The sequence below is a fragment of the Kiloniella majae genome, from assembly GCF_002118315.1.
Taxonomy (GTDB): domain Bacteria; phylum Pseudomonadota; class Alphaproteobacteria; order Kiloniellales; family Kiloniellaceae; genus Kiloniella; species Kiloniella majae.
The window spans coordinates 1-57671 of sequence record NZ_MTSZ01000011.1 but is presented as its reverse complement, the minus strand read 5'-3'; the positions used below and the strand labels follow the sequence as shown (position 1 = coordinate 57671).

At 46.5% G+C, this 57671-nt stretch carries 49 protein-coding genes (1 of these 49 running past the window's edge); 33 read left to right on the top strand and 16 right to left on the bottom strand.

The features are described 5' to 3' along the window. The 3 genes in view from cobT to BKB51_RS19775 are tightly spaced (at most 49 nt apart) and all read right to left on the bottom strand, a layout consistent with a single transcriptional unit that may run on beyond the window. Positions 1-1160: the 5' portion of a cobaltochelatase subunit CobT gene (cobT, locus tag BKB51_RS19785; RefSeq protein WP_085902850.1), read on the bottom strand. It extends 691 nt beyond the left edge of the window; 1160 of the gene's 1851 nt are visible here — the first part of the coding sequence; the start codon lies at positions 1158-1160; its stop codon lies beyond the left edge, outside the window. 31 nt (positions 1161-1191) lie between these two features. Then, positions 1192-2187 (bottom strand): cobaltochelatase subunit CobS, encoded by a 996-nt coding sequence (gene cobS / locus BKB51_RS19780; RefSeq protein ID WP_085902849.1) that lies wholly within the window; start codon positions 2185-2187, stop codon positions 1192-1194. A 49-nt stretch (positions 2188-2236) separates the two neighbouring features. Beyond that, positions 2237-2842 (bottom strand): J domain-containing protein, encoded by a 606-nt coding sequence (locus tag BKB51_RS19775; RefSeq protein WP_085902848.1) that lies wholly within the window; start codon positions 2840-2842, stop codon positions 2237-2239. A 273-nt stretch (positions 2843-3115) separates the two neighbouring features. Here BKB51_RS19775 and BKB51_RS19770 point away from each other — a divergent pair, with 273 nt between their 5' ends. Both BKB51_RS19770 and BKB51_RS19765 read left to right on the top strand, forming a co-directional pair. Then, positions 3116-3409 carry a BolA family protein gene (locus BKB51_RS19770; RefSeq protein WP_085902847.1) on the top strand — a complete coding sequence of 98 codons (294 nt, stop codon included), beginning with the start codon at positions 3116-3118 and terminating at the stop codon, positions 3407-3409. Further along, the gene (locus BKB51_RS19765) at positions 3410-3769 is read left to right on the top strand and encodes a ribbon-helix-helix domain-containing protein (RefSeq protein ID WP_198946815.1); all 360 of its coding nucleotides are present in this window, start codon (positions 3410-3412) and stop codon (positions 3767-3769) included. It abuts the gene before it with no gap. Between the two features lie 36 nt (positions 3770-3805). Here the strand turns inward: BKB51_RS19765 and BKB51_RS19760 are convergent, their stop codons facing one another. From BKB51_RS19760 to BKB51_RS19740, 5 genes are all read right to left on the bottom strand, one after another. Beyond that, entirely contained in the window at positions 3806-4381 is a 576-nt protein-coding gene (locus tag BKB51_RS19760; protein WP_085902846.1) for a DUF2889 domain-containing protein, read from the bottom strand. 36 nt (positions 4382-4417) lie between these two features. Next, positions 4418-5686, bottom strand: a complete 1269-nt coding sequence (locus BKB51_RS19755) for an HlyC/CorC family transporter (RefSeq protein WP_085902845.1) — start codon at positions 5684-5686, stop codon at positions 4418-4420. Between the two features lie 38 nt (positions 5687-5724). Continuing rightward, positions 5725-6858 carry a 3-dehydroquinate synthase gene (gene aroB / locus BKB51_RS19750; protein ID WP_085902844.1) on the bottom strand — a complete coding sequence of 378 codons (1134 nt, stop codon included), beginning with the start codon at positions 6856-6858 and terminating at the stop codon, positions 5725-5727. A 51-nt stretch (positions 6859-6909) separates the two neighbouring features. Beyond that, positions 6910-7455: a shikimate kinase gene (locus tag BKB51_RS19745; protein ID WP_085902843.1), complete on the bottom strand. Its 546-nt coding sequence runs from the start codon at positions 7453-7455 to the stop codon at positions 6910-6912. Positions 7456-7612: 157 nt separating this feature from the next. Then, the gene (locus BKB51_RS19740) at positions 7613-8854 is read right to left on the bottom strand and encodes an ROK family transcriptional regulator (RefSeq protein WP_085902842.1); all 1242 of its coding nucleotides are present in this window, start codon (positions 8852-8854) and stop codon (positions 7613-7615) included. A 196-nt stretch (positions 8855-9050) separates the two neighbouring features. Here BKB51_RS19740 and BKB51_RS19735 point away from each other — a divergent pair, with 196 nt between their 5' ends. The 10 genes from BKB51_RS19735 (at position 9051) to BKB51_RS19695 (ending at position 20213) form a co-directional block, all read left to right on the top strand. Next, positions 9051-10157: a substrate-binding domain-containing protein gene (locus tag BKB51_RS19735; protein ID WP_218044100.1), complete on the top strand. Its 1107-nt coding sequence runs from the start codon at positions 9051-9053 to the stop codon at positions 10155-10157. Positions 10158-10355: 198 nt separating this feature from the next. Continuing rightward, positions 10356-11321 carry an ABC transporter permease gene (locus tag BKB51_RS19730; protein WP_085902841.1) on the top strand — a complete coding sequence of 322 codons (966 nt, stop codon included), beginning with the start codon at positions 10356-10358 and terminating at the stop codon, positions 11319-11321. Next, a complete protein-coding gene (locus BKB51_RS19725) occupies positions 11318-12094 on the top strand; it encodes an ATP-binding cassette domain-containing protein (protein ID WP_085902840.1) in 777 nt (258 codons plus the stop codon). The genes BKB51_RS19730 and BKB51_RS19725 overlap by 4 nt, the downstream gene beginning before the upstream one ends. Before the next feature lie 97 nt (positions 12095-12191). Next, the gene (locus BKB51_RS19720; RefSeq protein WP_085902839.1) at positions 12192-13841 is read left to right on the top strand and encodes a glycoside hydrolase family 3 protein; all 1650 of its coding nucleotides are present in this window, start codon (positions 12192-12194) and stop codon (positions 13839-13841) included. A 147-nt stretch (positions 13842-13988) separates the two neighbouring features. Next, positions 13989-14786, top strand: coding sequence for an SDR family oxidoreductase (locus BKB51_RS19715; protein WP_085902838.1), 798 nt, complete (start codon positions 13989-13991; stop codon positions 14784-14786). 152 nt (positions 14787-14938) lie between these two features. After that, the gene (locus tag BKB51_RS20930; RefSeq protein ID WP_162937909.1) at positions 14939-15079 is read left to right on the top strand and encodes a hypothetical protein; all 141 of its coding nucleotides are present in this window, start codon (positions 14939-14941) and stop codon (positions 15077-15079) included. Beyond that, positions 15060-16883, top strand: a complete 1824-nt coding sequence (locus BKB51_RS19710; protein WP_158090291.1) for a hypothetical protein — start codon at positions 15060-15062, stop codon at positions 16881-16883. The genes BKB51_RS20930 and BKB51_RS19710 overlap by 20 nt, the downstream gene beginning before the upstream one ends. Positions 16884-16900: 17 nt before the next feature. Then, positions 16901-17824 carry a site-specific tyrosine recombinase XerD gene (gene xerD / locus BKB51_RS19705; RefSeq protein ID WP_085902836.1) on the top strand — a complete coding sequence of 308 codons (924 nt, stop codon included), beginning with the start codon at positions 16901-16903 and terminating at the stop codon, positions 17822-17824. Positions 17825-18056: 232 nt separating this feature from the next. Continuing rightward, complete coding sequence (locus tag BKB51_RS19700; protein ID WP_085902835.1) at positions 18057-19052, top strand: HpcH/HpaI aldolase/citrate lyase family protein; 996 nt, start codon at positions 18057-18059, stop codon at positions 19050-19052. Positions 19053-19256: 204 nt separating this feature from the next. Next, on the top strand, positions 19257-20213 hold the full coding sequence (locus BKB51_RS19695; protein ID WP_085902834.1) for an acetyl-CoA carboxylase carboxyltransferase subunit alpha: 957 nt from the start codon (positions 19257-19259) through the stop codon (positions 20211-20213). Positions 20214-20292: 79 nt separating this feature from the next. Here the strand turns inward: BKB51_RS19695 and BKB51_RS19690 are convergent, their stop codons facing one another. Then, positions 20293-22356 carry a molybdopterin-containing oxidoreductase family protein gene (locus BKB51_RS19690; RefSeq protein ID WP_085902873.1) on the bottom strand — a complete coding sequence of 688 codons (2064 nt, stop codon included), beginning with the start codon at positions 22354-22356 and terminating at the stop codon, positions 20293-20295. Positions 22357-22504: 148 nt separating this feature from the next. Then, positions 22505-23392 (bottom strand): LysR family transcriptional regulator, encoded by an 888-nt coding sequence (locus BKB51_RS19685; protein ID WP_085902833.1) that lies wholly within the window; start codon positions 23390-23392, stop codon positions 22505-22507. A gap of 130 nt (positions 23393-23522) precedes the next feature. Between BKB51_RS19685 and acdA the strand changes: the two genes are divergently transcribed. After that, positions 23523-24818 carry a 3-sulfinopropanoyl-CoA desulfinase gene (gene acdA / locus BKB51_RS19680; RefSeq protein WP_085902832.1) on the top strand — a complete coding sequence of 432 codons (1296 nt, stop codon included), beginning with the start codon at positions 23523-23525 and terminating at the stop codon, positions 24816-24818. A gap of 103 nt (positions 24819-24921) precedes the next feature. Continuing rightward, entirely contained in the window at positions 24922-26535 is a 1614-nt protein-coding gene (locus BKB51_RS19675; protein ID WP_085902831.1) for a thiamine pyrophosphate-binding protein, read from the top strand. 108 nt (positions 26536-26643) lie between these two features. On the opposite strand, the gene secA is transcribed toward BKB51_RS19675, so the two are convergent. Continuing rightward, on the bottom strand, positions 26644-29319 hold the full coding sequence (secA, locus tag BKB51_RS19670; protein WP_085902830.1) for a preprotein translocase subunit SecA: 2676 nt from the start codon (positions 29317-29319) through the stop codon (positions 26644-26646). A gap of 250 nt (positions 29320-29569) precedes the next feature. Between secA and BKB51_RS19665 the strand changes: the two genes are divergently transcribed. The 5 genes from BKB51_RS19665 (at position 29570) to BKB51_RS19645 (ending at position 34186) form a co-directional block, all read left to right on the top strand. Further along, positions 29570-30889, top strand: a complete 1320-nt coding sequence (locus BKB51_RS19665) for a peptidylprolyl isomerase (protein WP_085902829.1) — start codon at positions 29570-29572, stop codon at positions 30887-30889. Positions 30890-31040: 151 nt separating this feature from the next. Beyond that, entirely contained in the window at positions 31041-31973 is a 933-nt protein-coding gene (locus tag BKB51_RS19660) for a peptidylprolyl isomerase (protein WP_085902828.1), read from the top strand. A 72-nt stretch (positions 31974-32045) separates the two neighbouring features. Further along, positions 32046-33278 (top strand): bifunctional glutamate N-acetyltransferase/amino-acid acetyltransferase ArgJ, encoded by a 1233-nt coding sequence (argJ, locus tag BKB51_RS19655; protein WP_085902827.1) that lies wholly within the window; start codon positions 32046-32048, stop codon positions 33276-33278. 52 nt (positions 33279-33330) lie between these two features. After that, complete coding sequence (mutT, locus tag BKB51_RS19650; RefSeq protein WP_085902826.1) at positions 33331-33789, top strand: 8-oxo-dGTP diphosphatase MutT; 459 nt, start codon at positions 33331-33333, stop codon at positions 33787-33789. Between the two features lie 133 nt (positions 33790-33922). After that, positions 33923-34186 carry a ribbon-helix-helix domain-containing protein gene (locus BKB51_RS19645; RefSeq protein ID WP_085902825.1) on the top strand — a complete coding sequence of 88 codons (264 nt, stop codon included), beginning with the start codon at positions 33923-33925 and terminating at the stop codon, positions 34184-34186. Positions 34187-34204: 18 nt separating this feature from the next. On the opposite strand, the gene BKB51_RS19640 is transcribed toward BKB51_RS19645, so the two are convergent. Continuing rightward, positions 34205-35110: a methyltransferase domain-containing protein gene (locus BKB51_RS19640; RefSeq protein ID WP_218044099.1), complete on the bottom strand. Its 906-nt coding sequence runs from the start codon at positions 35108-35110 to the stop codon at positions 34205-34207. Between the two features lie 103 nt (positions 35111-35213). Between BKB51_RS19640 and BKB51_RS19635 the strand changes: the two genes are divergently transcribed. From BKB51_RS19635 to BKB51_RS19625, 3 genes are all read left to right on the top strand, one after another. Beyond that, positions 35214-35951 (top strand): ComF family protein, encoded by a 738-nt coding sequence (locus tag BKB51_RS19635; RefSeq protein ID WP_198946814.1) that lies wholly within the window; start codon positions 35214-35216, stop codon positions 35949-35951. 131 nt (positions 35952-36082) lie between these two features. Further along, entirely contained in the window at positions 36083-36352 is a 270-nt protein-coding gene (gene grxC / locus BKB51_RS19630) for a glutaredoxin 3 (protein WP_085902824.1), read from the top strand. Continuing rightward, positions 36349-37170: a carbon-nitrogen hydrolase family protein gene (locus tag BKB51_RS19625; RefSeq protein ID WP_085902823.1), complete on the top strand. Its 822-nt coding sequence runs from the start codon at positions 36349-36351 to the stop codon at positions 37168-37170. Before grxC ends, BKB51_RS19625 begins: the two co-directional genes overlap by 4 nt. A 9-nt stretch (positions 37171-37179) precedes the next feature. On the opposite strand, the gene BKB51_RS19620 is transcribed toward BKB51_RS19625, so the two are convergent. Beyond that, positions 37180-37692, bottom strand: coding sequence for a class I SAM-dependent methyltransferase (locus BKB51_RS19620; RefSeq protein ID WP_085902822.1), 513 nt, complete (start codon positions 37690-37692; stop codon positions 37180-37182). 183 nt (positions 37693-37875) lie between these two features. Between BKB51_RS19620 and BKB51_RS19615 the strand changes: the two genes are divergently transcribed. Then, positions 37876-38295 carry a DUF1178 family protein gene (locus BKB51_RS19615; RefSeq protein WP_085902821.1) on the top strand — a complete coding sequence of 140 codons (420 nt, stop codon included), beginning with the start codon at positions 37876-37878 and terminating at the stop codon, positions 38293-38295. An 87-nt stretch (positions 38296-38382) separates the two neighbouring features. Here the strand turns inward: BKB51_RS19615 and ubiG are convergent, their stop codons facing one another. Continuing rightward, complete coding sequence (gene ubiG / locus BKB51_RS19610) at positions 38383-39156, bottom strand: bifunctional 2-polyprenyl-6-hydroxyphenol methylase/3-demethylubiquinol 3-O-methyltransferase UbiG (RefSeq protein ID WP_085902820.1); 774 nt, start codon at positions 39154-39156, stop codon at positions 38383-38385. Positions 39157-39408: 252 nt separating this feature from the next. Between ubiG and BKB51_RS19605 the strand changes: the two genes are divergently transcribed. From BKB51_RS19605 to BKB51_RS19565, 9 genes are all read left to right on the top strand, one after another. After that, entirely contained in the window at positions 39409-40632 is a 1224-nt protein-coding gene (locus BKB51_RS19605; RefSeq protein WP_085902819.1) for an aspartate kinase, read from the top strand. 165 nt (positions 40633-40797) lie between these two features. Then, the gene (gene ptsP, locus BKB51_RS19600; protein WP_085902818.1) at positions 40798-43080 is read left to right on the top strand and encodes a phosphoenolpyruvate--protein phosphotransferase; all 2283 of its coding nucleotides are present in this window, start codon (positions 40798-40800) and stop codon (positions 43078-43080) included. Between the two features lie 119 nt (positions 43081-43199). Beyond that, a complete protein-coding gene (locus BKB51_RS19595) occupies positions 43200-44426 on the top strand; it encodes a helix-turn-helix domain-containing protein (protein ID WP_245813310.1) in 1227 nt (408 codons plus the stop codon). 183 nt (positions 44427-44609) lie between these two features. After that, positions 44610-45743 carry a flavodoxin-dependent (E)-4-hydroxy-3-methylbut-2-enyl-diphosphate synthase gene (ispG, locus tag BKB51_RS19590; protein WP_085902816.1) on the top strand — a complete coding sequence of 378 codons (1134 nt, stop codon included), beginning with the start codon at positions 44610-44612 and terminating at the stop codon, positions 45741-45743. Between the two features lie 138 nt (positions 45744-45881). Continuing rightward, positions 45882-47126 carry a histidine--tRNA ligase gene (gene hisS / locus BKB51_RS19585; protein WP_085902815.1) on the top strand — a complete coding sequence of 415 codons (1245 nt, stop codon included), beginning with the start codon at positions 45882-45884 and terminating at the stop codon, positions 47124-47126. 62 nt (positions 47127-47188) lie between these two features. After that, positions 47189-48559: a glutamyl-tRNA reductase gene (hemA, locus tag BKB51_RS19580; protein ID WP_085902814.1), complete on the top strand. Its 1371-nt coding sequence runs from the start codon at positions 47189-47191 to the stop codon at positions 48557-48559. A 2-nt stretch (positions 48560-48561) separates the two neighbouring features. Then, the gene (prfA, locus tag BKB51_RS19575) at positions 48562-49638 is read left to right on the top strand and encodes a peptide chain release factor 1 (protein ID WP_085902813.1); all 1077 of its coding nucleotides are present in this window, start codon (positions 48562-48564) and stop codon (positions 49636-49638) included. 36 nt (positions 49639-49674) lie between these two features. Further along, positions 49675-50547, top strand: coding sequence for a peptide chain release factor N(5)-glutamine methyltransferase (gene prmC, locus BKB51_RS19570; RefSeq protein WP_085902812.1), 873 nt, complete (start codon positions 49675-49677; stop codon positions 50545-50547). 184 nt (positions 50548-50731) lie between these two features. Then, a complete protein-coding gene (locus BKB51_RS19565) occupies positions 50732-51481 on the top strand; it encodes a DUF4167 domain-containing protein (protein ID WP_085902811.1) in 750 nt (249 codons plus the stop codon). A gap of 70 nt (positions 51482-51551) precedes the next feature. Here BKB51_RS19565 and BKB51_RS19560 read toward each other — a convergent pair whose 3' ends face one another. Next, positions 51552-52307, bottom strand: a complete 756-nt coding sequence (locus BKB51_RS19560; RefSeq protein WP_085902810.1) for an MOSC domain-containing protein — start codon at positions 52305-52307, stop codon at positions 51552-51554. A gap of 622 nt (positions 52308-52929) precedes the next feature. On the opposite strand from BKB51_RS19560, the gene clpB reads away from it, so the two are divergent. After that, on the top strand, positions 52930-55521 hold the full coding sequence (gene clpB / locus BKB51_RS19555) for an ATP-dependent chaperone ClpB (protein WP_085902809.1): 2592 nt from the start codon (positions 52930-52932) through the stop codon (positions 55519-55521). A 105-nt stretch (positions 55522-55626) separates the two neighbouring features. Here clpB and BKB51_RS19550 read toward each other — a convergent pair whose 3' ends face one another. Continuing rightward, positions 55627-57114 (bottom strand): M23 family metallopeptidase, encoded by a 1488-nt coding sequence (locus BKB51_RS19550; RefSeq protein WP_218044098.1) that lies wholly within the window; start codon positions 57112-57114, stop codon positions 55627-55629. Positions 57115-57671: the final 557 nt, after the last annotated feature.

The window sequence follows — 57671 nt, the reverse complement described above, 5'->3', positions numbered from 1 at the left end:
TGTTTGAAGCTGAGTGAGTGTAAGGGGTTTGTCACAACGCGGGTCAGACGCGCTGTATCAAGCAAGCCTTCTTCCAGATTAAATTCCCAGTTCCGCGTTTGCTGAGCCATTAAACGTCGCTGTAGACGGTTTGCCAGTTTGGATATGACGCCCTGCAAATGAGAGAGCTGTTTATCCAGAAGTTCTCTTAACCGTGACAATTCTTCATCTTCACACAGATCCTGTGCTTCGATAATTTCGTCAAACTGGGTTGTGAAAGATGTATAGCCGTGGACAGCAGAAAAGTTGTGGTTAGGATCGAACTCTGGCTGCTGATCAGGTGAACCCGCAGATTCCTGACCTTGGCCGTCCATCTGTTGCCCGTCACTTTCACCGCCGTCATCAGGTGCCCCTTCGGCATCGCCCTGATCGCTGCTTTCAGCTTCCATTGGCGCAGATTGTTCTGAAGTCTGCTGTTGATCCTGATCTTCGGATGTATCATCCAACTGATCTTGATCTTCCTGTTCTTCTGTTTCAGATTCTTCGCTGTCCTCGACATCAAAGTCCAATTGGCCGAGTAAATTCTGTAAAGCACGCGCAAACTGTGCCTGGTCTGTGATATGCTCGCCTAGGCCATCCAGAGTCTCGAAAATTTCCTGACTGAGGTTGGGGCGCCAGATCTCAGCAATTTTGGCAGATGTTTTCTCTAGGCGTCGTCCGGTAAGGGCTTCGCGGGCTAAAACAGCCATAGCCTCGTTCAACGGAATATCATCTGAGGTAACAGCATTTCCGTATCCCAACTGATCGAGGGTATCTTCGTGAAGGGCTTCAAGGTTTTGAGCAACGCCTTCCATACGGGACATGCCAAGGGCTTCACATCTTGCCTGTTCAACTGAATCAAAGATAGCAGCGGCTTGGCTGTCAGACGGTTTTAACTTCTGATGTGTTTTTGTATCGTGATAGCGCAGGCGAAGCGATGTTGAATCTGCCCGCCCGCGAATACGCTGCACATCCTCCACTGGTAAATCTTTCGCAGGTATGGGGAGCCTGAGTTCATCACCGTTCAAGCCACGACCATTCGCCGAGAAAACGACACTGAGTTCGCTTTTCTTTGCCATAGCTTTGACTGTGGATGATGTCGCGCGTTTAAATTGTTCTAAAGGCGTTTCAGCTTTACTCATACCTGCTACTTACCGTCTTGGTCTTCGTCGCTTATGACGAAGATTTTTCACTGCCATCTACTAACTCGCGCCCAAAGCATCTTTGGAAGTATTCAGCCACGAGTGGTCGTTCCATTTCATCACACTTGTTCAAGAAGGTGAGACGGAAAGCAAAATCAATGTTATCAAAGATTTTGGCATTCTCGGCCCATGAGAGAACAGTACGTGGGCTCATAAGCGTTGAAATATCACCGTTAATAAATCCACTCCGGGTTAGATCAGCCAAAGAAACCATATTTGCGATGAGATCGCGATCTTCTTCGGTGTCATACTCAGGGTGTTTGGCCAGAACGATATTCATTTCATCTTTATGCGGAAGATAGTTCAGTGTGGAAACAATGTTCCATCTGTCCATCTGTCCCTGGTTGAGCTGTTGCGTTCCATGGTAAAGGCCTGTGGTGTCACCCAAACCAACGGTATTGGCTGTTGAAAACAGTCTGAAGGATGAATGAGGCGTGATTACACGATTTTGGTCAAGAAGGGTCAGGCGTCCCTCGACCTCAAGAATACGCTGAATGACAAACATAACGTCAGGACGACCTGCATCATACTCATCAAAAACCAAGGCAACGGGACGTTGTAAGGCCCAAGGCATTAAACCTTCGCGGAATTCGGTAACCTGTTTGCCTTCTTTCAGGACGATGGCGTCCTTACCAACAAGATCAATACGACTGATGTGGCTATCCAGATTAACGCGAATACAAGGCCAGTTCAGGCGGGATGCCACCTGTTCAATATGGGTTGATTTACCCGTTCCGTGATAGCCTTGAATCATCACGCGACGATTAAAGGCAAAACCGGCGAGCAACGCCAGTGTCGTGTCATGATCAAACTGATAAGTTGGATCTTCTACTGGAACGTATTCGTTACGTGTACTGAATGCAGGTACCTGCATATCGCTATCTATACCAAAAGCTTCGCGCGCTGAAACTGTTGTATCTGGGCCGCCCATGATCATTTCGCCATGGCCAATTACTTTAGAGGACATCGTCGCATCCATACTGCTGTTAGGGTGTTATTATTTCTCGGACGTTACACTAGGACGTCAGATCGGTTTCTTGAAGTGTTTCTTTTATAAAAATGCTGTTTTTTAGAAGGCTATAGGCCTGATTGACCTTTTTGAGCCGGTCTTCTGCTCCTTTTGCGCCACCATTGGTGTCTGGATGAAGTTCTTTTGCCAGTGCCAGATAGCGTTTTTTGATCTGTTTCAAGGATTCTATTGTGTCGAGTCCCAATATACGAAGAGCTTGTCGCTCTTCTTCGGGCATAAATTTTCGGGTTTGTTCGGACTGTTTGTCATCATATCCGGCAAACGATCGCCAGGCTTTGCCGAGGTCATCCAGCTTTTTTGCGTAGTTTTCTTTTCCAGCCCCGTTTAATGGCCAGGTTGGTTTTCCCCATACGGCATCTTGACGACGTAGTCGATCTACGTCAGTGACATCCATATCTTTGCAATAGTTCCAGGCTGTGTTGTATTCCCGAACGTGATCAAGACAAAACCAATAGTAACTGTTTAACTTTACCCTTGATTTAGGCGCCCGATACTCACCGGCATTTTCACAACCTTCGGCATCGCAGCAGTTTTTCATTTCTGCCGGATCCCATGGTGTTTGTAATGAAGCATCGTGCACTGATTTTTTCATACCCGAATTATGGTGCTTATTAGGTCCTGATACAAGTACCAGCCGAATGGAATAATTGAGGCCAAAGGCTTTGTATGCTTACATTCTGTAGGCAGATTAATGGATAGGAATGATCTTGTTTTTTGTGGATACTGAAAAATATCGGCGTGAAATTACCGTGAATTAACGTCATTTTAAGGGTAATTTTCTAAATTACATTGAAAATGTGGTGTATTGATAGGTACTATACCGTCATTATCAAGTTGATATCTATGGGTAATAGGGTGCAGTACCATGGGAATGGCAGAAACAATTGACGCGCGATTGCGGGAAGGATTATCGCCTTCTCATCTTGTGGTAACAGATGATTCGCATCATCATATTGGCCATGCAGGATATCGCGAAGGCGGGGAAAGCCACTTTTCGGTTGAAGTTGTTTCTGAAAAGTTTGCGGGTGTTAATCGGGTTAACAGACAGCGAATGGTTCATGAGTTGTTAAAAGAAGAGCTTGCATCGACAATTCACGCTTTACAAATTAAGGCCAACACTTCTGCAGAAATAAGTTCTGCGGGTAAGGATGTTTTCTGAATGGTGAAAGAAAATGATAATGTGTCATTTCTTTCGCAAAGTCGACGAGATCTCCAAAAGGAGATGAAACGACTGGCCGGAGAAAATGGATTAGTTTTGAAGAATGTAACGGTGCGCGGGCGACGTACATCTTTACGACTGGAACCTATGATGTGGCGAGGGCTCAACGAGATTTGTGAACGCGAGGGGCTTGCGTTGAACGAAGTTTGTAATCTTGTTGAGGGGCGGCGGGTTCAGTCTAGTTTAACCGCTGCGATCAGAGTTTTTACGCTCTCTTATTTCAGAACTGCGGCTCAGGAAAAAAGAGGCTGGAAACCAATACCAGCATCACAATATCCTACAATATCGAAAAATAAATAAATTTGGTTTCCTTAATCTTGGTTTCCTTGCGGTGATCTAGGGGGTACCGGTATAGAAATCGGGCCATTCGTGGCGCACGATCTCTCCGTCAGAGCTATAGGCGTGACAAGTATCAATAATACCTGGGCGCTTTTTCGGTTGTCCTTCGTCCATAGTTTTTTCTTTTATTTTTGCCTGATGCTTAATCATTGCGGGATAAAGCGTTTGAAAGGTAACTGTTGCCATTGCCCCCAGCATTTCGACAAGATGTGTGCAACCCTCGGTTCCACCAACAGCCCGGCGAATGGCAGCCCGCCATCCCGGACCGACTTTTAATCCAATGATTTTTTTGAAGTTTGGAGTTATTGACGGACAGATTGCATAGGGACTGTCATCAATAGAGGCCTCTATGTCCTGGACAATAAAGTTGATATCAACTGTCAGGCGGATCCACATATCATGCAAGGCTTCGCCAGCTTCAATCGTTCCTCTGAATTGATTGTCGAAGGGATAGGATTTTACATCTGTGATGCGCCCTTCGATATCCCATAGGTTATCTTCACGCTCAAACCCCTGAAAGTCATAACGTCGCTGATGCAGATGCTTTCGTTTTGCTGCCAGGGATAGGGGCATGTGTACAGACCTCTTTTGCTATGGAGTTTTATTTGTTTATTCCGGTATTGGGGACACCCGTATTGATGTAATTTGATGACGCTTGCGTTCCAGAATTTCGAACCTCATGCCGTGGAAAACAAAGGCCTGCCCTACTTTCGGGATTTGACGGGCTTCGTGTAAAATAAGTCCAGCCAGTGTTGCAGCTTCATCATCGGGAAGTCGCCATTCAAACTGTCGATTTAAATCCCTGATAGTGACCGTTCCATTGATGATAAATTCATTCTCTGTAACGGTCTGAACACCTTCGATATCAATGTCGTGTTCGTCAGTAATATCGCCAACAATTTCTTCCAAAATGTCTTCGAGCGTTACAATCCCTTGCATCTCGCCATACTCATCAACCACGATGGCAAAGTGAGCATGACGATCACGAAAAGCGTGAAGCTGTGCCAGAAGGCTTGTTGATTCAGGGATAAACCAGGGTTTACTTGCTATGGAAATCAATGTTTCCCGATCAAGCTCTCCATCGTGGGCACGAATGGCCCGTAGAAGTGCTTTTGCATGTAAAACGCCAACGATGTTATCGGGTTTATCTTGCCACAAGGGAATTCTGGTATATGAGCTGGACAGGACGTCTTCAATAACCTGGGCAGGTGATTGATCAATGTCGCTGGAATTCACATCCTGTCTATGGGTCATGATTTCATCGACTTCAACGTCATCAAGATCCAGAATGGATTTGAGCATCTCGCGTTCATGACGAACCTCTTCGCCTTCACCTTCGTGAAGGTCAATAGCTCCACGCAACTCTTCTTCGGCAAATTCGGTCATTTCATTTGCGGTATCTGAGCGCGTGAAAATTGCCAAGATAACTTTAACGATACTTTCAACTGTCAGTGCAATTGGACCAAATATAAAGACGATTGGGCGCAGGATTGGTGCAGATGCCAATGCAGCTTTGTCAGAATGTCTCAGGGCGTAGGTTTTGGGAAGAACCTCGGCAAAAACAAGGACAAGCGCTGTCATGGTCAAGGTCGCATAGATAACGCCGGTCTCTCCGAACAGCTTAAGGAAGACTGATGTTGCTAGCGCCGAAGCCAAGATGTTGACCAGATTGTTACCTAGCAAGATAGAGCCGATTAGATGCTCTTTTGCGGACCAAAGCTTGTTTACAATCTGTGCTTTTTTATCTCCGCTTTGCTCAAGTGTATGCATGCGTGGCTTTGAAGACGCGGTCATTGAGGTCTCTGCGCCGGAAAAGAAGGCGGAGATGGCGAGTAGTACCACAATGGCACTAATAGCGAGAATTAACTCTGTTTCCATGGCCCTTTCAGGGGTTGTGAATAAGTCGGTACGATCACCTAGGCAATGAAGCGTTTCATAAAGTCAGAAACCACTGCCATGTCTACCGCGTTATCCAGATAAGCCTGACCAATACCTTTTGTCATAACAAAGGTCAGGCGTCCGTTACTTACTTTTTTATCTCTGCTCATGTGATCCATCAGGCGGGAAACTTCAAGCTTTTTTCCGCCCAAGGCATTAGAGGACACATAATCTGTCGATGTTGGAAGGCCGATATTTTCAAAATGTGCGCGAACGGTTTTGGCATCCTGTTCTGAACACAAGCCTAGTTCGGCTGATAAGTCGTGTGCCATAACCATTCCAATAGAGATGGCTTCTCCGTGAAGCAGGGACCCATTATAGCCTGCTTCCGCTTCAAGAGCGTGACCAAAAGTATGCCCCAAATTGAGGAGACCTCGTGCTCCGGACTCTTTTTCATCCTGGGCAACAATTTTGGCTTTTGCAGCACAGGAAACCAATACGGCATGTGTGCGGGCGGATATGTCCCCGGCAATAACCTTCTGTGCCTTGTCTTCTAACCATTCATAAAACTCGGGATCGTTGATCAGTCCGTACTTTACAACTTCTGCATAACCAGCAAGAAGCTCTCTGTTCGGTAAGGTTTCTAACAGGCCTGTGTCAGCAAGAACGAGTTTGGGTTGATGAAAACTTCCGACCAGATTTTTACCACGGGCGGTATTGATGCCTGTCTTACCGCCGACAGAACTATCAACCTGAGATAAAAGGGTAGTCGGGATCTGTATAAAATCAATACCGCGCATTACGACAGCAGCAGCAAAGCCAGCCAAGTCACCGATGACACCGCCGCCAAAGGCTATGAGCGTGGATTTTCGATCAATATTGTGTTCAAGCAGAAAGTCGATCACGCGGTCCAGTTGAGCAAAGCTTTTGGTTTGTTCACCAAAAGGTAAAACCAGAGTGTGGTTTTCTATGCCTTCTGCTTTAAGGGCTTGTTCCAGAGTAGGGAGATGGTGTCGGGCCACGTTTTCATCTGTAATGATGAAAGTTCGTTTTTGCTTTATGAATGGGCGCACATGTGAGCCAGCATTGGAGACTAAATTTTCGCCGACGAGGATGTCGTAACTGCGTTCTTCTAAGTCAAGTGTCAGCCGTTCATAGGTTTCTTTTGTCATTCTCTTCTATCTTCGTATAGGTTTTGTTGCTGGCATATCGTGTATTTACAGTTATGAAGCTTGGCAAAAATCGTGAAGTCCTTGCAGTGCATTACGTGTCGTCAGATCTGCGGAACCTTCTTCTGATTCGGTAATGATATCTGCTTGTTCATAAATGGGATACCGTTCTTCGATTAGTCGGGACAGTATCTCGCGATGATTACCATTTCGAAGAAGAGGTCGGTGGTTGCGGCGGGATGTCCGCTCGACAAGAATATCAAGATCTGCTCTGAGCCAGAGTGAGATACCCTTTTCCGTTATAGTATTCCGAGTAAGTTCGTCCATGAAGGCACCACCACCCGTTGACAGGATCTGAACAGGTCCTTCCAGCAGGCGTTGAATAACCAAACGTTCTCTGTCACGGAAATAAACTTCACCGTGTTCTTCGAAGATTTCTGAAATTGTACAGCCAGCGGCCTTTTCTATTTCGACATCAGCATCTACAAAAGGTAATCTCAAAGCTTGCGCCAGCTTTTTACCTATACATGTTTTTCCTGCGCCCATTAAACCAACGAGAACAACAGTTTTGGGGGGAGTAAAGTTCCCGTTTGATGACATCGTACCTTTTACCGATTCACATTAATCACTTAAACCTAGCCTATAGAAAGGATTTCGCTGAAACAAAAGGAAAAGAATACCGAGAGACAGAATTAAGTGTGAATTCTGATCTTTCTCAGTTTCTGGGGCGCATTTTGGTAGAAAAGACGCTTAGAGATTACTTTTCGTTGATGTAATGTCCTAACAATTCTGAAAGCCGTTGATAGGAAACGCCAAACTGTGCTTGAGATTTGTAGGCTGCATTTTCTTCGCCAAGTGCGGCATGTATTGGCAGGGTTGCAGCTCCTTTTTGAACCATCTGATCTGCATGGGGTGATTTGATCACACGCGGCAGATCGCGCTCACCTCTCTCACTGATTGAGCGCATAAAAGGTCTGGATAGTCGTATAACCGCTTCGAGGAACCAATCAGGGCAGTCGCCGCCCAGAATAATGGTTTCGGGATCATATAGATTTTCGAGTGAGTTTATGCCGACCCTGAAATATTCGGCTTGTTGTTCAAGCCAAGATATGATCTTCGGGTCGTTTGAGGGGATATTAGCGAAGACATCATAGGGGACACGTGGTATTTTGTCTTGCTTCTGTAGGTAATTCGTTAATGATTCCAATGATATGTACCCATTTAGGCATCCGGGATTCCCACAGCTGCAAATGGGGCCGTTTATATTTACAACCAGGTGTCCTATAGATCCTGCGCGGGCTGATCTACCGCCATAGATTTTACCATCGACCATCAAACCTGCAGATAAATCGGGACCGATGAAGAGGTAGATGAAATTTCTGAAACTTCGGGCACTTCCTTGTAGAAATTCTGCCAAAGCAGCAGCTGCTGCGGCGGTTTCAAGAAAGGTAGGTATGTCTAGTTCTTGGTAGAGAAGTTCCGCTATGTTTTTCGGATCTGTCACGATATCACCAACGGCATGGCGATGATTCCTGTCATCGTTTTCAGCCATGATAATCCCGATGCCTAACACGCGTCTGATATCTGTGTTTGTTTCTCTGAGGACATCAAGACACAGCGGTTCAATCAGGCGAATAACATCTTCATCTGTGGAGTATGTTGCGTTGATATGTTCTGAATGAATCAGATTTCCGGATAGATCGACGAGGCTTATGGCAATTTTGTTTATCTCAATCCGAATGCCAATACTAAAGGCTGCGGTGGATGATATCTGGAGTATGCGCGAGGGTTTTCCGGCGCCACCCTTCTTGTAGTTACCCTCGGTAACAAAATTTGCTTCTAGGAGTTTTTCTACCAAGTTAGAGATTGTTTGGCGCGTCAGGCCTGTGCGCTTGGCAATATCTGCACGTGATATTTCATCGCCGGAAAGTATCTCACTTAAAACCAGACGCAGATTGTGCGCTTTTGTTTGCTCTAAATTGGTCCCTTTTGGGGGCATGAAGCTAAATGCCTTAGTTGTAATTTGGATTTGTAATTTGTTTGTTTTAATCTACTTGGTAAAACGAAAATAGCAAATTTAAATAATTAACTAATTGAAATTATTTAAATAAAAATGATTTGTCAAAATATTTGACAAATATAAAATTTTTAATACTCTTAAATGAAACAAATAAATAACAAATGGGAGACTGAACGTGCTTGGTGTGAAAAAACTAAAAACTCTATCCAGAATTTCGTTGCTTGCGGCTGGGATTGCCGTTGGTATTTCAGTGGCACAGGCCGGACCGCTTGAAAGAATTGATTTAAGCAAATCACCTGAAGGCCCAAATGGTAATGCGGCTCAACCTGCTGGTAATATCACCCTTAATTCGGATGAGGCCGCTGCGGTCAAAAGCAAAAACTACAAAGCCGCACTTGTTTGGCATGCCTCGGGTGATTGGGTTAATGCGGTGACAGAAGGGGCCAAGACAAAGTTTGAGGAGCTGGGCATTGAAGTTGTTGCAACAACGGATGCACAGTTTGATTCGGCACGACAGGCCAGTGATGTGGAAAATGTTTTGGCACTGAACCCTGATATTATTCTGACGCTGGTTGTTGATCCGGTCAGTGGCGGGGCAGCGTTCAAGCCTGCTGTTGATAAAGGGACTGAGCTTGTTCTGCTATCCAATCCCATTGCAGGTTATAAACCTAATAGCGAGTATACGGGCATTGTGACCGATGATATGTACGGTATGGGTGTTGCAGCTGCAGAAATGATGAGCGATGCAGTTGGCGGGACAGGCAAGATTGGCTTCATCTATCATGACGCTAGCTATTTCATCACTAATAATCGCGATAATGCCTTTCGCACGGCCATTCAAGAAAACCATGCTGATATAGAAATTTCTTCAGAAAAAGGCTTTACGGAAGAAGGGCAGACTTTTGAACTTGCTTCTGCAATGGTTCTGCAGAACCCGGACCTCAAAGGGATTTATGTTGCCTGGGATGTCGCCGCCGAAGGCGTAATTGAAGCATTGCGTGCACAGGGGCGTCGTAATGTGAAGGTTATCACGCATGATCTCGGGCAAAACAATGCACTGGATATGATCAAGCAGGGTAACATGTACGGAACGGTTGCCGACAGACCTTATGAAATCGGTCAAGCCATGGCAATGCTTGGTGTCTATGGGCTCTTGGATAAAGAATCTCCGGCATTCTCTGTGGTTGGTTATGATAAGGTTACCAAAGATAATGTGGCTGTGACCTGGGAGAAATCTTTACGCAGGCCTATCCCGAAAAAGCTGAGTGAAGCTCTGCAGTAGCTGCAGAACCACTTCTCTCCAAAATATCACTTATCCTCTGGGGAATGGGTGATGCTATTGTCATCCATTCCTCTCTTTTTGTCTTTCTGGTCTTTTCGATATAATTCATTGGAAGACAAAAATCAGGTTACAAAGAATTGCCCTTTAAGGCTTTCTCTTTACTCCTCTGATACACGAGGCCTTAACTAAGGTATTGATATGACTTTCTTGTCTGAAACGCGATCTCAGGTGTTTCATAAAATTCTTAATCGTGAGTATTTTGTTTATTACGCGTTGATACTTGTGATTGCTTTTTTTGCGGTCGTTCTGTCTGAAACGGCATTTTTATCAACGCCAAACTTTATGAACATCATTCGTCAGACAACCCCGATCACAGTTATGGCCGTGGGGATGACATTTGCTTTGGCGGTGGGTCATATTGATCTTTCCGTTGGATCTGTGGTCGCCTTGTCTGCGCTTGTCTGTGGCTTGCTGGTGGATATTGTTCCCTGGCCAGTGGCGGTTCTTGCAGGTTTGAGCTCAGGTTTGCTTGTAGGGTTAATTAACGGTGTCCTGACCGAATGGCTCAAAGTGTCCTCGTTGCTTATTACTCTCGGGTCAATGGGGGTGATTTCAGGTATTGCCCGGGTGATCACTAACCTTGAATCCATTCCGATCACGAACGATAGCTTTACATATATCTTTGGCTCAGGAAGCTTTGGGTCCGTGTCCGTAATGTTCATTTGGACCTTGCTGGCATTGATTCTGGGGTGGGTGTTTCTCTCTAAAACCAGATTTGGCAGCCACTTGCTGGCTGTAGGCGGTAACCCAACGGCATCCCGTGCCCTAGGTATTAATGTTGTGAAGGTAAAAATCACAGCAATGGTGATTGCTGGTGGGGCTGCTGCAATGGCGGGAATGCTTTATGCCGGGCGATTACATGGGGCAAGATATAGTCTTGGGGAAGCTGATCTTTTGACAGTTATTGCTGCCGTGGCGATTGGCGGCACAAGCCTTTTTGGCGGACGTGCCTCTGTTGCCGGGGCCGTCGTTGGTTCCTGGCTCATGGGGGTTATTAACAATGGTCTTATCCTGTGGGGGTTCTCGACAAACGAACAGATCATTGCAAGGGGCCTTATTCTCATCGTTGCTGTTGCCATTGGTGTTAAGGAGGACAGAAGATGACCGCTGAATATCATGTGCCGGATACCGCACTGGAGGTGCGAGAAATTCATAAGTCTTTTGGTGGTGTACAAGCGCTAAAGGGCGTTAGCTTCTCAATTCTGAAAGGCGAAGTCGTCGGGCTTTTGGGAGATAACGGGGCCGGTAAATCAACGTTGGTTCGCTGCATTTCTGGTGTGCATCCACAGGATGACGGTGAGATTCTGATTAATGGACAGGAAGTGGAGATTAAGTCTCCGCAGGATGCCCGGGATCAAGGGATTGAGACTGTATTTCAGGATTTGGCTGTTATCCCGAACTTTGATGTTTCAAAGAATTTGTTTTTGAATCGTGAGATTCTTTCGTCCAATCCTATTCTCAGGTTCTTTGGATGGTTGGATCATAAGGAAATGAGTCGACAAAGTGAAATTGCTCTGAAACGGCTTAATTCCCGTATTCCGTCCTTTAGGGAAGAAATTAAAAATCTGTCAGGGGGGCAGCGTCAGGCGGTGTCCATTGCCCGTGCGGTGAATTGGGGGGCAGACATTGTGATTATGGATGAACCCACAGCTGCGCTGGGTGTGGAGCAGGCGGCACAGGTGAATAACCTAATCAAGTTGATTAGTTCACAAGGTATCTCGGTGCTTCTGATCAGCCATAATATTCAACATGTTATGGAGGTCTGCCACCGTGCCGTAGTTTTGCGTCACGGGCGTGCTGCGGCAAATGTGTTGATCGAAGATATAACGCCGGATGATCTTGTGGGGCTTATCACCGGCGCAAAACGGGCTGCTTGATCAGGAGAGTAGCTAAGGCAAAGTTCTGCATGTCTTATTGGCAGATCATATTGCGCACTTAACTTATTCAGGCCGTAAAACGAGAAGGCAAAAAACGATGGGTGTATTGGATAATGCACGTGCGGATGCGCGCGGGTTAATAGCGAAGCTTACGTTAGAACAAAAGGTTGGCCAGCTCTTTATGTTGGCTTTTGGGGGCAAAGATCTCACCTATGCCAGAAAACTTGTTCGGGAGCGTTATATATCCGGGTTCTATATTTCCCAGGATAATGCCGAGACTGTATCTGAAGCTAGAAACCTGACACAAACTCTTCAAGATGAGACAAGCTCGACAATACTGGATCTGCCGCTGATCTTTGGTGTGGACCAAGAAGGGGCATGGGGCGTTGCCGTTTCAGAAACCACCACGGGACCGGGAAATCTTGCTTTGGGGGCTGCAGATGATGTGTCTTTAACGCACGAAATTTATGGCATTTATGCACGCGAAATGATGGCGTGTGGTTACAATGTTATTTTGTCTCCCTGTGCGGATATCAACAGCAATCCCGATAATCCGATTATTGGACCGCGATCGTTCGGCGAGGATCGTGATAGGGTTGCTCGACATGTGAAGGCGGCTGTAGATGGCGCGTTGCAGAACCATATTGTGTGTTGTGGTAAGCACTTTCCCGGTCATGGCGATACCAGTGAAGATAGCCATCGCTTATTGCCAACTGTGGATAGAAGTCTGGCGTATTTGCTGGATCAGGATCTGGTTCCTTTTCAAGCGGCAATTGATGCTGGATTGCCTATGATCATGACCTCTCACATTAATTTCCCACAAATTGATCCGGATTTTCCGGCAACGCTTTCACCGAAGATCATGCATGATTTATTGCGCGATAAAATGGGATTCCAAGGCGTTATTGTGACGGACAGTATGAACATGTGGGGGATGCGGAAAAATTATGATCCAGCTGAATCTGCTATTCTTGCCCTGAAAGCTGGCTGCGACATTATTATGTTGTCTGAAGAACATTATGAACATGATGAAGCGAACTATGTCGCGAAGCAGATGGCAACCATTGATGGTGTGGTTAAGGCTGTTGAAGAAGGTGATCTGAACCTCGACATCGTTGAAGATGCTTTGGAGAGAATTTTTTGTCTGCGGATTCAGTTGGCAATGAATACGGAACTTTGCAAAACGGACAGGAATGATATTTCAGGTCAAAAGCATAGAGAGCTTGCCGATCTTGCTGCGGAAAAAGCTATCCGCATTGTTCGAGACCGTAGCAACCTTCTTCCTCTTAATGGGAAAGTAAAACTGATTGGCCTTAGTGGATCTGATGCTCATCAAATGGTCATTAACACGCGTGGTATTGGGCCTAATGACCCTCAGGCGGCTTTTGATGTCCTTTGCCAAGAGTTCAAAAACTCTTCATCAGATATCGAAATTTTATCCGAGGAAGATCTGCAGGAGTACCTTGCTGGCAGGCGATGCTTTGGTGAGGGTGATGTTGTGATTGGTGTTACCGAAGATTATCCGCTGCCTGGTATGGACTATGATGTTGATTTTCAAAAAGAACGCTTAGAAAAACTTGTTCAAATGACCGAAGGTAAGATGGTGGTTTGTGCGCTCCGAAGCGACTATGAACTAAGATCTTGTCCTGACCTAAGTACCTATGTGGCTTCTTATTCAAGCCGCGCTTGTTCGGCGCGGGCAATGGCCAGGTTTATTATAAGGGCAAAAATCGGCAGTACGGATTAGGCGTTGTTCTCAAATGTGACAGATGTTGTGATTAAGATCAGCATCTGTCTGACGTTTTTTGCACTTAAATTCTGAAAATATGTATGGTGCGTTTCTTCTGGCTCTCTAAGGTTATTCTAGGAAACAGAGCTTGGAAGGACTTGAAGGATGAACTTAAATCTTCAGGGATATCGCGTCCTTATTACGGCTGGGGCGGCTGGACTTGGTCGGGCAACTGCAGAAGCTTTTCTTCGTGAAGGGGCTAATGTGCATGTTTGTGATATTGACCAGAAAACTTTGGATGAATTTTCTTTTAAGAATGATAGAGAGAGTGCCGGGAAGCTAACGAAAAGCCATCTTGATGTTACGGATGAAAAAGGCGTGCAGGCGTTATTTTCTGATTTGAATGCAAATTTCACTGGCCTGGATGTGTTGGTCAACAATGCAGGTACTGCTGGCCCTGCAGGGGAGCTGGAAACACTGGATTATAGTGCATGGCAAAAATGTATCTCAGTGAATATTGATTCGCAGTTTCTTTTCTCTCGCGAAGCCATCCCATTGATGAAAAAGCAAAAGAGTGGCGCAATTTTTAATCTTTCTTCTACTGGGGGATTGTTTGGGTTTCCCTATCGGGCCCCTTATGCTGCGGCTAAATGGGCTGTCGTTGGTATAACCAAGACGATGGCGATGGAACTTGGGCCTTATGGTATTCGGGTTAATGCGGTTGCGCCGGGCTCTGTGTCTGGTCCACGGATGGAGCGTGTAATTGAAGCATCTGCACAAGCGCAAAATATTGCCCCCGATGTGGTGCGTGGACAGTTTGAAAAGCAAACATCCATGAGAACCTTTGTCTCGCCTGAAAATATTGCAAACATGATTCTCTTTGCATCTTCGCCAAAGGGAAGCAAAATTTCAGGGCAGGTTTTGACGGTGGACGGGCATACAGAAGGGTTGTCTGTTAACTGAAGCGCCTAATAAAAAGAGCCGAACCGCAACAGGTTGTTTACAGATACAAAATCGGGTTTTAGACTGTCCCAATCTCGCCATACTCTAGTGATAGATATATGGTGTTATGAATAGTTTATTGACCCAAACAGATAGAGTGAAGCTTACGCTCCATGAAGAAATTCGGCCTTTTTGTCTTTGTTATCCTGATCGGTGCTTTGCTCGCAGGGGGAGTTTTCCTTTTGACGTGGGATATACCCGCGCCCTCTGCAAATGTGGAAAAGGTCATTCCGAATGATCGTCTCACCAAATAAGATGCCCTTTATATTATCTAAATCTGTGCTCGTGGGAACTGCCTTGAGGCTTTCCATTGGGGCTTTTTCTTTTGGCATTGGCACATCCGCTTATGCCCAGACGCAATTGATCCCGCAGCAACCGACAGCTAACCAACCTGTAACAGGAGAGCCTTTAACAGAAGCTCCTGTATCGCCTGGTATCGAGAGCACACCTATTAGCTCTGGCGGCATACAAGTTGATAGCCTTGGCGGACTTGATTTGGACAGCATCGGCACCCTTAGCCCTGGGCAAGGTGGTCTAGGCTATGATATGTGGCGGCAAAGTTCGCTACAGGATGTCTTTGCATTGATCGAGCAGATGCCAGTGAGCTATTATTCTACGGTTGGAAATGATCTGGCAAAGAGATTGTTATTATCGAGTGCTGGCCGCCCGCTGGATGATAAACCTTTGCAGAGTGAGCAGAGCCTTTTGTCACTTCGTTTGGTGAAATTGGCTGAGTTGGGTGCCTACACTCAGCTTGATAATCTCTTCCAACGCATACCAACACGCTCGGACAATGAGCAACAGGCGCGTTATCGAAGTGATAGTCTTTTGATGACTGGGAAAAATGGTGATGCTTGTCAGGTTATTCAGGGAATGTCCGCAACAGGTAAGGACAGTTACTGGATACGGGGCATGGTCTATTGTCACTTCCTGCAGAAACAAGTTGATCAGGCTCTTTTAGGGTTGGATCTCTTGAGAGAGACAGGTGACGCAACAGACCCGCTTTTTGAAGAGCTGGCTCTTGCTGCTTCGGGTGCAAATATCAAACTATCCGGTAAAAGTGCCGGACGTGTTGAGCCCATTCATTGGGCACTGGCTGCACTTTCAGAAGCGCGACTTCCTGATGAGCTGGATGATTTTCTCGATCCGGGGGTTCGTAGTGCTTTGATACAAGCAGAAGAATATCCTTTGGATCGACGGGTTTATGCTGCTGAAGTTGCTGTCAGAAGTGGAGCTCTGTCCCCTAATGCACTTGTTGATCTTTATAGTCGTTATGCTTTTGAACCAGCTGAGCTTGATGGTGTTGTCGGCGGTCAGATAAGCCACGAAGGCCCTGAATTACGTGCTTTATTCCTTCAGGCTGCACAGTTGCAGACTGTACCTGCCGCGAGAGCCGAGATTGTGAAAGCTGCCCTTGATCAAGCTGAGACAGATGGAATGGGTATTCTGATGTCACGCGCCGTTGCTGATCTGGTGGCTGAGATTCCGCACTCTGCTGATCTAACTTGGTTTGCACTGCCTGCCGGGCGAATACTTTATCTGGCGGGTCAGTATGAACGGGCTAATGCATGGTTGCTGTTGGCACGTCAGTATATGCTGAGCGAAGAAACCGCCGCAGCCAATTTAACGGCGCTTTGGCCCTACGCCAGACTTTCCGGCATGGAAGGTGGCGAAAGATATGGAACCTTGAAGGGATGGGCGTCTGCTCAAAGTGGTTTAGGACCTGAAGTTCTGAACCAGCAGTTGGTAATGTTACGGTCCTGTATGCAGGCATTAGGCGAGGATACTCGTCTGAGTTGGGGCGAGCTTGCCTCTATGGAAATCGCTTCACCAGGTCTGGCTCCATCAGCGGCTTTGCTCTACGCCTTGAAGGATGCGCAGAATGGTGGACGGCTTGCCGAAGTTGTTTTGCTTAGTTTGATCATCTTGGGAGAACAGGGGCCAGGGAATACCCATAGCCTTGCTCTGGGAAGTGTTGTGGAAGCACTCTATTCCGTTGGCCTGCAAAATGAAGCACGTTCACTGGCAATTGAAGCTACGGTTCTTAGCGGCATTTGATTTATGGCTGGTGATTGATGAGCAGATCGTCCAGAATCTCTATTTTTTTGGAGATGATGTCTGCTGAACGTGGAGCCAGTCAGAATACGCTGGAAGCTTACGAGCGTGATCTGGAACGATTTGAAGACTTTCTATCGAGCGCACGGAAAGATCTGACCGTTGTTGAAGCATCCGATATCCGTACCTATTTGGCTGATTTGACTGCTGAGGGGTTAAGTGCCCGGACGCAGGCGCGTCACTTGTCTTCTTTAAAGCAGTTTTATCTCTTCCTTATGGAAGAAGGCATAAGGCAAGATAATCCTGTCGCGGAAATTGGCACGCCACGTATGGCGCAATCTTTACCGAAGTTCCTTTCTATTGAAGATACGGATGCTCTTCTTAAAGCCGCGCAGGAAAACCAAACAGATGAAGGCTTGCGCCTTTGTGCGTTGATCGAGCTACTATACGCAACAGGGATGCGGGTTAGTGAACTCGTATCTTTGAAGATATCCCAAACACAGCGTGATCCGCGTATTTTGACCGTGATGGGCAAAGGAAATAAAGAGCGGTTAGTGCCTCTTAGCCCCCGAGCACGTGAAGCACTGGATCGTTATCTTCTGGTCCGTGATAACTTTTTACCAAATTCCGAGCAGGATAAGGTCAAAGACACGGGATGGGTTTTTCCTTCCCGGGGGAAGAATGGCTATCTGACACGCCATCGCGTCGGTCAGCTTCTCAAAGAGTTGGCTATAGAGAGCGGAGTCATGCCGTCGAAGGTATCTCCACATGTCTTGCGTCACGCTTTTGCGACCCATTTGTTGGAAAACGGTGCTGACTTGAGATCTGTTCAGAAAATGCTGGGGCATTCTGATATTTCGACAACACAGATCTATACACATGTTTTACAAGAACGTCTGCAGAAGCTTGTGTTTGAAAAGCACCCCTTGTCTTCAAAATCCTGATCTCTTGTGCCGTATTAAATTCTCATAACTTGTTAGAGCTATCTTCTGACTCAGGCGGATCATCCTGTTCGCGTGCTTATTTCTGGTAAGCGCATGATTCTTTTCTCTCAAATTTTCCACCTCAAAGTTTCAGGAGGTTGACATAATTAATTTGTCAGGCCACAGTTTATGTTGCGATGCACAATAAGAGTTGGCTGTCTAAAAAGCTGACCGGAACCCTAGGGAGTAAAACATGAGCTTTACAATTCCAGAAGAAACTACTTCGCGCCTAAATCGTAGTGAACTCGCGGTACCAGGCAGTAACCCTGTATTGTTTGAAAAAGCGGCAGCATCCAAAGCCGATGTGATTTTTTTGGATTTGGAAGATGCGGTTGCCCCTGACGATAAGGAGCAGGCGCGGAAAAATGTTATTGAGGCAATAAACGATATCGACTGGGGGAGTAAAACCCTGTCGGTTCGTGTTAATGGTCTGGATACGCCCTATATGTATCGGGATGTAATTGATGTTCTGGAACAGGCAGGGGACAGGCTGGATCTGTTCATGATTCCCAAGGTGGGGACTGCGTCAGACATTTATGCACTGGATATGCTGTGTACGCAGGTTGAAGCCGCAAAAAATCGTAAAAAAGCCATTGGCTTTGAAATGATTATTGAAACGGCTTTAGGCATGCAAAATATCAATGAAATCGCAGCGGCTTCGAAACGCAATGAGAGCTTGCATTTTGGTGTCGCGGACTATGCGGCATCAACTAAAGCCCGAACGACAGGTATCGGTGGGCCAAATCCGATGTACGGCGTTTTAACAGATATCGACGGTGATACGCCGAGAGACTTTCACTGGGGAGATATGTGGCATTACGCCATTGCACGCATGGTCGTTGCTGCACGTGCGAACGGCCTTCGCGCCATTGATGGCCCTTTTGGTGATTTTTCTGATCCAGAAGGATATCGTGCCCAAGCAAACAGGGCGACAATTCTCGGCTGTGAAGGGAAGTGGGCGATCCACCCCAATCAGATTGGGGTCGCGAACGAAGTCAACAGCCCATCGGAAGCCGAAGTAAACAAAGCCAATCGCATTCTCGAAGCTATGGAACAGGCGCAACGCGAAGGCAAAGGTGCAGTGTCTTTGGATGGACGACTTATTGATATCGCTTCTATTCGTCAGGCGAGCGTAATGGTCGAAAAAGCAAAGGAAATCGAGCTAGCTGATGTAGCTTCTGAAGGTTAATGCCTGACAACAGCGTATTATTTTTTCGACAAAGGTCGGTTCTTGGTAGAGCCGGCCTTTGTTCTTTATGGCTCTTTGCTATGTTGGGCAAAGAACACTTTAGGTCATCATAATAAAGCTAAAACTTGAAATTGTGCGCTTGAAAGGTACTATGCGACGACTATATTTGTTGACTGATTTTCACGATGTGATAGACAACGCCTTATGCAAAATTTCCTAGATTTCGAAAAACCGATTGCTGAGCTTGCTGGTAAGATTGAAGGCCTGCGGCATCTGTCTGACAGCAGCAGTGATGTGAACATTGCTGAAGAAGTTTCCAAGCTGGAAGCTAAGGCTGACAAGCTGTTGCGCCAAACATACGCAAAGCTAAGCCCTTGGCAAAAAACACTTGTTGCGCGCCATCCTGATCGTCCTCATTGTAAGGACTACATCGAGGCGCTGATCGAAGACTATACACCCTTGGCCGGGGATCGGGCGTTTGCCGAAGATTTCGCCATTCTGGGTGGTTTAGGGCGTTTTCGTGGTCAATCCGTTGTTGTGATTGGTCAGGAAAAAGGCGCTGACATGCATAGTCGTGTAAAGCACAATTTTGGCATGGCGCGCCCTGAAGGCTATCGTAAAGCACAGCGTTTGATGGACATGGCAGAGCGCTTTGACCTACCTGTTATCACGTTGGTTGATACGGCTGGTGCCTACCCTGGTGTTGGTGCAGAAGAACGCGGTCAATCCGAAGCGATTGCGCGGAGCATCGAAAAGTGCCTTGCAATCAAAGTTCCGCTTGTCTCTGCTGTTATTGGCGAAGGTGGATCTGGTGGGGCAATTGCGCTAGCTGCTGCAAATACCGTGTTGATGCTTGAACACTCAATCTATTCTGTGATTTCGCCTGAAGGCTGTGCCTCTATTCTTTGGCGTTCCGGTGATCAGGCCAAAGAAGCTGCTGAAGCTCTTAAGCTGACAGCGCAGGATTTGGCAACACTTGGCGTGATAGATGAAATTATTGCAGAGCCAATGGGCGGCGCGCATCGTGCAAAAGATGTATGTATGACGGCTTTGGGTGATAGCATCGAAAAGCACTTGCAAGAGCTATCCCAATTTGGGGGCGCCGAGCTTCGTCAGAAGCGTCGAGACAAGTTCCTGGACATGGGCCAAAAGGGTCTCTAGTTCTTGTTAGAAGTTATGTAAAAGGCCGCTTCTCAGCGGCCTTTTTTATGTGCGGAAGATGCCCATTGTCTGAGAGTTCTCAAGCCGGCGCAATATCGACAAACGTGTCGTTGTAACAGGCCCCGGACATGATATCTGTTCTGGTTTCCGAGTTGATCAAGGCATTTACAGTCTGATTTGAATCACTTGATTTTAACCACGTACCTTTTGGCGAATAGAAAACGCCGGGTTTGACCTTGTCTGTAACTTTGGCTAAGAGAATAACTTCCCCTAAAGCATTCCAGATTTTGACCTTTGAATTATCAGTAATACCCTTTGCTTGAGCATCCTGTGGATGAATTTCCAGTTGTTCTATGGCGATTGATTCTGCGTGTCCACCAAAGGTCGCATTTGTGCGCTTGCTCGATGAAGGGGAAATCAAAGCAAAAGGAAGGTCCTGTGTGACTTCTTCGTAACGGGGAAGGCCATAACCGAACTGTTGTTCCATATCTTCAGAATAAAGCTCTATTTTTCCAGATTTTGTTGCAGGAAAGACCGTTGCGCACATGATCAGTTCCTGATCATTTTCTGCCAACATAGGCAAAGAGCGATCGAGAGGCACTTCACTGGGGCGAAGGCCCTTCATCTGTGGGGACTTGAGATCGTAGGCTTCATCCATCAGTTGGTAATCGTCCGCTTTAAAGAGATCGTCGTTAAATCCAAACCGGGCAGCCAATCGACGGAAAATTTCGGTGTTGGGAAGAGAGTTCCCCACAGTGGGAATAACAGGTTCTGCCCTTTGCAGATGGGCCTGACCATAGGCGGCATAGATATCAGGGAACTCGAAATGGCTTGATGCTGGTAGAATAACGTCAGCATAGGCCATGCTGTCGTTCATCTCGACATCACAACCAACGATAAAGACATCTTCCCGGCTGAGTGCGCGACGCATTCTGTTTTGGTCCGGATGGGTACAAACCGGATTATGGTTGTAGATGAAGACGGCTTTGATCGGTGGGGCCAGACTATCGTCGAGAATGTGCTTGGCAACATCAACGATATTGAGCATTCTGGTCCCCTCTGGTATCAGATCCGGGCGTCTCAGTTTACCTGTCGTCGCGGGAAATGCGAGACCTTGTTTGGCGATGACACCAGCTCCTGTCCGTCCCATGTTCCCTGTAATCGCCTGAAGTGCCATAGCGGCGCGGATAGAAGATCCACCTGAGTGTCCGCGCTCTGCGCCATTCCCAACCGACATGGAAACATTTTTTGCTTCGGTATAAATGCTCAGGAACTCTTGAATCTGTTCTAGGGGGATTTCACATATCTTCGCAGCATCTTCCAATGAGTATTTTTTTGCGGCGGTTAGATATTCTTCGATACCATGGACCCAACGTTCAATAAATTCGGTGTCGAGCGCAGAACGCTTTTCCAGTTCAGCAGCCAGTGCCAAGAAGAGAACGATATCTGTGCCGGGTTTGATCTGAATATAGAGGTCAGCCTGTTCTGCAATCTTTACTTTCTTGGGATCGATGACGATCAGCTTTGCGCCATTCTTTTTAGCGGCTTTAATGATCCTCGCTAAATGGAGGTTGGAAACTGTAACGTTATTGCTTGCCACTACAATCAGGTCAGATTTGGCCGCCTGTTCTGGTTCCATGCCGGGGGCATTCCCGAACAGACTTGTATAGGCAGTTCCTCGCACAGCCCCACAGAGGGGGCCTCTGTCGAGTTGGGTTGCGCCTAATTTATGGAAAAAGCGAAAATCCATAGAACCACCAGCGAGTTGCCCATGAGGTCCTGCGTAGTTGAGGGGAAGCACGGACTGAGGCCCATGTTTTTGAATAGCAGAGGTCAAACCGTCATATACACGGTCAAAGGCCTCTTCCCAGCTGATAGTTTTGTATTCCAATGATCCTCTGGGGCCCGTTCGTAAAAGAGGTTGCGTTAAGCGTCGTTCCCCATGAATGAAGTCAGGGTAATAGTCTGATACCTTCTTGCATATGGCGCCGGCAGTATAAGGATTGGCATTTGATCCTCGTACCTGAATGATATGTTTTCCGTCTGTGACGACAGACAGGCTACAGGTATCTGGGCAATCTAGAGGGCAAACGCTGGGTTTGGTCTGCAGGTCTGTTGCAGTGGATGTTGTATCCAGGGACATTTTCTTTGGCTCCATACGCGTAAGTCGCGCTTTATTTCATCTTTCCTGATGTAATCTTTTTTCTGATGATTACTTATGGCAGGATAGAGCCAATTTATTGTTCTAGTAGATCCATTTATTAGAATGGTTTAGTACCGCTTCTCCTGAATTAGCTGGTCAAAACGTCTCTCAGCGTTTTAGCAAGAATACCTGTCAAATCCGGGCGTTGTCCGCGATGTTTTTCAACAAGAGAAACTGTTCGTGTTGAACTCGGTTTGCCAAAGGGACGAACCAGCAGGTTTTCTCTATCTTCTAAACTGTTTTCGGGCACAATTGCAGCCCCTAGGCCTTTGGCGACCATGCGCTGGATTGCTTCCAGGGAATCAAGCTCCATGGCTTCTCTTATGTTTGCACCTCGGATTTTAAGGCTTTGTTCGATAACGCGCCCCACACCTGTCAGATGGTTGAAACGGACAAAGGGAAGTTGGCTTAAAAGTGCGATATCACCATCTTTGGATTTGGCTATTTTTTCATTTTCAACATTTTTCTGGGCGATGACGACAAGGCGTTCTTTCCTGAGTTTTGTTGATTTTAATGCTTCGTCGAGACGCTGGGCTTCCGTGATGATGACGCAATCCAGCTTTCCCTGTATCAGTTCACGGGTTAGTTCTGTGCTCAATCCACTTTCGAGCCGTACATTAAGGCGTGGATGCTCTTGGCCAAGTCGGGCAAGGACTTCTGGTAAAAAAGATGATGTTGCGCTGGGGATGGCACCTAACCTCAAGAGACCGGATAGATCTCCTGCTTTTGACCCAGCCTCAGACAGGGAATCATAGAGGTTGATAATTTCCTGTGCTTTTCCCAGTAATCGGATACCTGTTGGATTGAGATCAGGTGGGCGACGAGTTCGATCAAAAAGTTCAGTTTGTAATTCGTCCTCCAACGATTTGATCTGCATGCTGATGGCTGAATGGGTTAAGCCCAGCTTTTCTGCCGCAGCCTGAAAGCTGCCGGTTTCGGCAATTTCTATTAAAGTTCGAAGTTGGCGTATGCCCATGAGATAATGTCAAAATAATTGAAGTAAGAAGTTATTTTAATTCGTTTGATTTGAAGAAAGCAAGCGCGAGATAATAAAATCAATGAACAACCCATGACTTTTGCCCCTAGAGACCGGATGGAGAGACCAAATGTTGGCAGATCTTGATCGACTAGATGCTTCTGAAGCTTCTGATAAAACAGAAAAATCGCGTCTGTTCGCCATTGAAGACATCCGACAGCGCGCCAGAAGCCTTGCGCAGGACGTTTTTGCGCCTCGGGCTGCGTCGATTGATTCTGCAGAGATGTATCCTTGGGAAAATTGCTTTGCTTTACGGGATGCTGGCTTTATGGGGATGACAATCCCCAAGGCTTACGGTGGTGCCGGAGTTGGGTATAGGGAAGCTGTTGTGTTGGTCGAAGAAGTTGCTAAGGCTTGTGGTGTGACCGGACGTATCGCTGTTGAAGCAAACATGGGGGCTATTGGTGCCATTATGGCCTATGGTTCAGAAAAGCAAAAAAAACTTGCTGCTGAATTGGTTCTTGATGGTGATAAGCCTGCCATTTGCATTACGGAACCAGAAAGCGGTTCAGCAGCTACGGAAATGACGACGCGTGCCGATAAAGTCGGGAATGGTTATGTCCTAAACGGTACAAAACACTGGATTACTGGTGGGGGTGTTTCACGGCTACACCTTATCTTTGCACGGGTTTATGAGAATGATGAACCGCAGGGAATTACTGGCTTTCTTGTTGTTCGAGGTGAGCTAGGTGCAGAAGGGTTGTCCATTGGACGGCGGGAACCAACGATGGGGCTGCGGGGAATTCCGGAAACAGAGGTTCATTTGAAAGATTTGCACGTACCTTCTGATATGATGTTGCAACCTCCTTCTGGTCTTCGAAAGGGCTTTGGCGATCTTATGACGGCCTATAACGGGCAGCGTGTGGGGGCTGCTGCTGTTGCACTTGGGATTGCAGCCGGGGCTTATGAACAGGCAGAAACCTTTATTCAAGAGCGCGAGCAGTTTGGTCGCCCGATTTGTGAATTTCAGGGGCTACAGTGGATGCTTGCTGATATGTCTGTTCAAATTAGTGCGGCAAGGGCCTTGATAAATGAAGCCGTTTCAGGGGAAGGGTTTCCGGATAAGACCAAGGCTGCGCAGGCAAAGCTCTTTACATCTGAAATGGCCGTTACAGTGACCAATAACGCACTACAGATGCATGGCGCGGCTGGCTATTCCAGACGTAACCCTGTTGAGCGTATGGTCCGGGATGCACGCATGTTTACCATTGGCGGTGGAACGGCACAGGTTCTCAGAAATGTGATCGCTTCTGATTTGCTAAATCGCAAATTTCCGCAGACAAGAGATGGCTATTTGACTCGTTCTGAAGATAAATCTTCTATGGATGATTTGCGATCAGTTGTTCAGTATAGCTCTAATTGTTAAATATAGAGCAATAAGATACTGCTAAGCATCTGATTTAAGTAACTTGCTCTTAGCGGCGAGTTACTAGTGTTGTGTGTAATGATTAAATTTGAAAGAAGCCACGATGAGCTTGACGACCGCCGACATTCTTGCCCAACGCCTTTTTGAGGCAGGGTGCCGCCATGCATTCGGTATCCCGGGCGGTGAAGTTCTAAGTGTGATGCACGCACTGGATCGTGCCGGCCTTGAGATTGTATTGACCAAACATGAAAACGGCGCAGGCTTTATGGCAGAGGGTACCTATCATCGTACGGGCGCACCGGGTGTTCTTTTTGCGACGCTGGGCCCAGGCATGGCCAATGCTTTTAATGTCATTGCTAATGCGCACCAGGATCGAGTGCCATTGATCTTTCTAACAGGCCGGGTCGATGATTATGATATGGCGAGTTATACACATCAGGTTTTTGATCACTGCAAGGCACTGGAACCAGTTGTAAAAGGTAGTTTTACCCTTGTTGATGGTGCTGTTGACCGTGTTGTTGATAAAGCCTTGTCCTTGGCACAATCAGGTCGTCCAGGACCTGTGCATATTGATGTGCCGATCTCTTTAGCTGCGCAGGTTCAGAGCGCAGTGCCTAAGCAATGGCAACCTAACTATTTACCAACTGCACCTGCAGATAATGTTGACTTTGCGGATCTGAGAGAGCGCTTATCCAAGGCAGAAAGACCTTTGGCTGTTTTAGGACTTGAAATTCTTAGCGAGGGCTGTGAGGCAGAAGTAAAAGACTTCCTTCTTAAACATGGTATTCCATCCGTTGCTACTTATAAGGCCAAAGGAATTGTGCCTGATGATCACCCTCTTTCTCTTGGTGGCGCGGGGCTTTCCCCGAAAGCAGATAAAACGGTCTTACCTCTGATCGAGGAAAGTGATTGTATTCTACTGATCGGTTACGATCCGATTGAGATGCGACACGGTTGGCAGGATGTCTGGCAACCAGAAAAACAGTTTGTTGCTGAATTTACGATTGAGCCGAATTTACATGGCATGCATCGGGCGAGCGGTACCTTTGTTGGTTCTTTGGCTCCTGCATTGCAGGTCTTGGATCGTGGGTTGGAGCTTGGCGCCGTTTGGGACGACGGTGGTTTTGCAAAAGCTAAACAAGAGATCTGTGCCGCATTCCCGTGTGATGAAGAATGGGGGCCATCTGCGATTGTTGATGAAGTGCGAAAGGCTTTGCCTGATCATGGATTGGCATCGGTAGATTCCGGGGCACATAGGATTTTACAAAGCCAACAGTGGGTTTGTAGAGAACCCCATACGCTTATTCAATCCAGTGGGTTGTGCACGATGGGCTGTGCGTTACCTTTGGCGATGGGTGCGAAAGTCGCATCACCAGATTTACCCGTTGTTGCCTTTACAGGTGACGCAGGGCTAGAGATGATTCTTGGTGAATTGTCGACACTCAGAGATTTGAAATTACCTGTTGTCGTTGTCGTCTTTGTTGATGCATCACTTGCCTTGATTGAGTTAAAACAACGCGGAAGTGGAAGGGAAAACCTTGCTGTCGATTTTGGGGGAACTGACTTTGCTGCCTTGGCTGATGCCATGGGCGGAATTGGTATCAATGCCCGAAACCGTAATGAGTTACAAACAGCTCTGAGTTCGGCATTTGAAGGCGAGAAATTTACTTTGATTGCAGCTCACATTGAGCGTGAATCTTATGACGGAAAATTTTAACTCTCGGATACAACAAGCATTCGATGGGTGCATTTCGCAGAAACAATAAAGGCGGCTGAAAAGCCGCCTTTATTGTGGGTTGATTTTGGAAATCAACTAACCGTTTTTTTAGCTAAGCTTACCGTGGCAATGTTTGTATTTCTTGCCTGATCCACAAGGGCATGCTGCATTGCGGCTGGTTTTGCCCCAAGTCGAGGGATCGTTTTGGTCAAACTCTTTGGCTTGAACAGTTGTTGCCCCACTTTCTTGTGCCGGGTCCTGTCTGGACTCGTGCATTTCTTGCTGTTGACGCGGAACCGTTGCGTTTTCAGGTGTCTGTAGTTCGAAACGATGCATCAGCATTGTCAATTCATCACGTACTGAATTGAGCATGCTTTCAAACATTTCAAACGCCTCACGTTTGTATTCATCAAGCGGATTTTTTTGTCCGTAAGCCCGCAGGCCAACAGCTTGTTTAAGGTGATCAAGTGATAGCAAGTGTTCTTTCCACTGCTTGTCCAGCACCATAAGAAGTAGCTGTTTTTCCAGAGAACGCATAACTTCCGGGCCATAATTAGCTGTTTTAGCAGCCATTTTTTCGTTACTGGCCTGAAGAATACGATCCAGAATTTCCTGATCGGCTATACCTTCTTCTTCGGCCCAGTCTTTAACGGGCAGGTCCATTGCAACAAGGCGCATGCATTCTTCGTGAAGGCTGTCCAATTCCCATTGCTCTGCATAGGCATTGGCCGGAATTGTTCGCGTTACGAGATCTTCGAGAACTTCATGTCGCATGGAAGCCACAGTGTCTTTGACTTCTTCTGCTGACATGACTTCTTTGCGCTGTTCGTAAATAACCTTACGCTGGTCATTCATCACATCATCAAACTTGAGGATGTTTTTACGAATTTCAAAGTTTCTGGCTTCGACTTTTTTCTGTGCTTTTTCCAATGCTTTGTTCACCCATGGGTGAATAATAGCTTCGCCGTCTTCAAGGCCAAGCTTTTGGAGCATTGAATCCATGCGCTCAGATCCAAAGATACGCATCAAATCATCTTCGAGGCTGAGGAAGAACTTGGATGCACCGGGGTCTGATTGTCGGCCAGAACGTCCACGAAGCTGATTGTCGATACGACGACTTTCATGACGTTCGCTACCGATCATAAACAGGCCACCAGCTTTAGTTACGATCTCTTTGTTCGCAGCAACTTCTGCAACAATTTCTGCAGCTTTAGCTTGCTTCTGAGCTTCGTCAGACATGCCGAGCGTTTCGTGCTCTATGCGCATTTCTTCGTTACCGCCCAGTTTGATGTCTGTTCCGCGACCGGCCATGTTTGTTGCAATGGTTACCGCACCGGGTGCACCCGCCTGGGCAACAATCATCGCTTCTTGTTCATGGTAGCGCGCGTTTAGAACCTTGTGCTCAATCTTCTCTTTTTTGAGTAGAGCCGCAAGATATTCTGATTTCTCAATCGTTACCGTACCAACAAGGACAGGTTGCTGACGTTCGTGACACTCTTTGATCTGCTTGATAATAGCAGCATCACGCTCTTGGCCTGTACGATATACCTCGTCATCGTGGTCAATACGAATACAGGGTAAGTTGGTTGTCATGGAAATAACGTCTAGCGCATAGATTGCTGAAAATTCTTCAGCTTCTGTCATCGCTGTACCCGTCATCCCAGCCAATTTGGGGTAAAGTCGGAAATAATTCTGGAAGGTGATTGATGCTAAAGTCTGATTTTCCTGCTGGATATCAGCATTTTCTTTCGCTTCAAGTGCTTGGTGCAGTCCCTCAGAGAAACGACGCCCTTCCATCATACGGCCCGTGAACTCGTCAATGATCACAACTTTATTGTCTTTGACGATGTAATCTTTATCACGCTGGAATAATTTATGCGCTTTTAGTGCCTGATTGATGTGATGCAGTGTGCTGACGTTCTCGATCTCGTAGAGAGAACCTTCCATTACACCGTCGCTGATGAGTTTTTGTTCTATAAAGTCAACACCTTCGTCAGTCAACGTTACAGAACGTGTCTTTTCATCAAGCTCATAGTGCTCTTCTGTTAGCAAAGGCACGTATTTATTAATGGTAATATAGCTCTCTGATGAGCTTTCCGCAGGACCAGAGATAATAAGCGGGGTTCTGGCTTCATCAATGAGGATCGAATCTACTTCATCGACGATTGCATAGTTGAATTCTCTTTGAACCATCTGGTCGATTTCAAACTTCATGTTGTCACGAAGGTAATCGAACCCGAGTTCATTGTTTGTGGCATAGGTGATGTCACAGCTGTAGGCAAAGGTACGCTCTTCTTCGCCCTGACCTGGGAAAACACATCCAACGGTCATACCCAGGAAGCGATAAATTTGCCCCATCCATTCGGCATCACGCTTGGCAAGGTAGTCGTTGACGGTTACGACATGAACACCCTTGCCTTCAATCGCATTCAAATAAACAGGTAATGTTGCAACAAGTGTTTTACCTTCACCTGTTGCCATTTCACTGATCATGCCACGGTGGAGGACGATACCGCCCATCATCTGAACATCAAAGTGTCTCAACCCAAGAGTTCTACGAGATGCTTCACGAACGGTTGCAAAAGCTTCTGGAAGGATATCGTCGAGAGTTTCTCCCTGCTTCAGTCGGTTGCGAAACTTCTCTGTTTGTCCTTTGATATCGTCGTCAGATAGTTTTTCCAGCTCTGATTCAAAGCTGTTGATAGAAAGGACAATAGAGTTAAGGCCTTTAAGATAACGGTCATTGGCAGAGCCAAACATCCGCTTCACAAGCGCACCGAGCATTGAGTACCCCTTGCGTGAAAACGCAGTTCTAGATTTGGTTATAAAAAGTCAATGTGAGACATAGGGCGCAGGCTGGCGGATGTCAATGTGAAGCTGGATTCAATTGATGGAAAATAACGCAGAGGCGGTGATTTCGTGGCTTGTGAGCGTTGATTATAAGTATTTCATTGATACTCGCTTTAGGTTGTAGTGACTTTGTTGTAGTAAGGATAAACTTTTCTATTTCTTCTGAGCCGGAGCCAGAACTTAAATGAATTTTCGTAATGTCATTATCCTTTTTAGTCTCCTGATTGCGGCTGGTTTTGCGCAAGAAGTTAAGGCACAACAGAGTATAGATGATGAATGGAAAAAAGAGCAGCGCGAAAGTGGTGGGAAGCTTTTGAAGTTTCTTTTCGGAGATGATGAAGAAGAAACTCCCGAGACGGATGATGTTCAAAAAGAAAAATCCACTGTAACAACAACCAAAACACCAACCGAAACAACACAAGATGATGTTGTTATTATCCCCTCTTCTGAGGAAAACACGCCGGAAGCTAATGATGATATAACTCAGGCAACACCTGTTGAGCCTGCGGTAAGTTCTCCTGAAGAAGCACCGGTTGTCGAAGTTATTCCCGGACAGGAAAGAGACGGACTTGCTCCACCACCTGGATTTAGCGAGGAAGTTCAACAGAAGCCTGAGAATAGTATCGTAGTTGAAGATTTATCAACAGAACCGGCTTCTCAAAATACTTCATCATCGGATGTCAAAACTCAAGAGGACACCCCTGCAGCTTCGGATGAAGGAAATAAATTATCTCTCACTAAAACCGAAGGCGAGTTAGATCGCTTGGCGCGAGAGAACCCGGTTGTTGCTGTCGTTGAAGGGGATGAGATCTATTGGCAGGATATAACGCAGGCTGCAAAAAAATTACCTGAACAGTATCAAGGGCAACTTGAGACCATGTTCCCTATCCTTCTTGATCGTGCCATTGATTTGAAACTTCTGGCCCATGCTGGTGCCGATGCTGATATGGACGAAAAGGCTGAGGTAAAAAGAAAACTGGCTCTGGCTGAAGAGAAAATTATCCGTGACGCTTATCTTGAACAGCAGTTGGACGAGATGATCACCGAAAGCATGTTAAAAGATAGATATTTCGCCTTGCTTAGAGAAAATGTTGTAAATGCCGAAGTTCGCGCGCGCCACATTTTGGTTGAAACCAGAAATGAAGCTCTGGCACTGGTTATTGCTTTGGATAATGGTGCTGAATTCCATTTGCTAGCGAAGAAGTTTTCGAAAGGACCCTCTGCTGAAAAAGGTGGGGATTTGGGGTGGTTCAAACAAAAAGATATGGATCCTGAATTTGCGTCAGCTGCGTTCTCTTTGGCGCCAGGGACTTATACGAAAGCACCTGTTGCCACCGATTTTGGTTGGCATGTTATTAAGCTGGAAGATAAACGTGATGTGAAACAGCCGACATTCGAATCTATGCGTGCAGAAATCAAAGACCAGGTTAGCCGAGAGTTGGTGACACGCATGGTTCGAGACTTAAGAAAAGACGCGGATATATCGGTTTTCCCTGCTAACTGATTGTGGGTTAACTGATTCATTGGCGAACGAATTAAAAATATACATATCGCCTTTCTCTTGACACAGTCATGGGATTTGGTGCTGATCGATTAAAAGGGAATGGCAGTAAAAAACTGCCCCCCAAATGTAATTAATAAGGAGTTATCTTTATATGTCTGCAAAACAGATTATCTTTCCTCTTGTCGGTATCGTTGCTCTAGCTGGTGCAGCGTATGCTGGTTATTCCTATGGAGTAAAAGGAGGAACACTACCTTTCCTTGGTGGTGATCAGGCTGCTGAGGTAGCATCAGATGCTCCGGCTGGGGATGATCCGGTGATGGCCAAGGTTGGTGATATTGAAATTCGCCGCTCAGAGGTTGTGAAGTTTGCTGAAAGCATTCCAAATATTCCTCAGGAACAGATCGAGCTTATTCTACCAGAACTTGTTGGTCAGGTTGTGGACTTGAAGTTGATCACAAAAGAAGCAAAGACAAGCGGCTTGGGAAATGATCCTGAAGTTCAAAAACGCGTACGCGATGTTAAAGAGAGAATTTTGGTTGAGATCTTCTTGAACAGAGCTCTTGAAAAAGAAGTTACGGACGAAGCAGTTGAAAAAGCCTATCAAGACTATCTGACTGAAAACCCGGCAGTTCGTGAAGTTTCTGCCCGACACATTCTTGTGGAAGAAGAAGAAACCGGAAAAGATTTGATCAAGCAGCTAGATGAAGGTGCTGACTTTGCGACTTTAGCGAAAGAGCACTCTACTGGCCCAAGTGGTCCAGGTGGTGGAGATCTGGGTTTCTTCCAAGCTGAGCAGATGGTTAAACCTTTCTCAGACGCTGCTTTCGGTATGAAAGTTGGTGAGCATTCTTCGGCTCCTGTTCAAACCAGATTTGGCTGGCACGTTATTAAAGTTGACGCCGAACGTGATTCTGAACAACCGACAAAAGAACAGCTGGATGGCCAGCTTCGCTCAGAACTTTCAAGAAGTGCATATGAAGGTATTGTCGATAACCTCAAAAATGGGGTAGAGATTGAAATAATTGGTGCTGAGGCCGAAGAGGCCGCGCCGGCAGAAAATGAAGAAAAACCTGCCAGCGAATAATATAGAAAAGCCCGGTTTAACCGGGCTTTTTTGTGGCTGCTGTTGAGGCTGTGAATAGGTAGGATTTGTGTAATGGAACTTCAAAAATCTCCGCTCGCACCCGCGAGTTTTCCGGAAATGCCTGAAATAGAGGGCGTTAGACTTTCGACGAAAGCTTGCGGTGTGAAATATCAGGGCCGTAAAGATGTTCTGCTGATGAGTTTTGATGAAGGAACAACGATCGGTGGCGTTTTGACACGTTCACTTACCTGTTCAGCGCCTGTTGAATGCTGTCGTGATCATCTGAAATTTGGGGAAGCCAGAGCGATTGTTGTGAACTCTGGTAATGCAAATGCCTTTACCGGACGCTTGGGAAAAGTGTCTGTTACCCGAACTGTGGAGGCAACGGCTAAAGAATTGAATTGTTCTGAAAATGCCGTTTTTGTTGCTTCAACCGGGGTTATTGGTGAGCCTCTGCCCGATGAAAAAATAACATCGGCTCTGGGAGATCTGAAATCTGATCTAAGGTCTGATAGCTGGCAGGATGCTGCTGAAGCCATTATGACAACTGATACCTTTGCCAAAGGGGCAACAATCACAACGCAGATTGATGGTAAAGTTGTAACCATTAATGGTATCGCCAAAGGATCAGGAATGATTGCTCCTGATATGGCAACGATGCTTAGTTTCGTTGCAACCGATGCGGCTTTGTCTCCGGCAATGGTACAGAATTTAATCTCAAGCGGCGCGGACTTATCTTTTAACTCTATTACAGTTGATAGTGATACCTCTACAAGTGATACAGTACTTCTCTGTGCTACGGGGAAAGCAGGAAACTCGCTATACAATGACATCAACGCACCAGAACTTGTCGATTTTATACAGGCTTTGAATAGTGTGCTGAAAGATCTGGCGCATCAGGTTGTGCGGGACGGTGAAGGCGCAAGCAAGTTTGTTTCTATTGATGTCACGGGGGCGGAAACAGATCAGGCTGCACGCCGTGTTGGGCTGGCGATTGCGAATTCTCCCCTGGTGAAAACGGCTGTTGCTGGTGAAGATGCCAATTGGGGACGCGTTGTTATGGCTGTTGGGAAGTCAGGTGAACGGGCAGACCGGGACAAGCTTTCCATTGCCATGGGCGGCGTTACGATTGCTAAAGATGGTCAGCGGGTTGATGGCTTTGACGAGGGACCCGTTGCTCAGCATATGAAGGGGCAGGAGATTTCTATTGCTGTTGATATCGGCATTGCTGATGGGCAAGCAACAGTCTGGACCTGTGATTTGACCCATGGTTATATAGAAATCAACGCTGACTATCGCAGTTAATCACGATTCTAATCCGTGACTTGATGATCAGATAAAATTCCAGGATATATTTATGAGCTCTTCTGAAGAAGAACAAGGCTGTTGGGCCGCTGAAAAAAGGCATGAAACAGCGAAACCTATCGTGCTCGTTGCCGCTGCGGCCTTGGTTGATAGTGACGGACGGATATTGCTTGCACAGCGCCCCGAAGGCAAATCCATGGCTGGTTTGTGGGAATTCCCCGGGGGGAAAGTCGATCCGGGCGAGACACCGGAACAGGCGTTGGTGCGTGAGCTGAAAGAGGAGCTTGGCATAGATACACGCTCGTCCTGTCTTGCACCCATTGCTTTTGCGTCACATAGCTATGATGACTTTCACTTGCTGATGCCGTTATTTGTCTGCCGCATTTGGGAAGGCAATATTACAGCACTTGAGGGGCAGGAGTTTGCTTGGGTCCGCCCCGTGCGATTACGGGACTATCCGATGCCTCCGGCAGATGAGCCTTTGGTGGCATTGTTGCGAGATTTGCTATAGACTTTAAGACAGTAGTTCCAGTGACGAGTCTTGCTTGCTGATTAATAAGTCTGATCTCTGGATTGCGAGGGGAATAACAGGCATCTTTTTGAGGGGTGCGTCCGGGTGCAAAACACTGACGCAATTGGGGTTAATGTCGACACTAGTAAACCGTAATATCACGTTGAAAGGGCGAAGAACCTCTTTGCGTCTGGAACCGGATATGTGGGAAGCGCTTTTTGAAATTTGTGTGCGTGAGAACTGTCCGATTGGTGAGCTTTGTACACAGATTGACGAAGCAAAAGAAGAGTCTTCTTTGACCGCAGCGATTCGCGTTTATATTCTTATTTATTTCAGAAACGCAGCTGCATCAGACCGACTAAGGGATGTTGAAACATTTCTTGGTGAGGCGATCTGATTAATCGCATAATTCGCTTTAAGTCAGCTTGGTCTCTTCAGTATTCAAAAAATCAGAAAGTCGTTCTACGGCACTTCCCGGTCTCAATGGTTTCTGTTGAGATGTGTGAGGTGCCCAGCCTGCAAGATAAACGACGTCAAACGTCGCATTAATTCTGCCCTCTGAATCAGAAAATTTTTCCTGATAAAGCTCCGCAGCCTTTAGAAGGGTTTCTCTACGAGTAAAAGATTTTCTTCTGTTATGAATGGCATTGGTTTCCCCCATACCCCGTAGCTCTTTCATTAAATCAAATGCGTTGACATAGCTAACTTCAATACGGTCAAAGTCTGATACAGGTAAGGCAAAGCCAGCTCTCTGTAGTAAGGCGCCAGCATCTTTGACATCAATAAGCGGTGATACTCTGGGGCTCACACCGCCTTCAATCTCCATTTCCGCTTCCATAAAACACGCCCGTAGCTCTTTCAGACTTTCTCCCCCAATCATGGAAGCTAAAAATAGCCCGTCTGCTTTCAGGCTTTGGTGAGCTTGTAAGAGAATTCCCGGTAGATCGTTGATCCAATGAAGACAAAGATTACTGATAATGAGGTCATAAGATTGCGGAACAGAAGGCATGATCTCTGATACAATCTCTACGTCATTTGATGGTGGGGTATCTTTCTTTGGAAGCTTGGGATGTTCTCCTGATAGAAATTTAGCGACTGTAAAATCTTGTATTCCACCTCTGGTCCCGAGCGTTTCTTTCAGGATGGTGTGGTTAGATCCGAGATCAAGTGCTTTTGGGAAGTCGCGCGCGATATCCATAAGCCTGTCACCAAGCCGATCTGCAATTTCTCTGAAAAGGAAATCATGATTATCGACGAGTTCTCGGGCGCGGCTATGGTGCTGATTTACAGATTTACGGTCAAAAATATAGATATCAGTCATGATTGGACCCAATAGGCACATAGATAATTAAGCACGGAGATAATTTTCCGGTTATACCAGATTGCTTCTTGATGACCAGATCAATTAGCATGGTGCTATGCGTATGATGAAGGAATTGCTGCCGAATTTTTTAAACAAAGGTGTAAATTATTTGTTCCCGCCTGTTTGCGGGAACTGTGATGGTGCGATATGGGACAATACAGGGATCTGCGCGGATTGCTGGAAGGATCTGACGTTCATTTCCGGTGCTTGCTGTTACTCATGCGGTTATCCTTTTGAGCTATCCCGCGGGAATGAAGTACTTTGTGGTGAGTGCCTTCATTCTCCTAAAGCCTTCGATCAATGCCGGGCTACGCTGGTTTATGATGCACACAGCAAAGATATGATTATAGGCTTTAAACACGCCGATAAAACGTACCTGTCTGTCCTCTTTACAAGGTGGTTGTCATCCTGTGGACAGGGAATTTTAGAGAAGGCAGATGTTATCGTTCCCGTTCCACTTCATCGAAGACGTTTGTTGAGTCGTCGATACAATCAATCGGCTTTATTGGCTCATCGCTTGGCACGCTTACATCACAAAAAATATATCCCGAGCTTACTTCTTCGAACCAAAAACACATTTTCCCAGGGACAGTTCTCCATGACAGGGCGTTGGCGAAATGTGCGGAATGCATTTGTTTTAAACAATAAGTATAAAACAGCAGTTGAAGGGAAACATGTCGTCTTGATTGATGACGTCTATACTACAGGTGCAACCCTGGATGCCTGTGCTCGGACGCTTAAAAAGAGCGGTGCAGCCTCTGTTAGTGGTATTGTTTTAGCGCGAGTAACAAAAGAGTGATGGCATCATGGATATAAAATTTTATTGCCAGATACTGTAATTTGTTAGTAAGTGCCCTAAATAGAGTTACTCGCAGGTTTTGTAATGAGATGCCTGCTTATGTAAACACAGCGAAATTAGGAATGTTCTTTATGGCTGAAGTTGTTGTTTATTCCAGTATGCTTTGCCCTTATTGCATACGTGCAAAAAAGTTGCTGAAAAGCAAAGGTGTTGCCTTTAACGAGATCGACGTAATGATGGAACCCCGCCGTAAGCCAGAGATGGTTGAGAAGGCTGGTGGACGTACGTCTGTCCCGCAGATTTTTATTGATGGTGAGCATATTGGCGGCTGTGATGAACTCATGGCACTGGAAAGTGCGGGGAAACTGGATACCAAACTGGAAAGCAGGATTGCCTCTTGAATAAATTCAAAGCAGCTTGTGTGCAACTAACGGCTGACCGGAACGACGATATTACTTTAGGGCCGGCCTGTGATCTTATTCGTCAGGCGCATGCCCAAGGCGCCGAGTATATTCAGACACCTGAATGTACTACGATGATGGAGCCCAATAAAAAGCTTACGCTTGAAAAAGCATTACCCGAAAGTGAACATCCATCGGTTAAGGCTTTTTCTGCACTCGCTGCTGAGCTTGGGGTCTGGTTGCACATTGGTTCTTTGATTGTTGGCACCGAAGAAGCCCGAGCGGTAAATCGTGCGTTTCTGTTTTCTCCACAGGGGGAAATTGCGGCCCGGTATGACAAAATTCATATGTTTGATGTGGTCATTCCGGATGGGCAGTCCTATCGTGAATCAGCAACTTTCAGACCCGGCGAGCAGGCTGTTGTTGCCAAGCTTCCCTGGGGCGAATTAGGTATGGCGATCTGTTATGATGTTCGCTTCCCTTATCTGTTTCGGGCGCAGGCTAAAAAAGGCGCAATGATTCTAACTGCTCCGGCTGCCTTTACCAAGTTCACTGGGGAGGCACACTGGCATACGCTTTTGAAAGCACGTGCAATTGAAAACGGCTGTTTTGTCATTGCTGCCGGACAATGTGGTGTTCATGCTGAAGGCCGGGAGACATACGGTCATTCCCTTATTATTGCACCTTGGGGTGAAGTACTCGCTGATGGGGGGGATCAACCGGGGGTAATCGTTGCTGATATTGATCTTGATCGCGTGAAGCAAGCCCGGGATATGGTGCCCTCAATACACCATGACAGAGAATTCACCCTAGGTTAATCCCGCTAATTATTTTGAATTCACAGCGCAGATACGCTGAACAACGGCGGGGTTGGGTTCTGTGATTGTTACTTCTTCGTAATTCTGCACTCTGAGGTGCGGATGGTAATTATCCAGGAGTTCTTGGGGTTTTAACAAAAAATCTGGGTTTTTGGGGCGCCCGAATTTTTCATTTCCAATCATAAATGTCTCATAGATCAAGACGCCACCGGGTATGAATAGCGCCGGGAGTAAAGGCAAAAGGGGGCGGAAGAGATAGTTGGTAACAATGATACCGCCAAACTTCCTCTCTGATAGAGGGAAAGGACTTCCGTCTTCCAGGTCTGCCTGAATAATCTCAGCCCCGGGATAATTTTCCAGATCATCAAGAGCATCGATGTTCTTATCGACGGCAGTCACGTAGTGTCCTGACATTAAGAACAGGCGTGCATGTCGACCGGCACCACAGGCAAGATCCAATATATCACTGCCTTCGGGGATGTATCCTGCATGTTTAAGTACCCACGAAGATGGTTCGCTCATAACCTTTACCCCTTTGATTCAATACAGTGAAACAATCTGTTAAAGAGTGTTATATTATATTGAGTACTGGTTCATGCTTTTATAGGCAATAACTTATGGTCTCAAAGGCTTGACCATTGCAGATCTCATCAGTCATAACCATATCCCGTGCATGAGTGACAGTATTAATAAAGCAGGATTAGAATGATTCTTTTCGATTTGAAATGCGAAAACGATCACGTTTTTGAAGCTTGGTTTAAGGATAATGCCGCCTTTAAGGATCAATCTGAAAAGGGGATTGTCCTGTGCCCTAACTGTTCTTCCAAGGACGTCAAAAAGGCCTTGATGGCACCGAATGTCAGTCTTGCTAATAGTGAAAAGAAGCAAGTTTCAACAACCGAGCTAGCTAAAGCGCAGAAATTTTTATCTGAAGCTCAAAAGGCGGTTGAGAGTAATTTTGATTACGTCGGCAAAGATTTTGCCAAAGAAGCCCGTAAAATTCACTACGGCGAATCAGACAAGAAAAATATTTATGGCGAAGCCAGTGAAACAGATGCCAAAAGCCTTAAAGAAGAAGGCGTAGCTTTTTCATCAATTCCATGGAAGCAAAAAGCAGACGCTTAACCGTGTGGGATATAAGCATCTACTTTTTAGCTCAATCTGACATTTTTCTACGATGACAGCTTTTTCGTAAGTAAGCTTTTATTGCGTTTACTGTGGCTTCTCTGCAATCAGCATGTAGTTCACATCCAGGTCTTTAGCATCTTGATGCCATTTATCCTGTAGCGGGTTATAGACAATACCCATCAAATCTTCAGTCTCTAGCCCATTGCGACGGAGCAGGTCGACAAATTCTGACGGGCGCAAGAACTTGTTCCACTCATGAGTCCCTCGTGGCACCCAACGTAAGAGGTACTCAGCGCCGACGATGGCGAGAAGATAGGATTTCTTCGTGCGGTTTAACGTCGATCCAAACATCGTGCCACCAGGTTTCACTAAGGCAGCGCAATCTCGGCTGTAGGCTTCGACGTCGGCGACGTGCTCAATGACTTCCATATTGATGACTGCGTCGAATTGTGTGCCTTGTTCAACGAGTTCTTCGGCCGTCATATGCCGATAGTCCATTTCAAGGACGCTTTCTTCGGCGTGGATACGTGCTATTTCGATGTTTCGATGTGATGCGTCGATACTGGTTACTTTTGCGCCGAGCCTTGTAAGAGGTTCTGATAGCAAGCCGCCACCACATCCGATATCAAGAATTGTAAGGCCTTTGAGTGGTGTGAGGCCCGTGATATCCCGATCATGCTTTTTCGCAAGGTGATCTCGAATGTAGCTAATGCGGACAGGGTTTAGTTGATGAAGAGGCTTGAATTTTCCCAAAGGATCCCACCATTCATCTGCCATGGCCGCGAACTTTGATATTTCTTGCGGGTCAACGGTAATGCCGGATGCTTCATCTTTTTCGGGGGCCTGAGCTGCATTCATCTTATTTTCTTGCCACTTTCTTTGTCCCCGTCCTTTTGAATAAGGAGGCGAGAAATTTATCATCGCATGAACACTATTTTACATTTTACATGTGTAATTGCATTCGTTTTTCGTACGCATTTTCTTGCGTCACTGTGCCGTGCAGAGTATGGATATGTCGAGCCCGGAGAGCAACCGTTTGAAAGTGGTTTTTGACGGTAGTATTCGGGGCAATGCGATTAAATATATATTTTCCTCACAGGATGAGTTCCGATGGCCCGAGTCGTTATGAAATTCGGTGGCACCTCGGTTGCTGATCTTGACCGAATCCGCAACGCTGCAAAGCGTGTTAAGGGAGAGGTCGAGGCGGGAAACGAGGTTGCGGTAGTTGTATCCGCAATGGCTGGTGTGACCAACCAGTTAGTCAGTTATGTTCAAGATGCTGGTTCGCTCTATGATCTGCGCGAGTATGATACGGTTGTATCATCTGGTGAGCAGGTGACATCAGGTTTACTTTCTATCGTGCTACAGGATATGGGGATCAATGCCCGATCCTGGCTTGGCTGGCAAAGTCCGATTGTGACCAATGCTGCACATGGAAGTGCCCGAATTGAACGCATTGAAGTCGATGATATTATTCGCCGCTTTGGTGAAGGTCAGGTTGCTGTTTTTGCTGGTTTCCAAGGTGTTGGACCTGATGGTCGAATTTCGACACTGGGCCGGGGCGGATCGGATACTTCTGCAGTGGCGATTGCGGCGGCCTTAAAAGCTGACCGTTGCGACATCTACACGGATGTTGATGGCATCTATACGACTGATCCTCGTATCGTGACCAAAGCCCGCAAGATGGAAAAGATCACCTATGAGGAAATGTTAGAGCTTGCTTCGCAAGGCGCAAAGGTTTTGCAAACCCGCTCGGTCGAAATGGCCATGAAGCACGGGGTGCGCGTTCAAGTTCTTTCCAGCTTTGAAGACAAGCCCGGAACTTTAGTTGTAGACGAGGAAGAAATCGTGGAACAGGCAATCGTAAGTGGCATCGCCTATAATCGTGATGAAGCAAAAATTACACTCCGTAGCGTAAGAGACACACCGGGTGTTGCGGCAAGCATCTTTGGTCCTTTGACTGATAATGCGATTAATGTGGACATGATTGTTCAAAATATTTCCGCCGATAAAAAAACCACGGATATGACTTTCACTGTTGCCAAGGCTGAACTGGACAGAGCGATTAAAGTTCTGGAAGACAGCAGCAATGGATTGAAATATGACAGCCTGGATTCAGATCCTGCGGTGGCAAAAATCTCTGTTATTGGTGTTGGTATGCGCTCTCATGCAGGGGTTGCTCAGAAAATGTTCTCGGCACTGGCTGAGAAGGGAATCAACATCGAAGTGATCTCTACGTCTGAAATTAAAATCTCTGTTTTGGTTGCCGAAGAATATACAGAGTTGGCGTTGCGTAGCCTGCACACTGCATACGGCCTTGATTCAGAAGATTAATATTATAGTATTAATTCTGTAATCGGTTTTCGTAGATAAGCAGTACTTAAAACCGACATGGGATTTATTTTGTTGGGTTATTGGCTCCGGACTATTGGCTCTGGGCTAGTAACCCAATATTTATAAGAACCTGATTTTTCACTGGTTGCGAGGACGCTGAATCTGATGACTGGCAAGAATGACAAAACATCGGCTTGGGGTGGGTCTCGTCGTTTGTTGAAGCTCTTGCGCGATCAGATGAAGGGCAAGTCCACCAATCAGGAGCGCTTGGCGCAAACGGTCAACCTTATTGCGCGGGACATGAGTGCAGAAGTGTGTTCTATCTATGTTATGCGCCGGGGTGAATATCTCGAGCTTGCGGCGACCATGGGGCTAAAGCCTGAAGCCGTTTATCAAACGCGTTTGCACAAGGGGGAAGGTATTGTCGGTCAGTGTGCTGCCTTGGCTCTGCCCATGGCTGTTTCAGACGCCCCCCGCCATCCTAATTTTGCCTATCGTCCTGAAACGGGTGAAGAACCTTACCAATCCATGTTGGGGGTGCCAATCCTGCGAAGTGGGCGTGTTCTGGGGGTTATTGCTGTCCAGAATGTTACCCACCGCCACTACGATGAAGAAGAAGTTGAAGCCCTCGAAACCATCGCGATGGTTCTGGCTGAGCTTATTGCAGGCGGTGCGCTTTCTGTCTCTGCGCTAGAAGCGAAGAGTTCCAAAGAGGAACTTGAGAAACCAGACCGGATCAAAGGTCTTTGCCTTAACGAAGGTATGGGTATTGGTCAGGCGGTTTTCCATAACCGGGGAATCGTCATCAATCGTATCATTGCTGATGATATAGACGAAGAAGTCGAGCGTCTGGAGAAGACCGTCAAGGAAATGCGCTCATCAATAGATGAGATGTTGACTAGAACTGATATTGCAGCGATGGGGGAACAACGCGAAGTTCTTGAAACCTATCGCATGTTTGCTGAAGACCGGGGATGGGTCGGTAAAATTACCGAGGCAATTCGTGTCGGTGGGATGACAGCGGAAGCCGCGGTACAAAAAATTCAAAATGAAACCCGCTCTCGGATGAGTAAGATCAGCGATCCCTATCTCAGAGAGCGCCTGGCTGATTTGGATGACCTTGCCAATCGACTTTTGCATCATCTGCTTGATCTGGATGAAGACAAACCAGAACTGCCCGACGAGTTTATCCTTTTGGCGCGCACGCTTGGACCAGCGGAACTCTTGGATTATGACTGGGATCGCCTGAAGGGTGTTGTTCTGGAAGAGGGTTCGCCAACAGCCCATGTTGCATTGGTTGCACAGGCCCTTGAACTTCCCATTATTGGGCGTTGCCGCGATGTATTGACCCGCATCCGCGAAGGGGACATGGTTGTTCTAGACGCATCGCATGATCAGGTTTTTGTCCGCCCGAAAGACGATGTGCTCAGGACGTTACGGACGAGTGTAAAGGACAAGAAACTTCGATGGGCAGAGGTTTCTGATGCACAGGATCTCGCCCCGGTTAGTCTGGATAACCAGCGTATATCTCTGAATGTTAATGTTGGGCTGTTGATGGACTTGCCGCATATGCATGCAGCCGGAGCGGATGGCGTTGGGTTATATCGAACTGAAGTTCCCTTTATGGTGCGCAAGTCCTTCCCCGATGTTGCTGAGCAGGCTGAATTATATCGAAAGGCGATGGATCGGGCTGAAGGCAAGTCAGTTGTATTTCGAACACTTGATGTTGGCGGTGATAAAGTTCTTCCCTATTGGTCGAGCGTGGCTGAAGAAAATCCGGCGATGGGGTGGCGTGCTATTCGTATCGGCCTGGATCGTCCAGCTTTGCTGCGTCAGCAGTTGCGCGCGCTTATTCGTGCCTGCGCAGGACGCCAGCTTGACGTGATGTTCCCGATGATATCTGAAACCGCAGAGTTCAAAGCTGCGCGCGCTTTGCTGGATCGTGAACTGGAACGCGAAAAAACTATTGGCGGCGTCTTGCCGGAAAAAATAAGAGTCGGCGCTATGTTAGAGGTGCCGGCGTTGATTTGGCAGCTGGTTCCCTTATGCCAAGAGGTCGATTTCCTCTCCGTTGGCAGTAACGATTTATTGCAGTTTGTTTTTGCAACAGACAGGGGCAATACGCGATTGGCACGTCGATATGATGCATTAAATCCTGGTGTTTTAAAGATGATGCAGAATATTGCGGAAACGACACATCAGGCTGGAGTGGACCTTTCTTTGTGCGGCGATATGGCGGGGCAACCACTAGAAGCCATGGCACTGATTGGGTGTGGCTTTAAATCGCTGTCCATGCCTGCGCAACAGGTTCCGGGTGCTAAAAAGATGGTGCGGTCGCTGGATGTGAACAGCATTAAACAGTTTGTAACAGGTTTGTTAGAGAAGCCTGACCATAGTGTACGTAGTGAATTAGAGAACTATGCAAAAACAGCAAACGTTGTGATTTAAAATAGATTTATTTGTTGTTTGTTACTGAATTTGTTACAACTTTCCCCTACGCGCCACAGGTGATCAGTGCTTAATACTAAGTGATGGTCACAGCTTGCAGGGAGGGGATTGTGGAAGCGATGCCGGAATCACGGGAAAATACATCCGGGGAAGACACCTCGGGACATAATGAACCCACTATAACCGTTGCGGAAATCCTTCGTACCGGCCGGGAAAAACGTGGACAGGATTTACGTTCTGTCGCGAATATTCTTCGTATCAGATATGTGTTTCTCGAAGCGATTGAGCGTGGCGATTTCGCCAGCTTACCGGGAGATACCTATGCATATGGTTTTGTGCGAACCTATGCGGGTTATCTGAACCTTGATAAAGACGAAATTGTTCGACAGTTCAAACAGGAAGTTCAAAATTATGGTGATCGGAAGCAGTTGGTTTTTCCAACGCCGGTCCCAGAAAGCAAGACTCCTGGGTTGGCTATTCTTTTGACATCTATTGTTCTGCTTGGTGTCGCTTATGGCGGATGGACCGCGATATCCCGTTTCGATGTGGATATTTCTGAATGGGTTCCTTTTCTGTCTGAAAAGAAAGTAGATACGACAGTTGAAGAAGTATCAGCAACAGGTGGGGATGCTGTTGTCCCGGCGCCTTTAGAGAATGTTGCAGAAACGGATGCGGCTGTTGAAAACAGTGTAACTTCTGTTGACAGTGCAACAACCGATAACTCACAGGAAGCTGAGATTTCGAATACTGAAGAGGCGGTTACGAATGTAGTTTCTGATGTACAAAGTCAGGGTGCACAAGAAACTACTGAAACAATATCGACGGCTATAATTCCTGAGGTTGTCACTGCAGAGACACAATCGCAAGAGGTCCCCGAGGTTCCGGAAGTTTCTCTGACAGGGAATGCTGAGCAGGGTGATGCTGCCGTTTCTGAGATCGCGAATGGGGATTTAACAGCTGAAGACTCACCGACGGAGGCTGTATCCGAAACGGATAATGCTCTGACTGAAACATCTGTTGCAGCGGTAACGCCTCCACCACCGCCAGAACCGGAAGTTTTTGGCGATGAAGTCGAGGCTTCGCCGATCTCTATCCATGCTGAGCGGGATACATGGATGCATATTGTGAATGGATCTGGTGAAGCAATTTTTAGCCGGGTTCTCAGGGCTGGATCTGTTTATAACGTGCCTAACCGTGATGATTTGGTTATGGCCACGGGTAATGCCGGCGGCATTACAATTAAATTGAATGGTAATGATTTGCCAAAACTTGGGGCTCTTGGGGCTGTTCGAAGAGATATTATTCTCTCGGAAGAAGGGCTTCTGGAGTCAATTACTGCAGAATAAACCTTCTGTTTCATAAGGTTAATCATATTTGAATTAAAGGCGTAGCCATAAAGCTGCGCCTTTTCTTTTTTCTGTCACTATTGCAGGTTTGAATGGGTAGCATCACATTAGGGGTTTCAGCTTGAATTATCATTGAAGAAAGCGCATGTTTCCTTTGCTTTTTTAGGGCACAGAGAGAGTTTGATGAGTATACGTCCTTGGCGAGACATTGTTCGCCGAAAATCACGACAGGTAATGGTTGGTAATGTTCCCGTTGGTGGAGATGCCCCCATTACTGTTCAATCAATGACGAACACCTTGACGACAGACGTGAAAGCGACTGTCGAACAGATTCATGCGATGGAAGAAGCCGGGGCGGATATCGTTCGTGTGTCTTGTCCAGATGAAGAATCGTCCCGCGCCTTGAAAGAAATCGTCAAAGAAGTCTCTGTACCCATCGTTGCGGACATTCACTTCCATTACAAGCGTGCCATTGAAGCCGCTGAATCCGGTGCAGCCTGTCTACGGATTAATCCGGGAAACATTGGTAAGCGCGAGAAAGTGCTGGAAGTGGTCAATGCCGCAAAAGATCACGGCTGTTCCATGCGCATCGGGGTGAATGCCGGATCTTTGGAAAAACATTTGCTGGATCGTTTCGGTGAACCCTGTCCGGATGCAATGGTGGAATCTGCTCTTGGTCATATCAGGATTCTGGAAGATCTTGATTTCAGAGAATTTAAAATTTCTTGTAAAGCATCAGATGTCTTCATGGCCGTTGCTGCCTATATGCAATTGGGTGAGGTGTGTGACTATCCGCTGCACATTGGCGTTACAGAAGCTGGTGGTCTGCGTACGGGGACGATTAAATCATCTATTGGGATGGGAAATCTTCTATGGTCGGGTATCGGGGATACATTGCGCGTATCACTTTCCGCTGACCCCGTTGAAGAAATTAAGGTCGGATTTGATATTCTGAAATCCCTTGGACTGAGACACAGGGGCGTAAATGTCATTTCCTGCCCGTCTTGCGCCCGCCAACAATTTGATGTGATTAGTACTGTTTCCGTCTTGGAAGAAAGATTAAGCCATATTACCACACCGATGACTGTTTCTGTTATTGGCTGTGTGGTGAATGGTCCCGGTGAAGCGACCATGACTGATATTGGTTTGACTGGTGGTGGCAAGGGAACGCATCAGGTGTATGTTGCTGGTATGCCCGATCATCGTCTCAAAGATCAAAGTATTGTGGACCACTTGGTGGGCATGATCGAAACCAAAGCTGCGGAAATTGAAGACGCAATTGCCCGGGGCGAAACACCACAGCAGATGGGTCACTAGTCATTTTCTCTGCAAAGCCTCTATAAAAGTATGTGGCTCGCTATCGTGGCTATGTACTTTTAAAAGGCTATTCCCTATAACCATTCCGGTTATTCTTAACCCATATTCTTATTTGTTTCTTTCAGGAGAACCCTAACGATGTCTTCTCTGCAACCAGTTCGCGGCACGCATGATCTTTTTGGCGACGATATGCGTCGACATCGCGAAGTGTTGAACATTGGACGCGAGATTGCCAATCGTTTTGGGTACGACGAAATCATTACGCCTATTTTTGAAAAAACAGAAGTCTTCAAGCGTACCTTGGGTGATACTTCTGATGTTGTCACCAAAGAGATGTATACCTTCCCAACCAAGGGCGGGGATGAAATTACGCTACGTCCGGAAAATACCGCGGGTGTTGCCCGAGCCTTTATGTCCAATGGTCTAAGTCAACAATTGCCGGTTAAGTTCTTTTATGGCGGCCCAATGTTTCGTCATGAGCGCCCGCAAAAAGGTAGACAGAGACAATTCCACCAAGCTGGTGTCGAGCTTCTTGGCGTTGATAAACCCCAGGGGGATGTCGAAATTATTTCTTTGGGGGTGCATTTTCTCAAAGAACTTGGTGTTTATGAAAATACAACGCTGGAGCTCAATACGCTAGGGGATCTCGAAAGCCGTCAGGCTTATCGAACAGCCTTGATTGAATACTTTTCTGGGTTCAAAGATCAACTTTCAGAAGATAGCTTGAGCCGACTAGAGAAAAATCCCCTGCGGATTTTGGACTCAAAGGATGAGGGAGATAGAAAGCTTGTTGTTGATGCTCCTGTTTTCTCTGATTATCTCAATGATTTGAGTAAAGATTTTTTTGCGCAAGTCAAAAGTGGTCTGGATGCTTTGGGTATTTCTTATGAAATAAATCCTCGCCTTGTACGTGGTCTGGATTATTACTGTCATACCGCTTTTGAGTTTACCACTACGGCGCTGGGTGCACAGGGGACGGTTTTGGCTGGTGGTCGCTATGATGGATTGATCAAAACCATGGGTGGACCGGCAACACCAGGTGTTGGCTGGGCCTCTGGCATTGAGCGTTTGGCGATGTTGATGACACGGCAAGTTGCGGAACCTCAACCTGTTGTTATTATTCCAATGGGTGAAGCAGCCGAGGCACGGGCACAAGTTTTGGCTGATGAATTAAGGTATGCGGCTTATCGTGTCGAAGTTGGATTTAGTGGTAATCTTAAAAAGCGATTGAATCGGGCCAATAAACAAAATGCTCGTGCTGCCATTATTATGGGAGATGATGAATTGGCTGCAAATTCTGCGACGCTTCGCGATCTTTCCAGTGGCGAGCAAGAACTTGTTAAGCTGGATGCTTTGGTTGATAAGCTTGCCGTTTATCGCTGAACTGTACAGATCCGGCAAAAGAGGCCTAAAATGGCCTCTCTTGCTTACAATCGTGATATCGTATGAATTCAGTTCCGCCCTTTATACCTGAACACCCTTTGATTGAACGCTCTGATCAGTTTGATCAGCTTGCAATTATTGGTGTCAGTGCCCGGACGGCGGGGAGACGGCTGCGAGACACTCTTTTTGTTGAAGAACCAGATTATTCATCAATTCTCAGCAAGCTAAAAATCAATGGCAAACAAAGCGTTGTTTTAATTGCGACCTGTGAAAGGTTTGACTTCGTTTTAGGCCGGATTGAAAACGACGATATAGATTTTTACCAGAATATAATATCGCAAGAAGCCAACGTTGATCTGGAGACTCTTCAAAAACAAAGCTATCAGCACACCGGGTTTGATGCTTTACGCCACCTCTTTGCGGTTGGGGCATCATTGGATAGCCTCATTGTTGGTGAGCCGCAAATTTTAGGGCAGGTAAAAGAGTGCCATCGTGTTTCAAAAAGCTTGGGATTAACAGATAGCTTCCTTGATAGTGTGTTCGATGCCAGCCTTGTTTCTGCGAAGCGTGTGCGTACGGAAACCACAATCGCGCAACAGCCAATTTCGCTTGCTTCTTCGGCTTTGCAGGTCGCTCGCGGCATCCATGGTGATTTAGCACGTTGCACGGTTGCATTAATCGGCAGTGGTGAAGTCGGGGAACTTCTTTGTCAGGAATTTAAGAGTGTTGGTATTGGCAATCTTGCTATAACGCACCCTAAAATTGGACGTAGTCAAACAGCAAGTTTTCGCTTGGGTGGAGAGGTTTGTCCTTGGGATCAGCTAGATGATCTTATTTCCAGAAGTGACATTGTTTTATCAGCCCATGGCGGTGGTGACCCTGTACTAACAACACTAAATGTTGGTGCTGCGCTTCGTAAAAGAAAGCGAAAACCCGTTTTCTTTATTGATACGACGGCAGCTCGGGATATCGCCCTTGATGTGAACAATCTGGATGGCGCTTATTCCTATAATTTGGAAGACCTTGAAAGTGTTGCAAAACAAGGTAAAGTCCACCGCGAAGCTGCTATGATGGCTGCATGGAAAGTCCTTGGCGATGAAATGCAGGCTTTCATTCGTGCAAAGGCAGAGAGACAGGCTGTTCCGGCTATTGCTGTTATTCGAAAACACTTTGAGGCGTTGCGATCGCAGGCTTTACTGGAAACCGGTGAAAATGCTGATACTGCAACGCGGTTGTTGATTAATAGACTATTGCATAATCCTCAGGTGGTCTTAAAAGAGATTGCCAGAGAAGATCCCGAGGGACATGTGCAGTTAGAACAATTACTGTATCGGGTTTTTGGTATAGAGACCGCTTTACTTGATAGTGGTAGAGAGGATAAGGGGTCCACAGAACGTTGTGAACTCCAAGAAAATGATGGAAAAGAGGACTAAACGTGAAGTTCGATGAAAAGCTAGATGCTGTTGTTGCCCGTTATGACGAACTGAATGCAGTCATTTCTACTCATCAAGACCCTGGATCTAATGAATATACCAAACTACTGCGGGAATTATCTGAGTTAACCCCTGTTGTTGAGACCGTTCAAGAGCTGCGTGCCCTTCAAACCGAGATGGCTGATCTAGCTGAGATGCTAAGTGATCCCGATGGGGATGCTGAAATGCGTGAACTAGCACAGGAAGAATTCTTGGAGCTGAAGCAAAAGCTGCCAGAAATGGAACAGCAGGTGCAGATTATGCTGCTGCCTAAAGATGTGGACGGCGAGCGTAATGCGATTCTCGAAGTACGGGCAGGAACCGGTGGCGATGAAGCTGGCCTTTTCGCATCAGAATTATTCAGAATGTATCAACGTTATGCAGAAGCAGCCGGATGGCGATTTGAAGCGCTGGATTATTCTGAAAACGGGATTGGTGGTGTCAAGGAGGCAACGGCCTTGATTACTGGAACTGGCGTGTTCTCTAATTTGAAATTTGAATCTGGTGTACATCGTGTTCAACGTGTGCCCGTTACTGAATCTGGCGGACGTATTCACACCTCGGCGGCAACAGTTGCTGTGATGCCTGAAGCGCAAGAAGTTGATGTTGAGATTAACCCGGCGGATTTGCGTATTGATACCTATCGTGCCCAAGGGGCTGGGGGACAGCACGTTAACACCACGGATTCTGCTGTACGTATTACACACGTTCCAACGGGTGTTGTTGTTCAATGTCAGGATGGCCGCTCTCAACACAAGAATAAAGAGCAGGCGATGAAAATGTTGCTGACTCAGATTTATGACAATCAGCGTCAAGAACAAGAACAAGAGCAGGCCGCAAATCGTAAATCTCAGGTTGGAAGCGGGGATCGTTCTGAGAGAATTCGAACTTACAACTTTCCGCAAGGACGCGTGACTGATCATCGAATCAATCTGACACTTTATAAGTTGGATAAGGTAATTGCTGGTGAAGCGCTTGATGAAGTGATTAATGCGCTTATTGCCGAAGATCAGGCTGAGCGTCTTGCCGAAATACAATAACCTAAGTTCATACTTGAGAGATTGATCGGTTTGAGGATGGTTTCCATAGAGCAAAACCCAAAGACGATTGCGGATTGTTTGTTGTCTGGAAATGAGAAGTTAACAGCAGCAGGAATTGATGATCCTCGCCTGGATGTTCGCTTATTGCTCGCAGAAGCTATTTCCAAAGAAACGTCTTATCTTTTTGGGTATCCTGAAAAAGTCCTGAGTAACGAAGAAATTGATCGTTTTCAGGTGATGATCAATAAACGATTAAAGCGTGAACCCGTATCAAAAATCATTGGGCGCAAGGAATTTTGGAGCCTGAATTTTAAGGTTTCTCGTGACACGTTGGACCCGCGCCCGGATAGTGAAACGCTTATAGAAGCCGTCCTCGAAGGCGTGTCGGATACCACACAACCAATTAAAATTCTTGATCTCGGAACAGGAACGGGATGCCTCTTGCTTGCCCTTTTGAGTGAGTTTGACGCCGCTCAGGGACTAGGGATTGATATCAGTGACAAAGCTCTTGCCGTCGCTAAGGGAAATGCAACCTCTTTGGGATTATCCAGCCGCGTTTCTTTTCAAGCTGGCAATTGGTGTGAAGGGCTAGAGAGCGGATGGGATATTATTATATCCAACCCTCCCTATATTGGGCTTGATGAGAAAAAAGCTCTGGCGCCTGAGGTTTTGAATTATGATCCGAACTTAGCTCTTTTTGCTGAAAATAATGGAATGAGAGATTATCAGATGCTCATTCCCCAGGCAGCGGTAATTCTAAATGAAGGTGGTATGCTTGTTATTGAGGCTGGGCAAGGGCAAGCGGATGGTATCAATGCGCTAATGACGGATGCCGGTCTTGTTATTTCTACTCCCAAAAAAGACCTTGGTGGCATTCACAGGGCCTGTATTGGACGTAAAAGCATTTAATAAATAATATAAAATTAACATTTAGGGCTTGGAAAGCTTGGAATATAGCTTTACGGTGTAACGATAAGTAGGGGCTTGGGGTGCCCCGGGGGTATTTACCGACAACTAGATAAATACGTCGTCAGAGTTTGAGACTCGTGACGTCTGTCGATACCCACGATTTAGCATTTAATTTAGCTTGCGAATGATGAGACAGCAAAATTCAAACAATTCGAACCGTCGCCCGCGTGGCCGGTCAAATAATAATAATCGGAAACCACAGCAATCGCGTAATGGTGTCTTCGATAGTAACGGGCCTGGGGGGCGTATCCGTGGGAATGCCTCACAGCTAAAGGAAAAATATCTACAGATGGCACGAGATGCTGCTGTTGGGGGAGATCGCGTTGCCGCTGAATCTTTCTATCAGTTTGCTGAACATTATTTCCGTGTCATTAATGATTCTACTGATCCAAATTCAGGCCGGAACAATCAACCTGATAATAATTACCGTAACAGAAATTCTCGTAACACCTCAGATAGTGATGCGAAGGCTGTTGATGGAAATGTTGCTTCTGAAAACGAAGTTGATGTTCCGCCGGCAATTGTCTTGAATGATGAAAGTCCAGCCGCTGACGATGATAGCCCCAAGCCAGCACCAAGAGGCCGGGTACGAACTCGTCGTCCTCGATATGAAGCTTCTGACGAGACAAAATCTGAGGCCAAGCCTTCTGAGAAGGTTACGCTAGAGATTAAAACAGATGATAATCCCGTTGAAGCGGCGCCTGCTGTTGTTGAATTACCTTTGGGTACTGAAGAAGCACCAGCAGAAAAGCCAAAGCGAAGAACACGTACACGGAAAACTGCTGAGACAGACACAGGCGAAGTGAAAACACCTCGCCCAAGAGGCAGACCGCGTAAGAATCCGATTGTGAAAGATACGACTGAGACAGCTTAGGTTTTCGCTTAACTTTCTCGCTGTTTTACAATTCGTTTCGTATAATATGCACCAGTTGATTTGATTTTATTTAGTCAATCGTCACTGGTGCATTTTTTTGGATAAGACCATCAGTTTTCACGCTGGCGTAGACACCCATATTTCTGTGGCCAAATCCGGATTGCAGGCTTTTGGGAATGTTAAGATCAACATCTGCAGTATCCAGATTTACGTTCGTGGCCGAACAGCGTCCGATTGGAGATTTGATCTCTAGCGTGATGTCTCCGACTTTAATCTCTTTTCCAATCCAGTTATTTTCTTCCCATGCTTTAAGTCCTTCAAGGTATAGATTTCCTCTAAACCGCATGGGGTCCACAGGATTTCTCACAACACGTTCAAGGTCTTTAACGCTTTCGGTGTTAATAAGAGAGATCTGTAAATCAGGAATATCTGTGAAGGCTGTGGCATTGTTTTCCACGATCTTCGGGGCGCCACGAACATCTGCTTCAAGGAAGCTTGCCAAAAACTGCTCTAACAGCATCCGTCCGGTTAAATCGGTTAATTTTCCTCTGGATACTCTTTTATCATTGCGCAAAAGAGTGAGTGTTTCTGTATCTTCGTCAAACTCTGATGTCAGCTGAGCGAGTTTAGGATTCTTTGCCAGCATTACAAAGTGCTTTTTTGAAAGCCAAGTAGGACCATTCGGAAACTCAGTGGACCCATGTGCAATGGCGAATCGTCTGTCGTAGGGAAAAATAGCGTCCTTTTCGACACTTACTTGATCCAGTTTTTCAGCACTTAGACCTTTAACAGGATAACGATAGATAGATTCTATGAACGCAGACATTTCTTTCCCCAATTTTTTTCTATTGTGTTGGCTGCGAATTATTTTTCAAGCCTTTAATAAATTTATAGGAAAATCCCTAGATTTTGAGCCAATTATTACTCGTTATAGGCGTGTTTGGAAATTTGACTGTAGATTTACTAACTGAAAATAAATAAAAAAATTTCTAAATGAGAATGATTTTCAGTTGCATAATGTTTTTTCATAGGCTAGCTTCCTTCTTGTAGTTCCTACCGAGGAAGACAACACAGGCTCTTCGGCGAATATCGCCAATACTTCGTGGTTTGTGCTCCTTCTGGGTATGTACTCATCTCTCCTGACGTAACTATGGGATTTCCCAACCCTGCCTTCGGGCAGGGTTTTTTTTGCCAAAATTATTTACCAAAGATAATCGAATCTATTTGTTGGGCGCAGGTTTAAAAATCGTTCCATTTCAGTGGTGTATCCCTCAAGAATCTGAATACTAAATCCTTGTATAGGATTAATCTGATACACATATGTTGAGTGACGGGTGATATTGATCAACGTCAGAGTTCCATCATGCTACTATTGTGGGTGATGGGTGGTATTGGCATCAACGATTGTGTGCTGCAGAGGCAGGCATGACGGAGAGGGCTTTAAAAATATGAATTTGAATAGTTATACTGAAAGAACCCAGGGGTTTATTCAAGCCGCGCAGGGACTTGCGCATCGTAGTGATCATCAAAGACTGACCCCTGAGCATATGCTGAAGGTGATGTTGGATGATTCTGAGGGACTTGCTACAAACTTAATTACAGCAGCAGGTGGAAACCCGTCCAAGGCACGGGAAGATATTGACCGCGCATTGGCAAAGTTACCAAAGGTCAGCGGTCAGGATGTAGGTCAGGTTTACCTCGCCCCTGAAACGGCACGCGTTTTCGAACAGGCAGAACAGATCGCAAAAAAAGCGGGTGATAACTATGTCACGGTCGAACGCCTTTTGATTGCACTTGCGCTATCAAAAGAGGCTGAATCCGGCAAAATTCTCAAAAATGCAGGACTAACAGCGCAAAACCTTAATGCGGCAATAAATGACCTGCGTAAAGGTCGGACGGCTCAATCTGCATCTGCAGAAGATAGCTATGAGGCTCTGAAAAAATATGCCCAGGACCTGACCAGTATGGCACGGGAAGGGAAACTTGATCCCGTGATCGGGCGAGAGGAAGAGATTCGTCGCACTATTCAGGTGCTTTCAAGGCGCACAAAGAATAACCCTGTTCTGATTGGGGAGCCCGGCGTCGGTAAAACGGCAATCATTGAAGGGCTTGCCCTTCGGATTGTGAACGGCGATGTGCCTGAAAGTCTCAGGAATAAGCAGCTCATGTCACTTGACCTTGGTTCAATGGTGGCGGGTGCCAAGTACCGGGGTGAATTTGAAGAACGATTGAAAGCTGTTTTGCAAGAAGTAACCGACGCGAGCGGAGAAATCATTGTCTTTATCGATGAGCTTCACACCTTGGTCGGTGCGGGGAAAACAGATGGTGCAATGGATGCGTCCAATATGCTGAAGCCCGCTTTGGCGCGTGGTGATCTCCATTGTGTCGGAGCAACAACACTTGATGAATATCGTAAGTACATCGAAAAGGACGCAGCACTGGCACGGCGATTCCAGTCTGTCGTAGTTGAAGAGCCTAATGTCGAAGATACGGTGTCGATCCTTCGAGGGCTAAAAGAGAAGTATGAACTGCACCACGGTGTTCGGATTACAGACTCGGCTCTTGTTGCAGCAGCATCCCTTTCGAATCGCTACATCACTGATCGCTTCTTGCCGGATAAGGCTATCGATCTTGTCGATGAGGCTGCCAGCCGACTTCGGATGGAGGTGGATTCAAAGCCGGAAGAAATCGACGAGATGGATCGTAAACTTATACAGTTGAAGATCGAGCAATCCGCCCTTCAAAAAGAAAGTGATAAGGGCGCGAAAGACCGTCTCGACAAGCTTAAGTTTGAAATCGCAGAGTTGGAAGAGAAGAGCAACACGCTTACCAGCCAATGGAAATCAGAAAAGGACAAACTTGCTAGTGCGCAGAAGATCAAAGAAGAGCTTGAACAGGCGCGTATTGAGCTTGAACAGGCAGAGCGAGATGGTCGCCTGGAAAAAGCTGGTGAACTGAAATACGGACGCCTTCCCGAGCTTGAAAGGGCTTTGGTCCAGGCCGAAGAAGCTGGCGACAGTCACATGCTAAACGAAGAGGTGCGTGAAGATGCGATTGCCGGGGTTGTCTCCCGTTGGACAGGCATTCCGGTGGATAAGATGCTGGAAGGCGAAAGAGAAAAACTCCTTCAGATGGAAGATCTGCTCAGAAAACGCGTGATTGGGCAGGATGAAGCTATTGTTGCGATTTCTAATGCCGTGCGTCGCTCCAGATCTGGTCTTCAGGATCCTAATCGTCCTATCGGTTCTTTCCTCTTTTTAGGACCAACAGGTGTTGGGAAGACAGAGTTGACGAAAACCTTGGCGTCATTCCTGTTCGATGACGAAACCGCGATGGTACGTCTGGATATGTCAGAATACATGGAAAAGCACGCTGTCTCACGTATGATTGGTGCGCCACCGGGATACGTTGGTTATGAAGAAGGTGGGGCCTTAACCGAAGCGGTGCGCAGGCGTCCTTATCAAGTGGTCCTTTTTGATGAAGTTGAGAAGGCGCATCCGGATGTATTCAATGTGCTGTTGCAGGTTCTCGATGACGGGCGATTGACAGATGGACAGGGGCGGACGGTTGATTTTAGCAATACGCTGATCATCATGACATCCAATCTTGGATCCGAAGTTCTGGCAAACCAACCGGATGGCGAAGACAGTTCTGTCGTGCGTGAGCAGGTAATGGAAGTTGTTCGTGCCTCTTTCAGGCCTGAATTCCTGAACCGCTTGGATGAAGTTCTTCTGTTCCATCGGTTGGAACGGCGTCATATGAGTTCAATCGTCGATATTCAGTTTAGTCGATTACAAAAACTTCTCGCTGATCGGGATATCAAGGCAAAACTCGACAATGACGCGATAGAATGGCTTGCGGAAAAAGGCTATGACCCCATCTATGGTGCGCGCCCACTTAAACGCGTGATCCAACGAGAGCTACAAAACCCGTTGGCTTCATTGCTTCTTGAGGGCACGATTCATGATGGCGAACAGTTAAACGTTTCTACAGAAGATGACGTTCTGACAATCAATGGCAGAAAGCTCGCTGTTACGTAATCGTTTGTTGTTTCTCTGATTGCTTTGATCTTAATGGGATGAAACACAAAAGGACCGCTTGATCTAACAAGCGGTCCTTTTGTGTTTTGAGATGTGAAGTCTTGATCAGTTCGTTTCGAGCTTTGCAATCGCTGCCGGCTGTTTCAGATCTTCAATCATTTTGTTGATCTTAGCTTGTTCCGTCTTGAACTTTTTCAGGTCAGCTTTTTTAAGCTTTTCACCTGCGGGCAGTTTTACGCCTAGCGGATTTACCTGACGTCCATTGAATAGCACTTCGTAGTGAAGGTGCGGGCCAGTAGAACGTCCTGTTGTCCCGACATAACCGATGACCTGTCCCTGACGTACACGCTTGGATTTGCGAATCCCTTTCGCGAATCCTTTCATGTGAGCGTAGGCTGTTTCATAACCGCTGTGGTGACGAATCTTCACATAGTTACCAAAACTGCTGAAGCGGTTTGCCCGTAGAATAACGCCATCACCCGCTGCATAAATTGGTGTGCCTCGCGGTGCTGCAAAATCGACGCCCTTATGCATCTTGGTATATCCAAGGACTGGATGCTTTCGCTTTCCAAAACGGCTGGAAAGGCGTGCACCATCAACAGGTGTTCTCATCAGTGCTTTTTTCGCGGACTGGCCTTTTTCATTAAAGTAGTCGGTAAAGCCACTGGATGGCGTGAAACGGTAAAGTTGTAGATCATCGCCAGAAAGGTTCAATTTGCCGTAAAGCATGTCACCTGTTCGGGCGAGATTACCATCTTCATCGTAATAGGCTTCGTAGACAACTTCGAAGCTATCACCCTTTTGAATTTCGCGCTGGAAATCGACATCAAAGCTATAGGCTCTGATCATCTTGATCATAATATCGTTGGGAACATCAACGTTCGTCGCGGCAAGATAGAGACTGCTTGTAATCTCGTTTGCGCTGCGTGCCATTTTCATGGTCAGTGGGCGTTGGATTTCTTCTGCTATATATTTTCTGTCCTCGCCCTCTGTCGTGCTGACCTTTACGATGCGTTCAACGCTTGGCTGAAACTGCATTGCTCTTAGAGGGCCGACATCGCGCTCTTTTTCATCTACAACTGGTTTTTTTACAGTCGGGTCTGATGGGTGCGCAAAGGTAAGGGCAATATCCAGTCCAGGCTTTATCTTACGCGGTGAATATACATCTGTAAGGGCAGTAATCGCACCATGGGCTTCTGATCTTGTTGCGCCTGCGGCAACAAGCAGACTCATAAGTGTGTCACCATGAGAAACGGTCACCATCTTCTCGATATCACTGGGTTCCAGTATATCGGCGGCGGTTTCTGTAGGAACGGCCCCAACGGCTATATACTCACTTGTAAGTAAGTCCGTCTTTAAGGTCGCGACAACTTCTGGTGATGCAACGGTAATTTCCTGCGTGTTGCTATTGGCGGAGATGGATCCATCTTCGGCCATTTCAACAGAGGTTGCTTTTGTCTTGTTTGTAACCTGCTCTTCTATAGGGCTACTACTGGAAAGCCAGAAATAGACTCCGCCAAGGGCTAGAATCGATAAGCTGCCTCCAAGTGCTGCATTAACCATAAAAGTAGGTGTGTGGAATCTATTCTTCACACGTAGTGCTCCGGAATCCGTGACGACATACGGCCGTATTCGATGTTGTTGTTATATAGAATCTCAATACTCTGCTCGGACAAGGTGATGTATTTATGGATTCCTGTCAATGTTTACTCGATTCTGTTTTTTAAGAAAGTCCCCCTTTTCTGCGGGGTTTACGGCACAATTGTCGCAAACAAAGGGCAAGATGATGGAAAAAAGTAAATAAAATGCAAAAAGGTCTTTGACAGTGTTGGTGTAGGGGCCTATAACACCGCTCACCGACGGGGCAGACGCTTCGACGGTACATCGGAAAGACAGAGTAAAAACAGATAGTTAGCGGAAGTTTTACGGAAGCTGATTTGAGAATTTGGATAGGATTTGATCCTTGAAAAAGTTTTTACAGAAATGTTTCAGATGTTCCTTGACGATAGGGAAAAAGACTATATATATCGTCTAGCTTTTCGGGGCCGGGTTTTCTTGGCTCCATTTTGTGAATTGTTGTTTGACATTGTTGATATGAATTGGAAGGGATGCGTGGACGGCGGTTTGTTGTTAGTGGCAACGAGCTAGCT

Bases quoted from the DNA above. Each gene is read 5' to 3' on its own strand.
- BKB51_RS19770 (WP_085902847.1), top strand. From the start codon at position 3,116: ATGGGAATGGCAGAAACAATTGACGCGCGATTGCGGGAAGGATTATCG.
- secA (WP_085902830.1), bottom strand. From the start codon at position 29,319: ATGCTCGGTGCGCTTGTGAAGCGGATGTTTGGCTCTGCCAATGACCGT.
- acdA (WP_085902832.1), top strand. From the start codon at position 23,523: ATGTTGGCAGATCTTGATCGACTAGATGCTTCTGAAGCTTCTGATAAA.
- BKB51_RS19700 (WP_085902835.1), top strand. From the start codon at position 18,057: ATGAGCTTTACAATTCCAGAAGAAACTACTTCGCGCCTAAATCGTAGT.
- BKB51_RS19605 (WP_085902819.1), top strand. From the start codon at position 39,409: ATGGCCCGAGTCGTTATGAAATTCGGTGGCACCTCGGTTGCTGATCTT.
- mutT (WP_085902826.1), top strand. From the start codon at position 33,331: ATGAGCTCTTCTGAAGAAGAACAAGGCTGTTGGGCCGCTGAAAAAAGG.
- BKB51_RS19745 (WP_085902843.1), bottom strand. From the start codon at position 7,455: ATGTCATCAAACGGGAACTTTACTCCCCCCAAAACTGTTGTTCTCGTT.
- BKB51_RS19640 (WP_218044099.1), bottom strand. From the start codon at position 35,110: ATGACTGATATCTATATTTTTGACCGTAAATCTGTAAATCAGCACCAT.
- ptsP (WP_085902818.1), top strand. From the start codon at position 40,798: ATGACTGGCAAGAATGACAAAACATCGGCTTGGGGTGGGTCTCGTCGT.
- cobS (WP_085902849.1), bottom strand. From the start codon at position 2,187: ATGTCCTCTAAAGTAATTGGCCATGGCGAAATGATCATGGGCGGCCCA.
- BKB51_RS19660 (WP_085902828.1), top strand. From the start codon at position 31,041: ATGTCTGCAAAACAGATTATCTTTCCTCTTGTCGGTATCGTTGCTCTA.
- BKB51_RS19695 (WP_085902834.1), top strand. From the start codon at position 19,257: ATGCAAAATTTCCTAGATTTCGAAAAACCGATTGCTGAGCTTGCTGGT.
- hisS (WP_085902815.1), top strand. From the start codon at position 45,882: ATGTCTTCTCTGCAACCAGTTCGCGGCACGCATGATCTTTTTGGCGAC.
- BKB51_RS19740 (WP_085902842.1), bottom strand. From the start codon at position 8,854: ATGCCCCCAAAAGGGACCAATTTAGAGCAAACAAAAGCGCACAATCTG.
- BKB51_RS19760 (WP_085902846.1), bottom strand. From the start codon at position 4,381: ATGCCCCTATCCCTGGCAGCAAAACGAAAGCATCTGCATCAGCGACGT.
- hemA (WP_085902814.1), top strand. From the start codon at position 47,189: ATGAATTCAGTTCCGCCCTTTATACCTGAACACCCTTTGATTGAACGC.
- BKB51_RS19725 (WP_085902840.1), top strand. From the start codon at position 11,318: ATGACCGCTGAATATCATGTGCCGGATACCGCACTGGAGGTGCGAGAA.
- BKB51_RS19595 (WP_245813310.1), top strand. From the start codon at position 43,200: ATGCCGGAATCACGGGAAAATACATCCGGGGAAGACACCTCGGGACAT.
- prmC (WP_085902812.1), top strand. From the start codon at position 49,675: ATGGTTTCCATAGAGCAAAACCCAAAGACGATTGCGGATTGTTTGTTG.
- BKB51_RS19720 (WP_085902839.1), top strand. From the start codon at position 12,192: ATGGGTGTATTGGATAATGCACGTGCGGATGCGCGCGGGTTAATAGCG.
- BKB51_RS19715 (WP_085902838.1), top strand. From the start codon at position 13,989: ATGAACTTAAATCTTCAGGGATATCGCGTCCTTATTACGGCTGGGGCG.
- BKB51_RS19645 (WP_085902825.1), top strand. From the start codon at position 33,923: ATGTCGACACTAGTAAACCGTAATATCACGTTGAAAGGGCGAAGAACC.
- ispG (WP_085902816.1), top strand. From the start codon at position 44,610: ATGAGTATACGTCCTTGGCGAGACATTGTTCGCCGAAAATCACGACAG.
- BKB51_RS19665 (WP_085902829.1), top strand. From the start codon at position 29,570: ATGAATTTTCGTAATGTCATTATCCTTTTTAGTCTCCTGATTGCGGCT.
- clpB (WP_085902809.1), top strand. From the start codon at position 52,930: ATGAATTTGAATAGTTATACTGAAAGAACCCAGGGGTTTATTCAAGCC.
- grxC (WP_085902824.1), top strand. From the start codon at position 36,083: ATGGCTGAAGTTGTTGTTTATTCCAGTATGCTTTGCCCTTATTGCATA.
- aroB (WP_085902844.1), bottom strand. From the start codon at position 6,858: ATGACAAAAGAAACCTATGAACGGCTGACACTTGACTTAGAAGAACGC.
- BKB51_RS19620 (WP_085902822.1), bottom strand. From the start codon at position 37,692: ATGAGCGAACCATCTTCGTGGGTACTTAAACATGCAGGATACATCCCC.
- BKB51_RS19730 (WP_085902841.1), top strand. From the start codon at position 10,356: ATGACTTTCTTGTCTGAAACGCGATCTCAGGTGTTTCATAAAATTCTT.
- argJ (WP_085902827.1), top strand. From the start codon at position 32,046: ATGGAACTTCAAAAATCTCCGCTCGCACCCGCGAGTTTTCCGGAAATG.
- BKB51_RS19765 (WP_198946815.1), top strand. From the start codon at position 3,410: ATGGTGAAAGAAAATGATAATGTGTCATTTCTTTCGCAAAGTCGACGA.
- BKB51_RS19635 (WP_198946814.1), top strand. From the start codon at position 35,214: ATGATGAAGGAATTGCTGCCGAATTTTTTAAACAAAGGTGTAAATTAT.
- BKB51_RS19675 (WP_085902831.1), top strand. From the start codon at position 24,922: ATGAGCTTGACGACCGCCGACATTCTTGCCCAACGCCTTTTTGAGGCA.
- BKB51_RS19775 (WP_085902848.1), bottom strand. From the start codon at position 2,842: ATGAAAAAATCAGTGCACGATGCTTCATTACAAACACCATGGGATCCG.
- BKB51_RS19615 (WP_085902821.1), top strand. From the start codon at position 37,876: ATGATTCTTTTCGATTTGAAATGCGAAAACGATCACGTTTTTGAAGCT.
- BKB51_RS19690 (WP_085902873.1), bottom strand. From the start codon at position 22,356: ATGTCCCTGGATACAACATCCACTGCAACAGACCTGCAGACCAAACCC.
- BKB51_RS19685 (WP_085902833.1), bottom strand. From the start codon at position 23,392: ATGGGCATACGCCAACTTCGAACTTTAATAGAAATTGCCGAAACCGGC.
- BKB51_RS19565 (WP_085902811.1), top strand. From the start codon at position 50,732: ATGATGAGACAGCAAAATTCAAACAATTCGAACCGTCGCCCGCGTGGC.
- BKB51_RS19560 (WP_085902810.1), bottom strand. From the start codon at position 52,307: ATGTCTGCGTTCATAGAATCTATCTATCGTTATCCTGTTAAAGGTCTA.
- ubiG (WP_085902820.1), bottom strand. From the start codon at position 39,156: ATGAATGCAGCTCAGGCCCCCGAAAAAGATGAAGCATCCGGCATTACC.
- BKB51_RS19710 (WP_158090291.1), top strand. From the start codon at position 15,060: ATGATCGTCTCACCAAATAAGATGCCCTTTATATTATCTAAATCTGTG.
- BKB51_RS20930 (WP_162937909.1), top strand. From the start codon at position 14,939: ATGAAGAAATTCGGCCTTTTTGTCTTTGTTATCCTGATCGGTGCTTTG.
- xerD (WP_085902836.1), top strand. From the start codon at position 16,901: ATGAGCAGATCGTCCAGAATCTCTATTTTTTTGGAGATGATGTCTGCT.
- BKB51_RS19755 (WP_085902845.1), bottom strand. From the start codon at position 5,686: ATGGAAACAGAGTTAATTCTCGCTATTAGTGCCATTGTGGTACTACTC.